The sequence below is a fragment of the Streptomyces sp. NBC_01707 genome (assembly GCF_041438805.1).
Taxonomy (GTDB): domain Bacteria; phylum Actinomycetota; class Actinomycetes; order Streptomycetales; family Streptomycetaceae; genus Streptomyces.
The window spans coordinates 6422016-6479686 of record NZ_CP109190.1 but is presented as its reverse complement, the minus strand read 5'-3'; the positions used below and the strand labels follow the sequence as shown (position 1 = coordinate 6479686).

Annotated in this window: 42 protein-coding genes and 1 pseudogene (2 of these 43 cut by a window edge); 13 read left to right on the top strand and 30 right to left on the bottom strand. The window is 70.4% G+C overall.

Annotated features, from left to right (window positions below; translation table 11 throughout):
- From OG963_RS29060 to iolC, 16 genes and pseudogenes are all read right to left on the bottom strand, one after another.
- On the bottom strand, positions 1 to 2603 hold the 5' portion of the coding sequence (locus tag OG963_RS29060; protein WP_319325059.1) for a SpoIIE family protein phosphatase. Its footprint begins 430 nt before the window's first position; only the first 2603 of its 3033 coding nucleotides appear in the window; its start codon is at positions 2601 to 2603; the stop codon falls past the left edge of the window.
- 505 nt (positions 2604 to 3108) lie between these two features.
- Positions 3109 to 3740: pseudogene (locus OG963_RS29055) on the bottom strand (response regulator).
- Positions 3740 to 5050, bottom strand: a complete 1311-nt coding sequence (locus OG963_RS29050) for a sensor histidine kinase (RefSeq protein WP_371799629.1) — start codon at positions 5048 to 5050, stop codon at positions 3740 to 3742. The pseudogene OG963_RS29055 and the gene OG963_RS29050 overlap by 1 nt, the downstream one beginning before the upstream one ends.
- A 163-nt stretch (positions 5051 to 5213) precedes the next feature.
- Positions 5214 to 5672, bottom strand: coding sequence for a DUF1772 domain-containing protein (locus tag OG963_RS29045; RefSeq protein WP_093774197.1), 459 nt, complete (start codon positions 5670 to 5672; stop codon positions 5214 to 5216).
- A 122-nt stretch (positions 5673 to 5794) separates the two neighbouring features.
- Positions 5795 to 7408: a von Willebrand factor type A domain-containing protein gene (locus tag OG963_RS29040; RefSeq protein ID WP_093774195.1), complete on the bottom strand. Its 1614-nt coding sequence runs from the start codon at positions 7406 to 7408 to the stop codon at positions 5795 to 5797.
- 139 nt (positions 7409 to 7547) lie between these two features.
- Positions 7548 to 8423: an ABC transporter permease gene (locus OG963_RS29035; protein WP_030935181.1), complete on the bottom strand. Its 876-nt coding sequence runs from the start codon at positions 8421 to 8423 to the stop codon at positions 7548 to 7550.
- Complete coding sequence (locus OG963_RS29030) at positions 8420 to 11176, bottom strand: alpha/beta fold hydrolase (RefSeq protein WP_371799628.1); 2757 nt, start codon at positions 11174 to 11176, stop codon at positions 8420 to 8422. Before OG963_RS29030 ends, OG963_RS29035 begins: the two co-directional genes overlap by 4 nt.
- Positions 11177 to 11299: 123 nt before the next feature.
- Positions 11300 to 12118 (bottom strand): maleylpyruvate isomerase family mycothiol-dependent enzyme, encoded by an 819-nt coding sequence (locus OG963_RS29025; protein ID WP_256223673.1) that lies wholly within the window; start codon positions 12116 to 12118, stop codon positions 11300 to 11302.
- Between the two features lie 353 nt (positions 12119 to 12471).
- Complete coding sequence (locus OG963_RS29020; RefSeq protein WP_030935175.1) at positions 12472 to 12924, bottom strand: SRPBCC domain-containing protein; 453 nt, start codon at positions 12922 to 12924, stop codon at positions 12472 to 12474.
- Positions 12925 to 13068: 144 nt separating this feature from the next.
- Positions 13069 to 15504 carry a SpoIIE family protein phosphatase gene (locus OG963_RS29015; RefSeq protein WP_319736220.1) on the bottom strand — a complete coding sequence of 812 codons (2436 nt, stop codon included), beginning with the start codon at positions 15502 to 15504 and terminating at the stop codon, positions 13069 to 13071.
- A 137-nt stretch (positions 15505 to 15641) separates the two neighbouring features.
- Positions 15642 to 16535, bottom strand: coding sequence for a phosphotransferase family protein (locus tag OG963_RS29010; RefSeq protein ID WP_093930332.1), 894 nt, complete (start codon positions 16533 to 16535; stop codon positions 15642 to 15644).
- A gap of 175 nt (positions 16536 to 16710) precedes the next feature.
- A complete protein-coding gene (gene mmsA / locus OG963_RS29005) occupies positions 16711 to 18210 on the bottom strand; it encodes a CoA-acylating methylmalonate-semialdehyde dehydrogenase (protein ID WP_030935152.1) in 1500 nt (499 codons plus the stop codon).
- Positions 18211 to 18230: 20 nt separating this feature from the next.
- A complete protein-coding gene (gene iolD, locus OG963_RS29000) occupies positions 18231 to 20144 on the bottom strand; it encodes a 3D-(3,5/4)-trihydroxycyclohexane-1,2-dione acylhydrolase (decyclizing) (protein ID WP_093774187.1) in 1914 nt (637 codons plus the stop codon).
- Positions 20141 to 21085 (bottom strand): 5-deoxy-glucuronate isomerase, encoded by a 945-nt coding sequence (iolB, locus tag OG963_RS28995; protein ID WP_093774827.1) that lies wholly within the window; start codon positions 21083 to 21085, stop codon positions 20141 to 20143. The genes iolD and iolB overlap by 4 nt, the downstream gene beginning before the upstream one ends.
- A 31-nt stretch (positions 21086 to 21116) precedes the next feature.
- The gene (locus tag OG963_RS28990) at positions 21117 to 22004 is read right to left on the bottom strand and encodes a deoxyribose-phosphate aldolase (RefSeq protein ID WP_319736212.1); all 888 of its coding nucleotides are present in this window, start codon (positions 22002 to 22004) and stop codon (positions 21117 to 21119) included.
- The gene (iolC, locus tag OG963_RS28985; RefSeq protein ID WP_093774183.1) at positions 22001 to 23044 is read right to left on the bottom strand and encodes a 5-dehydro-2-deoxygluconokinase; all 1044 of its coding nucleotides are present in this window, start codon (positions 23042 to 23044) and stop codon (positions 22001 to 22003) included. Before iolC ends, OG963_RS28990 begins: the two co-directional genes overlap by 4 nt.
- A gap of 134 nt (positions 23045 to 23178) precedes the next feature.
- On the opposite strand from iolC, the gene OG963_RS28980 reads away from it, so the two are divergent.
- The 3 genes from OG963_RS28980 to OG963_RS28970 all read left to right on the top strand — a co-directional run bounded on the left by OG963_RS28980 (position 23179) and on the right by OG963_RS28970 (position 25014).
- Positions 23179 to 24129 (top strand): sugar phosphate isomerase/epimerase, encoded by a 951-nt coding sequence (locus OG963_RS28980; protein ID WP_093774181.1) that lies wholly within the window; start codon positions 23179 to 23181, stop codon positions 24127 to 24129.
- Positions 24130 to 24214: 85 nt separating this feature from the next.
- Complete coding sequence (locus OG963_RS28975; RefSeq protein WP_371799627.1) at positions 24215 to 24598, top strand: peptidoglycan-binding protein; 384 nt, start codon at positions 24215 to 24217, stop codon at positions 24596 to 24598.
- 218 nt (positions 24599 to 24816) lie between these two features.
- The gene (locus OG963_RS28970; RefSeq protein WP_030935124.1) at positions 24817 to 25014 is read left to right on the top strand and encodes an AlpA family transcriptional regulator; all 198 of its coding nucleotides are present in this window, start codon (positions 24817 to 24819) and stop codon (positions 25012 to 25014) included.
- A gap of 110 nt (positions 25015 to 25124) precedes the next feature.
- On the opposite strand, the gene OG963_RS28965 is transcribed toward OG963_RS28970, so the two are convergent.
- Positions 25125 to 26171, bottom strand: a complete 1047-nt coding sequence (locus OG963_RS28965; protein WP_371799626.1) for a zinc-dependent alcohol dehydrogenase family protein — start codon at positions 26169 to 26171, stop codon at positions 25125 to 25127.
- Between the two features lie 314 nt (positions 26172 to 26485).
- On the opposite strand from OG963_RS28965, the gene OG963_RS28960 reads away from it, so the two are divergent.
- Together OG963_RS28960 and OG963_RS28955 are read left to right on the top strand one after the other, a co-directional pair.
- On the top strand, positions 26486 to 26794 hold the full coding sequence (locus OG963_RS28960) for a heavy-metal-associated domain-containing protein (RefSeq protein WP_093774175.1): 309 nt from the start codon (positions 26486 to 26488) through the stop codon (positions 26792 to 26794).
- Positions 26795 to 26942: 148 nt separating this feature from the next.
- The gene (locus OG963_RS28955; RefSeq protein WP_371799625.1) at positions 26943 to 29351 is read left to right on the top strand and encodes a heavy metal translocating P-type ATPase; all 2409 of its coding nucleotides are present in this window, start codon (positions 26943 to 26945) and stop codon (positions 29349 to 29351) included.
- 508 nt (positions 29352 to 29859) lie between these two features.
- On the opposite strand, the gene OG963_RS28950 is transcribed toward OG963_RS28955, so the two are convergent.
- Positions 29860 to 31149 carry a citrate synthase gene (locus tag OG963_RS28950; protein ID WP_030935925.1) on the bottom strand — a complete coding sequence of 430 codons (1290 nt, stop codon included), beginning with the start codon at positions 31147 to 31149 and terminating at the stop codon, positions 29860 to 29862.
- Positions 31150 to 31278: 129 nt separating this feature from the next.
- Positions 31279 to 33579, bottom strand: coding sequence for an ATP-dependent RecD-like DNA helicase (locus tag OG963_RS28945; protein WP_371799624.1), 2301 nt, complete (start codon positions 33577 to 33579; stop codon positions 31279 to 31281).
- Between the two features lie 299 nt (positions 33580 to 33878).
- Between OG963_RS28945 and OG963_RS28940 the strand changes: the two genes are divergently transcribed.
- The 3 genes from OG963_RS28940 to OG963_RS28930 all read left to right on the top strand — a co-directional run bounded on the left by OG963_RS28940 (position 33879) and on the right by OG963_RS28930 (position 36890).
- Positions 33879 to 34664: a hypothetical protein gene (locus OG963_RS28940; protein WP_371799623.1), complete on the top strand. Its 786-nt coding sequence runs from the start codon at positions 33879 to 33881 to the stop codon at positions 34662 to 34664.
- Positions 34661 to 35428 (top strand): hypothetical protein, encoded by a 768-nt coding sequence (locus tag OG963_RS28935; protein WP_371799622.1) that lies wholly within the window; start codon positions 34661 to 34663, stop codon positions 35426 to 35428. The genes OG963_RS28940 and OG963_RS28935 overlap by 4 nt, the downstream gene beginning before the upstream one ends.
- A 994-nt stretch (positions 35429 to 36422) precedes the next feature.
- Positions 36423 to 36890 carry a transglycosylase SLT domain-containing protein gene (locus OG963_RS28930; protein WP_371799621.1) on the top strand — a complete coding sequence of 156 codons (468 nt, stop codon included), beginning with the start codon at positions 36423 to 36425 and terminating at the stop codon, positions 36888 to 36890.
- Positions 36891 to 37159: 269 nt separating this feature from the next.
- On the opposite strand, the gene OG963_RS28925 is transcribed toward OG963_RS28930, so the two are convergent.
- From OG963_RS28925 to OG963_RS28915, 3 genes are read right to left on the bottom strand one after another with little or no spacing between them, the layout of a single operon-like run.
- Positions 37160 to 37990, bottom strand: a complete 831-nt coding sequence (locus tag OG963_RS28925; RefSeq protein ID WP_371799620.1) for a sugar phosphate isomerase/epimerase family protein — start codon at positions 37988 to 37990, stop codon at positions 37160 to 37162.
- The gene (locus OG963_RS28920) at positions 37987 to 39132 is read right to left on the bottom strand and encodes a dihydrodipicolinate synthase family protein (RefSeq protein ID WP_371799619.1); all 1146 of its coding nucleotides are present in this window, start codon (positions 39130 to 39132) and stop codon (positions 37987 to 37989) included. Before OG963_RS28920 ends, OG963_RS28925 begins: the two co-directional genes overlap by 4 nt.
- On the bottom strand, positions 39129 to 40280 hold the full coding sequence (locus OG963_RS28915; RefSeq protein WP_093930516.1) for a Gfo/Idh/MocA family protein: 1152 nt from the start codon (positions 40278 to 40280) through the stop codon (positions 39129 to 39131). The genes OG963_RS28920 and OG963_RS28915 overlap by 4 nt, the downstream gene beginning before the upstream one ends.
- Before the next feature lie 107 nt (positions 40281 to 40387).
- Between OG963_RS28915 and OG963_RS28910 the strand changes: the two genes are divergently transcribed.
- Positions 40388 to 41452, top strand: coding sequence for a LacI family DNA-binding transcriptional regulator (locus tag OG963_RS28910; protein ID WP_093930515.1), 1065 nt, complete (start codon positions 40388 to 40390; stop codon positions 41450 to 41452).
- A gap of 121 nt (positions 41453 to 41573) precedes the next feature.
- The gene (locus OG963_RS28905) at positions 41574 to 42362 is read left to right on the top strand and encodes a sugar phosphate isomerase/epimerase (protein ID WP_093777002.1); all 789 of its coding nucleotides are present in this window, start codon (positions 41574 to 41576) and stop codon (positions 42360 to 42362) included.
- Between the two features lie 10 nt (positions 42363 to 42372).
- On the opposite strand, the gene OG963_RS28900 is transcribed toward OG963_RS28905, so the two are convergent.
- Positions 42373 to 43281, bottom strand: a complete 909-nt coding sequence (locus tag OG963_RS28900) for an EamA family transporter (protein ID WP_093777000.1) — start codon at positions 43279 to 43281, stop codon at positions 42373 to 42375.
- Between the two features lie 100 nt (positions 43282 to 43381).
- On the opposite strand from OG963_RS28900, the gene OG963_RS28895 reads away from it, so the two are divergent.
- Both OG963_RS28895 and OG963_RS28890 read left to right on the top strand, forming a co-directional pair.
- A complete protein-coding gene (locus OG963_RS28895) occupies positions 43382 to 44290 on the top strand; it encodes a LysR family transcriptional regulator (protein ID WP_371799618.1) in 909 nt (302 codons plus the stop codon).
- 199 nt (positions 44291 to 44489) lie between these two features.
- Complete coding sequence (locus OG963_RS28890) at positions 44490 to 46310, top strand: glycoside hydrolase family 3 protein (RefSeq protein WP_319325095.1); 1821 nt, start codon at positions 44490 to 44492, stop codon at positions 46308 to 46310.
- A gap of 74 nt (positions 46311 to 46384) precedes the next feature.
- Here OG963_RS28890 and OG963_RS28885 read toward each other — a convergent pair whose 3' ends face one another.
- Positions 46385 to 47875: a S28 family serine protease gene (locus tag OG963_RS28885; protein WP_093776996.1), complete on the bottom strand. Its 1491-nt coding sequence runs from the start codon at positions 47873 to 47875 to the stop codon at positions 46385 to 46387.
- A gap of 95 nt (positions 47876 to 47970) precedes the next feature.
- Positions 47971 to 48408, bottom strand: coding sequence for a hypothetical protein (locus tag OG963_RS28880; protein ID WP_093776994.1), 438 nt, complete (start codon positions 48406 to 48408; stop codon positions 47971 to 47973).
- Between the two features lie 180 nt (positions 48409 to 48588).
- Between OG963_RS28880 and OG963_RS28875 the strand changes: the two genes are divergently transcribed.
- Positions 48589 to 49071, top strand: coding sequence for a hypothetical protein (locus OG963_RS28875; protein ID WP_256328189.1), 483 nt, complete (start codon positions 48589 to 48591; stop codon positions 49069 to 49071).
- Positions 49072 to 49139: 68 nt separating this feature from the next.
- Here the strand turns inward: OG963_RS28875 and OG963_RS28870 are convergent, their stop codons facing one another.
- The 5 genes from OG963_RS28870 to OG963_RS28850 form a co-directional block, all read right to left on the bottom strand.
- A complete protein-coding gene (locus OG963_RS28870) occupies positions 49140 to 52928 on the bottom strand; it encodes an ABC transporter ATP-binding protein (protein ID WP_371799617.1) in 3789 nt (1262 codons plus the stop codon).
- Between the two features lie 112 nt (positions 52929 to 53040).
- Complete coding sequence (locus OG963_RS28865; RefSeq protein ID WP_371799616.1) at positions 53041 to 54006, bottom strand: serine hydrolase; 966 nt, start codon at positions 54004 to 54006, stop codon at positions 53041 to 53043.
- Between the two features lie 228 nt (positions 54007 to 54234).
- Positions 54235 to 55920, bottom strand: coding sequence for a thiamine pyrophosphate-binding protein (locus tag OG963_RS28860; protein WP_093776988.1), 1686 nt, complete (start codon positions 55918 to 55920; stop codon positions 54235 to 54237).
- Complete coding sequence (gene speB / locus OG963_RS28855) at positions 55917 to 56894, bottom strand: agmatinase (RefSeq protein ID WP_030923477.1); 978 nt, start codon at positions 56892 to 56894, stop codon at positions 55917 to 55919. The genes OG963_RS28860 and speB overlap by 4 nt, the downstream gene beginning before the upstream one ends.
- A 178-nt stretch (positions 56895 to 57072) precedes the next feature.
- On the bottom strand, positions 57073 to 57671 hold the 3' end of the coding sequence (locus OG963_RS28850) for a sodium:solute symporter (protein ID WP_093776986.1). Its footprint extends 868 nt past the window's final position; only the last 599 of its 1467 coding nucleotides appear in the window; its start codon lies beyond the right edge, outside the window; the stop codon is at positions 57073 to 57075.

The following is a 57671-nucleotide window of genomic DNA, read 5'->3' as shown; positions in this document are numbered from 1 at the left end:
GGCAGCAGCTCGGCCAGGATGTCGTCGCAGAGCCGCTCCAGGGATGCCCCTTCGTCCTGGTCCTGCACGGCGGCAGCGGCGGTGGCCAGCGCCTTCGTCAGGTGGAACATGCCCCGGTCGATGTCCCGGGTTGCGGATTCGATCAGCCCGTCCGTGTAGAACACGAGCAGGCTGCCCTCCTCCAGGACCGCTTCGGTGGTCTCGAACGGTGGCAGAGCGGCGCCCAGCGGTGGGTCCGGTGGGCGGGTGAGGAACTCGGTGGTGCCGTCCGGGTGCACGATCGCCGGCGGGGGGTGCCCGGCGGAGCCGAACGTACACGTGCGGGTGACGGGGTCGTACACGGCGTACAGGCAGGTCGCGTAGAAGTCGTCACCGAGGTCGTTGACCACGTCGTTGAGGCGGTTGAGCAGCTCGTCGGGTGCGAAGTCGAGATCGGCGAGCGTGTGCACGGCGGTCCGCAGCCGTCCCATGGTGGCCGCCTGGGACAGGCCGTGCCCCATCACATCGCCGATCACCAGCGCCACCCGGGCGCCGGACAGCGGGATCACGTCGTACCAGTCGCCGCCGACCTCGACTCCCTCGTTGGCGGGCAGATAGCGGGCAGCGGCAGCGACGGCCGGCAGCGTGGGCAGAACCTCCGGCAGCAGACCGCGCTGCAGCTCCTGAGCCCTGGTGTGCTCGGCGTCGAACAGCCGGGCGCGTTCGATGGCCTGCGCCATCAGCCCGCTGAGCGTGATGAGCAGCGCCCGCTCCTCGCCGCTGAGGTGGCGCGGTTCGGTGAAGGAGATGACGCAGCACCCGGTGAAACGTCCGGAGACGATCAGCGGCAGGAAGGCCCAGGCGGACTTGTTGATCGCCGCGGGGGAGTCGACCCGGTCGGGATAGCGCTCGACGTACTCCTCCGCCGAGTCGATGAAGGCCGGCGCCCTGGTGCGGTGCACCTCGTCGACCGGGGTGATGTCGCTGACCGGTACCCCGTCGACCCCGTCGAGAAACGGTTGCGGGTATCCGACCGCCCCGGCGACCCGAACCATCTCCTCCTCGATGAGATGGAAGACGAGGCCGGAGGCGCCGAACGGTGCCATGACCCGCTCGGCGGTGGCGTTCACGACGTCCTGCATGGTCAGGGCCTCGGCGAGCGCGCTGGTCAGCTCGGTGATACGGGCGGTGCGGTCGGCCGTGACGCGTTGCGCTGTGGCCGTCTCCGCCTCCTGCGACCGGATCTCGGTGACATCGGTGGCGTACACCGTCAGGCCGTCGGGCACCGGGACCAGCCGCATGTGGTACCAGCGCCGGTTGGTCGGCCACCGCACGTCGAACCCGCCCGGTGCGCCGCTTTCGGCGGCCTGCCGGTAGGCCGCCTCCAGGCCGAGTTCCGTGGCGTCGACGCCGATCTCGGCGAGGGCGTCCCACAGGACCCGGCCGAGGATGTCGTGCGAGGCGCCGAGGAACCGCTCCGCCTCCACATTGACGAAGGTGATCCGCCACCTGCTGTCGACCGCGAAGAACGCTTCACTCATGTGCAGCAGCGCGCGGCTCACCGAGTCCCGGGCGATCCGGCTCTCGGTGGTGTCCCACACCGTGCCGACCATGCGGGCAGGCCGGCCGTCCTCCCCCGGCAGGACCCGGCCCCGTGCGCTGACCCAGCCCGCGGTCCCGTCCGGGCGGCAGATCCGGTACTCCACGGCGGACACCCGGCGGTTGCGGATCGCCTGCTCGATCTCGACGAGCAGCCAGGGCAGGTCGTCGGCGTGGACCAGCTGGGTCCACGTCTCGAAAGTCTGTTTCGAGGACTCCCCCTCCAGGCCGAGGATGGCGAGGGTCGACTCGTCCCATATCTGCTCCCCGGTGTCCAGGTCCCACTCCCAGGAACCCATCTTGAGAGCTTCCAGCGCCTGCCGCAGCAGGGCGGCGGACGGCTCCTTCGGCAGCCTCGAGCCGGGCGGCTTCTCGCGCAGCCGACCGGATTCGGTCCGCTCGGACCCTGTCCACTGGTCCCGCAGCCGCAGGGCGGCCCAGGCGGCCAGCACCTCGACGGCCCCGCGCTGCCACAGCGTGGGCTGCCCCTTGCCGACAGTGAGCACGGACAGTGCGCCGGCAGTCCCGCCGGGGGTGAGCAGCGGAACGGCCAGCAGCCCACTGCCTTCGGGCAGCGCGGAGGTGGGCGACCAGGGGGCGGCGCCGTGGGGGTGGTGGCCTTCGGTGTCCCCGGGGGCCGATTCGTGTGCGTTGTCCGGTGAGTCTCCCTGCGTGCCGGGCTCGGCCGCGGACACTTCCGAGGCACTGCCCCGGTCGTCACCGGCTGCGGGCGTCCATACCGATACGCCGTCGGTCACCGCCCGGGCCGGCGCGGTCCCTCCGTGCTCCTCGATCTCTTCCCAGTCCTGGGCGACGGTGCGGACCAGTCCGCTGCTCGCCATCAGCAGCAGCCCTCGGCCTCCGGGGCCCCGCACATGCACCATTCCGCCCAGGCCACCCGCCTCCGTCACCGCGTGTTCCAGCGCGAAATTCAGCAGATCGGCACCCCTGAGTTCCGCACCTGCTTCTATGATCATCCGAAGTCGCGCCGCGCCGGCCTCGTCCATGAGGAGCTGTTCAGCCATCGCTCACTTCCCTCCGCGAACCCGCGTAGGGCAGGACACCCGGATTGAGTGGTATTTCCTTTTCAGTGTACTGACGAGTCGCCCATGCGTACCGCTGAGAGATCGTCCCGCCGAGGACGCCTGTGGGCGCCGCCTGCTGCCGGGCCGTGGCGCCCCGCACCGGGCCGACCTCCGCGAGGGTTGCGCGGCGTGGCCGCTGCCGTGCGGCCGGTCTCGACGAGCGCCCGGTGGCAGGTCCGGGCCGTCGCTTCGCAGCAGCTCTTCCCCTCACCCGACCACGCCGCGCAGCCACGCTCGAGGCCGAGCGGACGGCGCTCTCGGTCTGGGTCCTGCCAGCACCGCACGTACCGGCCGTTGTGCGGTCGCGGTGGCCGAAGTCGTGGTGTGCGTAGCAGTTGGCGAACGGGAAACCGAAGGGCTTCGCAACTGCTCGGCCGACGAGCCGCTTCGGTCAGGTGGGCACGCTTCCCGGTCGCCGGGCGAACCGGTCCGGCCAGGGGTCGGGTTACGCGCGCAGGAAAGCCAGCACCGCCAGGACCCTGCGGTGCGTCTCGTCGGCCGGTGGCAGGTCCAGCTTGGCGAGGATGTTGCCGATGTGTTTGCCCACCGCGGCCTCGGAGACCACCAACTCCACGGCGATCGCCCCGTTCGACCTGCCCTGGGCGACCAGGGCCAGCACTTCCCGCTCCCGGGGGGTGAGCCGCTCCAGCGGATCACGGCGACGGCGTAGGAGTTGGCGTACGACCTCCGGATCGACGACCGTGCCGCCGTCGGCGACCTCCCGCAGGCGTCGACGAACTCCTCGACCTGACCGACCCGGTCCTTGAGCAGATAGCCGACGCCGGAGCCGTCGCCCGAGTCGAGGAGGTCGGCGGCGTACGTACGCTGCACATACTGGCTGAGCACCAGCACCGGCAGAGCGGGCTGCTCGGCGCGGAGCTCCACCGCCGCGCGCAGTCCCTCGTCCTGGAAGGCGGGCGGCATCCGGACATCGGTCACAACGATGTCCGGTGTGTGCGCGGCGACCGCCGCGAGAAGCCCTTCCGCGTCACCGACGGCGGCGACGACCTCATGGCCGCAGCGGGTGAGCAGTCCGATGAGGCCCTCGCGCAGCAGCACGCTGTCCTCGGCCAGCACTACACGGAGCGATCGGTCCGCTCGCAGGGAAGGCAGGGAACGCAAGGAATCTCCACGCGCAAGAAGGTCGGGCCGCCGGGCGGGCTGGACAGCGCAAGTCTGCCATCCAGTACGGACACCCGGTCGGCGAGGCCGGTCAGTCCCGTTCCTCCGCCGCCGGTGCCCGCCCCGCCGCGGCCGTCGTCGCGGATCTCCAGGAACAGCCGGCCGGCCGCGTGGCCGCCCGTCACTTCCGCGCGGCTCGCGCCGCTGTGCCTGGCGATGTTCGCCAAGGCCTCACAGACCACGAAGTACGCGGCCGCCTCGACGGCTTCGGGGTACCGGCCGGGCAGGGCCAGGTCCAGGTCGACGGGTGTCGACGAGCGGTCGGCCGCGTCGGCGACGGCCGCCTCCAGGCCGTAGTCGGCCAGCACCTTGGGGTGGATGCCGTGGATCAGCTCGCGCAGCTCGGCGAGCGCCCGGCCCGCCTCCTGATGAGCCTTGGCCAGCTGGTCGGCGAGGGGTCCGGGCGGAGCGTCGAGGCGGGCGAGCCCGAGGGTCATGGTGAGTGCGACGATGCGCTGCTGGGCCCCGTCATGGAGGTCGCGTTCGATGCGGCGGCGTTCGGCCTCGAAGGCATCGACCAACCGGACGCGGGATCGGGTGAGTTCGGTGACCCTGTCCCCCAACTCGCTTCGCCGGTCTCCGATCAGCAGTCTCGTCAGTTCTGCCTGCGCTCCGGCCAGCAGGCCGAGGACGCAGCAGCCGAGCGCGAGGAGTACGAGGCCGACGGCCGCGGTGGCGAAGGCTTCGGGCCAGCCGGTCACCGTCCACTGCTTCACCACGCGGGCCTCTTCGCCGTTCCCGTACAGCTGCATCACCGCGGGGGTGGATATCAACGACAGCGGGACGGCCGCACAGGCCGCCAGCGCGAGGGCGTCGAGCGGCCACAGGATCACGGCGAGCAGCAGCGCGTATCCGAGTTCCCGCCAGGTGGCCTGCTCCCGGTAGCGGTACGTCAGCCAGCTCCACAGGCCCGGCTCGGCCGGCCGGCGGTGCGGATCGGGCGTCGGCGACCGGTCGATCAGGCGGAGCCTGCCCCGCTCCATGGCTCCCACCGGGATGCCGCAGAGAGCCGTCAGGGCGAGCAGCGGCAGCCCGACCGCCACGAGGGAGAGCACGCCGCCGAGCACCACGCCCAGCGTGATCACGACGAGTACGAGGACGCCTGCGAGGGCTCCGCTCAGCAGGTATCCGACCGACCGCCAGGGCCAGGCCGACAGCAGATAGCGGGGGCTCGCCAGGGCCTGCCACACATTCCGGGGGCGCATGGCCTCACCGTAGAAGACCCCGGTCCGCCCGGACCATCCGTGCTGCCGGAGTCCTGGAGGTAGGGCCGGCCCTACCCTCCGCTCCTGAGGGAGCCCAGGACCTGGGGAGGCGCCGGACGCCGCGCCCCCGGCAGTGATCCGCCGGCAGCGCCCGCGGCCTCCGCTACACGGCCGCGGCGACCAGCAGCGCGAACGCACCCGTCGACAGCACGGTGCGGATCCGGTGCAGGGTGTTCCAGCGGGACTCGAAGGCCAGGCGCGCCGCGCTGTCGTCGCCGCCCTCGGAGGCCGCCAGTGCCGAGTTGAGCGGGATGTTGCCGCTCACGGTGACGAGATGGCTGAGCACCGCGCAGGCCAGGGCGCCGGCGACGAGACCGCCCTCGGCAGATGTCCGGCCGTCGACCGGTACGACGAGGGCGGCGACCGGGAAGGCGATCACCCCGAGGAAGAGAACGAGGAACGCCGGCCCCGGCACCTTCTCGTTGAAGCTGCGCATCGCGGCGGCGAACCGGTCGTCCGGCAGCGGCTTCAGGCCGGGCATGATCCCGGTCAGGAAGCACACCAGGAAGCCGGCGTAGAGGCCGGTGGTGAAGGCGGCGAGTGCGAGCAGCAGGGAAGCCATGCCCACATCATGGCGTGGCGGGGTGGGCGGTGCGGTGCCATTTCGGCAAGGCCACCGCCCACCCCCGCCCTCTCGTCCACCACCTGCCCGCCCCGGATCGCCGCCCTCCAGACCCTCCCCGGTCAGTCCATCTCGCCCTCCTGCTGCCCCCCGCCGTCCGATCCGCTGCCACCCTTGAGCCCGTCCGCCCGGGCGATCGCGGTCGCCAGCTTCCGGACCGAGCTGTCCTCCGTCTCGGTCGCCAGCCCCGAAGCCCGGTCCGCGAGTTCACCGAGTCCGGGCTGACCCGGCAGCTTGCCGCCGCGCAGGTCCTCCGCGAAGTACGCAGCCACCGCGGCCACCTGGAGCCGGCTGCCGCTGTCACCGCCCCACAGCCTGCCGTCGATCGCGCCGGTCTCGACCGACCCGGACCGCTCGTGCGGCGCCCGCGTCCTGGGGTCCAGCCAGCGCACCGTCGCGGTCGCCACATGTCCGGCGGCGCCTTCACGGAGTCGTACGGCGTAGAGCGCCGTCACCGTGTGACCGGGGCCGATCTCGCCGCCGTCCACGCTGTCGTCGCGGAAGTCGTCGTCGGCGACCTTGCGGTCCTCGTAGCCGATGAGCTTGAACTGCCGGACGTTCTTCGGGTCGAAGGCGACCTGGGCCTTGGCGTCGCGCGCCCGCAGTTCGATGTGGGCGGGGAGCTGGTCGACGAAGACCTTTCGCGCCTGGGTCTCGTCGGCGATGTACGTGGTGTGGCCGTCGCCCTTGTTGGTGAGGCGCTCCATCAGCGCGTCGCCGTAGTCGCTGCCGACGCCGACGCCGAAGAGGGTGATGCCGTAGTCGCGGCGGGCGGCGTCGATCCGTTCGAGGATCGCGTCGGCGTCGGTCTCACCGGTGTTGGCGAGGGCGTCGGAGAGCAGGACGACCCGGTTGTTGGCGCCTTCGCGGTGGCCGTCGACCGCCTCCTCGTAGCCGCGCCGGATGCCTGCTTCCACATTGGTGGAGTCCGTCGGTTCCATGGAGTCGACGGCGTCGTGGATCCTTCCGCGGTGGTCCCGGAGCCGGGTCATCGGCAGCAGGGTCTTCGCCTCGTCGCTGAAGGTGACCAGGGAGACGGAGTCGTCGTCGCGGAGTTCGTCGGTGAGGAGGGAGAGGGACTTCTTCACCAGGTCGAGGCGGCCGGGTTCGGCCATCGAGCCGGAGATGTCGACCACGAAGGTGAGCGCGGCGGCCGGGCGTTCGCCGTGCTCGTCCGCGACCCGGGTGGCCAGACCGACCCGTACGAGCGACCAGTCGCCGGCCCGCACGCCGTCTCCCCCGCCGGTGTCCGTCCGGGCTCCGTCGACCGTCACCGAGAAGCCGTTGCCGGCCGGCCGCCGGTAGCCCTGGCGGAAGCTGTTGACGAACTCCTCGGGCCGTACGGTCTCCGCTCCCGGCAGCTCGCCGTCGGCGAGCTTGCGGCGCGCGTACCCGTAACTGGCGGTGTCCACGTCCAGCGCGAACGTGGACAGATAGTCCGGCGCCACGGGCTTCTGCCGGCCGTCCTCCGCGTTCTGCGCGGCGTCTTCCGACGCACCGGGGGCCGGCGCGGGCACGACCTGGCCGCCCCCGCTCGTCCCCTGTGTGCGCTTCGCGCCGTCGACCGCCGAGTCGTTCATGCCGCCCCCGCCCCCGCAGCCGGTGAGCAGCACCCCGCCCACCAGAAGCAGACCCAGCGTCCTTGCGTATGTCCCTCTGTACGTCCGGCGTTCCATTCCCTGCCCCCAACGTCGTGTCAGCACTTGTGAATGTGACGTTCGGGACGGCGTCAAGGAGCAGACGAAGACGTTGCGGATGAATCTCGATGCGGCAACGGCGGGCGCGAAGACCGCGAATCGCCTCGGAACATCAAGGTCAGGACACGATGTCCTTACGACTGAACCCTCGGAAGGCGAACGCGAACAGGATCAGGGCGTACGTCACCGAGATCGCCGCGCCCTTTGCCATGCCGCCCCACTCCAGGTCGGGCTGGAGGGCGTCCGCCCAGGCGAACTGCCAGTGTGCGGGCAGGAATTCGCGCCAGGAACCGAGTGCGGTGACGGCGTCGAGCACATTGCCGACGATGGTCAGCCCGACCGCGCCGCCGACCGCGCCCAGCGGGGCGTCGGTCTTCGTCGACAGCCAGAACGCCAGCCCCGCGGTGACCAGTTGGGAGACAAAGATGAACGCGACGACGAGCGCGATCCGGGGCACTGTGTCGCCGGTCGCCAGCGCGCCGCCGGTGGGGAGCTGAAGCGGCCCCCAGCCGTACGCGGCGGCTCCCGCGGCCAGAGCGACGAGTGGCAGCAGCACCATCGCGGCCAGGCTGAAGCCGAGTGCCACGACGAGTTTGCTCCACAGCAGCCTGGCCCGGGGGACGGGCGCCGCCAGCAGATAGCGCAGCGACGACCAACTGGCCTCCGAGGCGACGGTGTCCCCGCAGAACAGCGCCACCGGCACGACGAGCAGGAACCCGGCGGAGACGAACAGGCAGGTCGCGGCAAAGTTCGCAGCGGACGCGGTCGCCGTATCCATCAGCGTGAGCCGGTCGCCGCCACCCCGGGAGTCCGGTGTGCCGCCGATCGCGAACGCGGTGATCAGGATGAACGGGAGGGCCGCCAGCACCCCGCCCATCAGCAGGGTGCGGCGCCTGCGCAGCTGCCGTACGGCCTCGACGCGCAGCGGCAGGGTGTGCCTCGCCCGGTATCCGCGGGCTTCGGCGGCGTCGGTGACATCGACTGCGGCACTCATGCGGAGCCTCCGGAGATCAGGGTGAGGAACGCGTCCTCCAGGCGGCGGTGCGGTCCGACACCGGTCAACGGCACGTCGAGCCGGACGAGTTCGGCGATCAGCAAGGAGGACGAGGTGTCGCCGTCGAGCCGTACGAGCAGCCCGCGCCCGTCGTCGGTACGGACCGCGGATCCGATGCCGGGCAGCGCGGCGACCTTGTCCACCAGTGGTTCGGCGACCTCTGCCGCGGTGCTGATCAGCAGCGTGTCGCCGGAGCCGGTGATCTCGGCGACCGGACCCGCCTGGACGAGCCGCCCGCGGTCCATGACCACCAGGTGGGTGCAGGACTGTTCGACCTCGGAGAGGAGATGGCTGGAGACGATGACTGTCCGGCCCCCGGCCGCGTACCGGATCATCACGTCCCGCATCTCGCGGATCTGGGGCGGGTCGAGGCCGTTGGTCGGCTCGTCGAGGATGAGGAGGTCCGGCATGCCCAGCATGGCCTGGGCGATGGCGAGCCGCTGCCGCATGCCTTGCGAGTACGTCCGTACCGCGCGGGCCAGCGCGTCGCCGAGTCCGGCGATCTCCAGGGCCTCCTCGATGTGCGAGTCCTCGGCGGGGCGTCCGGTGGCCTGCCAGTACAACTCCAGGTTGGCCCGCCCGGACAGATGCGGCAGGAAGCCCGCCCCTTCGACGAACGCCCCGACCCGGGACAGCACGGGCGCGCCCGGCCTGATGGCATGCCCGAAGACGCGGATCTCGCCGCCGTCGGGGCCGATGAGCCCCATCAGCATCCGCAGCGTGGTGGTCTTCCCCGCCCCGTTCGGTCCGAGGAGTCCGAGGACCTGGCCCCTCTCGACCCGGAAGGACAGGTCCTTGACCGCGTACCTGTCGGCGGACCTGGCGTACTTCTTGGACAGGCCGGTGATCTGGAGGGGGACGTCGGCGAGCACCGGGTCCGGGGCCGGGGTCGCGGTGCGGCGGCGTGCGGTGAGCAGCAGCGCGAGAGCGATGACGGCGGCCGCGGCAGGAAGTCCCCAGGTCCACCACGGCAGTCCGGCCGACGCGGTCTTCACCGCGGGTGCGGTGGGGACGGTCAGCGGGCCGTCGAGGGCGACGGTGTACGTGGTCGGCTCAGCCGGCGAGGCGTAGCCGAGGTCGGTGGCGGACAGGACCAGACGGAGCCGGTGTCCGGCGTCGAGGGCGTGGTCGACGGCCGGCAGGGTCAGCTCGACGGTCTTGTTCTGCTGCGCGGGCGTGATCCGGTAGGGGGCGACGAGCTGGGCGGGCAGCACCTGCTGCCGCCCGTCCGGCGCCACGTCGTACACCTTGCCGAACAGCACCGCATCACCCTGCCCGGCCGTCACCTTCACACGGACGGTGGGTGATCCGGTGATGCGCATCGATGTGCCGAGGGGTGCGGAGTCGAAGCGGGCGTACTGGCCGGGGAAGTCGAGCGAGAGCCCGACACCGAGGGTGGAGAGCTGGGCTAGTCCGCCGCCGACGCCCGGGACGGCGGAGATGGCGGGCGGGTTGGCGCCGGCCGGGTTCCGGAAGGTCTGCGTCCGCAGACCGGCGGAGGTGCCGTCCTGTGCGCCGCCGTTCGCGTCGTCCTGTGTGCCGCCCCGACCGCTGCTCCCGCCCAGGCCGGTGATCTCCTGTCGGCCTCCCGTGCCCGTGAGCGCGATCTGCCGGCCGCCGCTCGACAGCCCCGGGTAGTGGTCGCTGCTCGCACCGCGCTGGAGGGCGGCCCCATCGGTGGAGTCGATACCTCCGGTACGGGTGACGCGGAAGCCGGGCCCGGTGTCGACTCCCTTGTCCTCCTTCAAGTACCGGTCGAACCAAGACCCGATCCGGTTCTCGACCCGACCGCTCTCCAGGTCCCCGCCGTCGTGCCCGCCCGCGATCCAGTCGACGGAGACGGGTGCGCCGTTCCCGCTGATGGTGCGTGCCATGGCATCCGCCTGGCCGAGCGGGAAGAGGGAGTCGGTCTGTCCCTGCACGATGAGCGCGGGCACCTTGATGCGGTCGCCGACCGCGGCCGGGGAGCGGTCGGTCAGCAGGGCGCGGGCGGCGGCGTCCGGCTTCCCGGAGACGGCGACCCGTTCGTACATGTCGCACAGCTGCTTCTCGAACCTGTCGCAGCCGCCGCCGGAGGTGATGAAGATCCCCGCCCAGAGCTTCTTGAAGACCCCGTCGGGGAACAGCGCGTCGGCGAGGTTCCAGTACGTGATCACCGGTGCGATGGCGTCGACGCGCTTGTCGTGCCCGGCGGTGAGGAGCGAGACCGCGCCACCGTACGAGGCGCCGGTGACGCCGACGCGCGGGTCGCCCTTGCCGTCCAGCTGCACCTCGGGCCTGCGGGCCAGCCAGTCGATCAACCCGGACACGTCCTTGACCTCGCGGCCGGGTGCGTTGAGCGAGATCTCCCCGCCGGACTTCCCGAACCCGCGGGCCGACCAGGTCAGGACGGCGTAACCGGCACCGGCCAACTTCTCGGCCTGCGCCCGCACATCGTCCTTGGAGCCGCCGAAACCGTGCCCGATCAGCACGGCGGGCCGGCGTTCCGAACCCCCGGACGTGAAGTACGAGGTGTCGATCGACACCCCGTCCACCCGCATCATCCGGTCCTCGCGGTGCACCGCGGGCGCGCTGTCGTCGGCCGCCGCGGTCCAGGTGCCGGCGCCCGCCAGCACGACGAGCGCGGCCAGGGCCGCCGCCCACCGGCCGCGTCCGCGGGTCCACCGGCGCCATCGGGAGTCAGGGGTCTGCATGTCTCGACCCTAAGCGCCCGCCCCGCACTCCACGGCTGCCGAAAGGGGGAACTGCCGAGCCTCCTTGAGACGTACGCTCCTCCCCCGCCGTACTCCGTACGCGGTATGCCGGACGCCCGATTCTCAGGGCGCCGTGAACAAGGCCGGGAAGCGGGGCGCCAGCCAGGGCTTGCGGCCCCAGGTGAACACGCGGCCGCGGGCCATCGCGCCCCACGGATCGCAGCGGCCGAGTGCGATCAGCAGGAAGGTGACCGGTTCGATGAGGATGGTGCAGTCCGGGCGGCTCAAGGGCTCCGGGCCGACGGTCAGCGTTCCGTCGGTGAAGGTGGCGCCGAAGCGCTGTCCACCGCGCAGGCGGATCGTGAAGCGCGCGGTCAGCCCGGCAGCGGCCGGGGCGACCACCCGCGGCATGCTGGTGATCATGAAGGGCATGGACAGCTCGACCCGGGCACCGTCGAGCATGTGCGGACGCCCTACCGCGCGGGCGAGATCGTAGCCGTGGCCGAGCATGTGCGTGAGCAGATACGAGCCGAGGGTGGCCACATCCATCGAGCCCAGAGGGGTGATCACGGTCTCGTCCAACGGGCGCTGCTCCGCCGCCGCGAGGAAGGCGTCGGCCTGCGCCACGATCATCTCGGCGAGCGGGTCGGCCCCTCGCTCGCCGAACCCGGCGAGGGAGCGCTCGTTGGCCGCCGCCAGGCTCTGCGGCGTACCGTCCCCGTACGGGCGGTCATGGCCGGCCGCGATATCGGCCATCAGCTCATTGGCCTGCGCCAGGTGGGCCGCCGCCTCGCCGAGGGTCCAGGTGGATCCGGGGACCGGGATGTCCGTGTCCGTCCGGCCGCGCAGCATCGCCGCTATCTCCTCGGCGGTGTCGTGTATCGCCTCGGCAAGTCCCTCGGGAAGCGCGTCGCGCCGCTCCCGGGCAGGCGTTGGTTCCACGGCCGTCTCCCTCTGTCCCGCTGCCATGAGCCGGCCTCCACGGTCGAAGGTCCGGCGGATCCGTGCAGAATGCCAGGCCGCGGCGGTGAGAGCAGCCACCGGGGCGGGGATCCGGGGAGTTCGTGGTGGTTCAGCCGGTCGGAGGCGTGACGTCCGTGAGGTAGGGCGACTCGGCCGGGGCGGCGGCGCCGCCTCGTCGAGCCGGCCGGCCCGCACCTGGGCGTGGATCTCCTGGGCGAGCCGGGTGACGTCACAGGAGAAGATCGAACCGCACAGGCGGTCGGCCGGGGGCAGAACCGGGCTGTTCCGGCCTGCCCCCGTGATCCACGGGCGGTCGGTGGTTCCGAGCGGGGTCAGTTCCTCGACTCATCGGCCAGGAAGGCGCTCAGGCTGTCGAGGAGCATGGTGCTGCCCTGCTCGCTCATGTCGCGTTCCTCGGCGGTGTCGCAGGTCTGGTGGAGCACGATCTGCGTGTGGTGGTCGTTCTGCTCGTCGAGTTCCACGGTCATGGCCGCGGGCGCGGGCTTGCCGGGTACGTCCATGCCGACCACCAGGAGGCGGTTCTCGGCGACCTCGAGATAGGAGCCGGTCAGCGGGAACTGGCCGCCGTCGGGCGTGGCCATCGTGGCCTTCCACACTCCACCCGGCCGTACGTCCATCTCGACGGAGCCGGCGACGGCGTAGGCCCAGCGGGCGTACTGCTCGGGAGTGGTCCACGCCTGCCACACCGTCCCCGCGGAGGCGTCGAGCGTTCGGGTCAGCTTGTAGGAGTAGCCGTCGGCCGGGGTGGTCTGCTCGGTGCTCATGCTTCGTCTCCTCGTTTTTTGTGCCTGGTCGGCACCGTCGCATCTGTAGACGCCCGTGGACGCGGAGACTCATCGGTCCTGCCGGGGCTTCCCAGCCCGATCTGCCGCGACAGCACCTGATGGAACGAACGCCCTCGTCGCGGGTCATGCGTGCGGGAGAGGCTGCTCCGTCCACACGGTCTTGCCGTCGTGGCTGTAGCGGGTGCCCCACCGCTCCGTGAGCTGCGCGACCAGGAAGAGCCCCCGGCCGCCCTCGTCCGTGCTGAGAGCCCGTCGCAGGTGAGGGGAGGTGTGGCTGGTGTCGGACACCTCACAGATCAGGCAATGCGTACGGATGAGGCGCAGGGTGACCGGGCCGGCCGCGTACCGGTAGGTGTTGGTGACGAGCTCGCTGGCGACCAGCTCGGTGGTGCAGGCCAGTTCCGTCAGCCCCCATTCGGTCAGTTTCGCCGTGGTCAGCTGCCTGGCACGGGCAGCGGCGGTCGCTTCCAAGGGCAGCTGCCATGTGGCGACATTCTGTGGCGGCAGCACCCGGGTACGGGCGATGAGCAGCGCGATGTCGTCGGTGGGTGGGTGCTCCTTGGGGAGCAGCGCTTCGACCACGGCATGGCAGGTGCTGTCCAGGGGGGCGGTGGGGTTGGTGAGACATTCGTGCAGGTGCTCCAGCGCGACGTCGATGTCGCCGTCGCGCGCCTCCAGAAGACCGTTGGTGTAGAGCGTGAGCAGGCTCCCCTCGGGGACGTCGAGGTCCCACGTCTCGAACGGCAGTCCGCCCAGTCCGAGCGGTGGGCCTGCGGGTAGGTCGAGCACGGTCACCTCGCCGTCCGGCGTGGTCATCACCGGTGCCGGGTGGCCGGCGCGTGCCAGGGAGCAGTGCCGGGAGACCGGATCGTAGACCGCGTAGACGCAGGTGGCCCCGATCATCTGCTCGATCGCCGACCCGTTGCCGTCGGTGTTCGCCTCCAGCTCGGTGGCCAGCAGACTGACCAGATCGTCCAGCCGCGCCACCACCTCGTCCGGTTCCAGGTCGAGGCTGGCGAGGGTGCGCACGGCGGCGCGCAGGCGGCCCATCGAGGCCGCAGCGTGGATCCCGTGACCGACCACGTCTCCCACGACGAGGGCGACCCGGGCCCCTGACAACGGGATCACGTCGAACCAGTCACCGCCGATGCCCGGTTCACCGCTCGCCGGGAGGTACCGGCAGGCCACCTCGACGGCCGGCAGGTCGGATGCCGCGCTCGGCAGCAGACTGCGCTGCAGAGTCAGGGCGGCACTCTGCTGCTGGGTGAAGCGGCGCGCATTGTCGATGCAGACGGCCGCACGCGAGGAAAGCTCCTGGGCCACGGCGGCATCGTCGTCCTCGAAAGGCTCCGAATCACGCGATCGCCACAGGCTCACCACGCCCAGTACCAGACCGCGCGCGACCAAGGGCGCCGCGATCAGCGAATGAACTCCGAGACCCAGGGCGATCTCGATCCGCCGCCGGTCCATGGCGTACCACTCGGGGCGAAGAGGCAGCAGTCCTTCGAGAATCGGGCGACGCTCGTACAGGCACCGCGCCTGCGGAGATTCCGGAAGCAGCGTGACCACATCGCCTTCCTTGAACGGGATGCGATGCTCTGGAGGGGAAAGGGCGACTCGGACCAGCGGACCTGACCCTCCGGGAACCGGTTCGTCACCCAGTGTCACCGGTTTGAGGAGGTCCACCGAGCAGTAGTCGGCCAGGCCGTGGACGGCCACCTCGGCCAGTTCCCGAGCGGTCTGTGTCACGTCCAGTGACGTTCCGATCCGGGCGCTTGCCTCGTTCAGCAGGGCGAGCCTGCGTTGGGCCCGGTGGCGGTCGGTCACGTCCTCGATCGTCTCGGCCACGCCGAGTACCCGGCCCGAGGGGTCTTCCATGCGGAACGCCGAGACGGACACGATCCGTTCCCGACCTGGATCGTGGCGTGCCCGGGCCGACTGCTCCGTGAAGATCAACGGCTCGCCGGTCTCCAGGACGTGCCGCACCCGCTCATCGGTCGGACCTGCGTCCTCGTCGACCATGAATTCGCGGGGGCGATGGCCCACCGGTGCCTCGGCCGGGACACCACTCGCCTTCTCGATCGCGCGGTTGACCCGAATCACCCTCCTGTCCGGGCCGTAGGTGACCAGCCCGATCGGTGACCGGCGGTACAGACCGTCCAGCAGCGCACGGTCCCGCTGCCAGGCATCCACCTCCGCGGCCGGGGCTCCGACCAGGACCCACTCCCGGCTGTCCCCGTCCCGGGTGACCGCGCGGGCCCGGAAACCCATTTCCACACGCCGTCCGTCGCGGTGGCGCACGGGCAGGACCCCGAACCAGCCCCCCGTCCTTATGGCGTCCACGACGACGGACCGCGCGGCAGGCAGGTCAAGGGCGTCGACCAGGAGGTCCTGCCACGCCCGTCCGATCACTTCCTTGGCCGGATAGCCCAGCAACTCCTGTGCACGTGCGCTCCAGCCGACCACGGTGCCTTGATCGTCGAGCACAGCCGAGGCGCCACGCCCGAGGGCGAACGGATCCTCAGCACTCTCGCTGAAACGCATCGACGGAGTCCCCATAGCCACCACCTTGCCTACGTGATTCCGATGTTCCTCCCCGCGGTCTCCGTTCGCGACCTCCCGTTCCATGGCCCAATTCCTTGCACCATTGGAGCCTGCGGGTTGATGTCTCTGGCGGCTCGGTCGTGATGAGGCGGCTATGACGGGAACAGCCATTCCATCGCGGCAAGGCTCTTGTCGACGTATTTGCCCTGTTCCGTCTCGATGCCGTATGCCAGATCCTCGAAGACACTGCACCTGGCATAGAACACGACACGCTCGCTGAGCGCCGCGACGTCGTTGGCGTCGGTTCGATAGGTGCTGATGGCGGCGCGGGCAGCCGCGGGGCCGAGATCGCGGTAGAGCAGCCCGAAGTCGCAGGCCGGATCGACGACGGCGGCATCGCTCCAGTCGATGATGCCGGTCACCGTCCATGCGACCGGGTCGACGAGAACGTGTTCGATCCCCAGATCGTTGTGGGAGAACGTCGGCGTCCAGCCATCGTGTGGTGGTGCGGCGTCCAGGAACGCCTCGACGGATCGGCGGTGCGCCGCCGGTACCTGCCCGGCCACCGTCACATAGTTCTCCGTGGCCTCATGTCGCCACTGGGCAACCGGCTGGTGGTCCGTTTCCACAGCCATCCGATCGATCGCAACAGCATGCAGCGCAGTGAGCAGCTCACCGAGCGTGGCGCCGATCGACGTGCCGTGGGCCGATCGCTGGTGCCGCGGCATGTCCACCAGTGGCACGCCGGGAAGCTTGAAGTAGGCCAGACAACCCTGGTCCGCGACCATGAACGCCGGCTGGGGCACGGGCAGCGGCGAAACGTCGGCGACGGCAGCAAGCACGCCGGCCTCGTGGTTCAGCTGGGCGGCCCGCCGTGCCAGGTCGGGCTCCTTGCCGAAGCGCACGACCAGCTCACCGTTGACCTCGTACGCCAGGTTGTCCAAGCCCTCGCCGAGCTGTACCACGGAGTCGACCTGGTAGTCGGGCATGTGCGCCATCACGACGCTGCGGACGTCTGCGACGTGGTCGCGGCTGCGACTGGTCATGCGCGGACGATATCAATCAGCCACACGACGTCAGCGGTGGTCGTCGAGTGGAACGGTACCGGCCGGCGCCGTGGACCGTTCCGGAACGCCGCGCCCCGCAGGGCGGCCCACCGTCGAGGAACCACCGGGCCCCGGCCGCTGGTACGGCCGGGGCCCGGTGCCTGTGGGATACGGATCAGTGGTTGCGGGGGAAGCCGAGGTCCACACCGGCGGGGGCGTCGGCCGGGTCCGGCCAGCGGGTGGTGACGACCTTGCCGCGGGTGTAGAAGTGCACGCCGTCGTTCCCGTAGATGTGGTGGTCGCCGAAGAGCGAGTCCTTCCAGCCACCGAAGGAGTGGTAGCCCACCGGCACCGGGATCGGCACGTTGACGCCGACCATGCCGGCCTCGATCTCCAGCTGGAAGCGGCGGGCTGCGCCGCCGTCGCGGGTGAAGATCGCGGTGCCGTTGCCGAACGGCGAGGCGTTCATGAGGGCGACGCCCTCCTCGTACGTCTCGACGCGCAGGACGCACAGCACCGGGCCGAAGATCTCGTCCTTGTACGCGTCCGAGTCGGTGGACACGTGGTCGAGGAGGGAGAGGCCGATCCAGTGGCCGTCCTCGAACCCTCCGACGGTGTAGCCGGTGCCGTCGAGGACGACGTCGGCGCCCTGGGCCGCCGCGCCCGTGACGTACGAGGCGACCTTGTCGCGGTGGGCCGCTGTGATCAGCGGGCCCATCTCGGACGTCGGGTCGTTGCCGGGGCCGATCTTGATCTTCTCGGCGCGCTCCTTGATCCTGGCGACGAGCTCGTCACCGACGGCGCCCACCGCGACGACCGCGGAGATGGCCATGCAGCGCTCACCGGCGGAGCCGTACGCGGCGGAGACCGCGGCGTCGGCGGCGGCGTCGAGGTCCGCGTCCGGCAGGACCAGCATGTGGTTCTTCGCACCGCCGAGCGCCTGGACACGCTTGCCGTTGGCGGAGGCGGTGGTGTGGATGTAGCGGGCGATCGGGGTGGAGCCGACGAAGGAGACCGCGGCGACGTCCGGGTGGTTCAGCAGTCCGTCGACGGCGACCTTGTCGCCGTGCAGCACGTTCAGCACACCGTCCGGCAGTCCGGCCTCGGCGGCCAGCTCGGCCAGCAGGTTGGCGGCCGACGGGTCCTTCTCGCTCGGCTTCAGCACGAACGTGTTGCCGCAGGCGATGGCCAGCGGGAACATCCACATCGGCACCATCGCCGGGAAGTTGAACGGCGTGATGCCCGCGACGACACCGAGCGACTGGCGGATGGAGGAGACGTCGACCCGGCTGGAGACCTGGGTGGACAGCTCACCCTTGAGCTGGGTGGTGATGCCGCAGGCCAGCTCGACGATCTCCAGGCCGCGGGCGACCTCACCGAGCGCGTCGGAGTGCACCTTGCCGTGCTCGGCGGTGATCAGCGCGGCGATGTCGTCGCGGCGGGCGTCGAGCAGTGCGCGGTAGCGGAACAGGACGGCGGTGCGGGCGGCCAGCGAGGACGTGCCCCACGTCGCGTACGCGTCCTTCGCGGCGGCGACCGCGGCGTCGACCTCTTCGAGGGAGGCGAGTGCGACCTGGGTGGTGACGGCGCCGGTGGCCGGGTCGGTGACCGGGCCGTAGTTGCCCGACGTGCCCTCGACGGTCTTGCCACCGATCCAGTGGTTGACGGTCTTCATTACGAAACTCCTTCAGGCCTTCAGAGGTGGCGGCGTCGGGCTGCGACTTGCCGGTCGTAGTCTTCCCGGGCCTTGACCGCCGACGGGCGGGTGGCCGTTTCGGCTACAGGAACATCCCACCACGCCTGCGCCGGAGGGGGGCCCGACACTGTGTCTGCCGTTTCGGTCTCGACGTAGACACAAGTGGGGCGGTCCGAGGCACGCGCGACGGCGAGGGCTTCACGCAGGTCACGTACGGTCTTCGCACGCAGCACCCGCATGCCGAGAGAACCGGCGTTGGCGGCGAGATCGACGGGCAGCGGTGGGCCGGTGAAGCTGCCGTCGGCGGCGCGCTGCCGGTAGGCGGTACCGAAGCGTTCGGCGCCGACCGACTCGGAGAGTCCGCCGATCGAGGCATAGCCGTGGTTCTGCAGCACGACGACCTTGACCGGCAGGTTCTCCTGCACGGCGGTGACGATCTCGGTGGGGTTCATGAGGTAGGTGCCGTCGCCGACGAGCGCCCAGACGGGCCGGCCCGGGGCGGCCAGCTGTACGCCGATCGCGGCCGGGATCTCGTATCCCATGCAGGAGTAGCCGTACTCGACGTGGTACTGGCTGCGGGAGCGGGTCCGCCACAGCTGGTGGAGGTCGCCGGGGAGCGAGCCCGCCGCGTTGATCAGGATGTCGTCGTCGTCGACCAGGGCGTCGAGCAGACCGAGGACCTGGGCCTGGGTGGGCCGCGCAGCCGGGTCGTCCGTGGCGAACGCCGTGTCGACGCGCTGCTCCCAGCGCTCCTTGGCGTCGGTGTACTCGGTCTCGTAGGCGGGGTCGACGCGGTAGTTGCGCTCGTTCAGGGCCTCGGTCAGCGCTTCGAGGGCGGTGCGGGCATCGGCGACGAGTGGGAGCGCGGCGAGCTTGTGGGCGTCGAAGCCGGTGATGTTGAGGTTGAGGAAGCGGACCGCCGGGTTCGAGAAGAGGGTGGCGGAAGCGGTGGTGAAGTCGGAGTAGCGGGTGCCGATACCGATGATCAGGTCGGCGGTGCGGGCCAGTTCGTCGGCTGTCCCGGTGCCGGTGTGGCCGATGCCGCCGACGTCGGCGGGGTGGTCGTGGCGCAGCGAACCCTTGCCGGATTGGGTGGAGGCGACGGGGATCCGGGTGGCGGCGGCCAGTGCGGCGAGGGTCTCCTCGGCCGCGCTGTGATGGACCCCGCCGCCTGCGACGATCAGCGGCCGTCGGGCGGTGCGCACGGTCCGTACCGCCCGTTCCAGTTCCTGGGCGTCGGGTGCGGGGCGGCGTACGTGCCAGACGCGCTCGGCGAAGAACTCCTCCGGCCAGTCGTACGCCTCCGTCTGCACGTCCTGCGGCAGCGCGAGTGTGACCGCGCCGGTCTCCGCCGGGTCCGCGAGGGTCCGCATGGCCTGGAGGGCGGCCGGAACGAGCGCTTCGGGGCGGGTGATGCGGTCGAAGTAGCGGGAGACGGGGCGCAGGCAGTCGTTGACGGAGAGGTCGCCCGCGGACGGGACTTCGAGCTGCTGGAGCACGGGGTCGGCGGGGCGGGTCGCGAAGATGTCGCCGGGGAGGAGGAGGACGGGAAGGTGGTTGATGGTGGCGAGGGCGGCCCCCGTGACGAGGTTGGTGGCGCCGGGACCGATGGAGGTGGTGACGGCGTGCGCGGAGAGGCGGCCGGACTGGCGGGCGTAGCCGACGGCGGCGTGCACCATGGACTGCTCGTTGCGGCCCTGGAGGTAGGGCATGGCCGGCCGGGCGGCTACGGACCCGGGCGCGGCGGCCGCCCCCGTCTCCAGGAGTGCCTGACCGATTCCGGCGACGTTGCCGTGGCCGAAGATGCCCCAGGTGGCGCTGATCAGACGCTGCCGCCGGCCGTCGCGCTCGGTGTACTGGCGGGCGAGGAAGGACACCAGGGCCTGGGCGGTGGTGAGCCTGCGGGTGCTCATCGAGGTGCCTCCTGGGCGGAGAGTCCGGACGTTCCGGAGGGTCCGTGGAGCGGCAGCCGGGGGTCGACCGGCTGGGCGGGCCAGGTGTCGCGGATCCAGCCGTGGTCCGGGTGGTCGCTGATCAGCCACTCCCGCAGCTCTCCCGGGCCCGCCATCACATTGAGGTAGTACAGGGTGTGGCCGGGAGCGGCGATGGAGGGTCCGTGCCAGCCGTCGGGGATCAGCACGGCGTCGCCGCTGCGGACTTCGGCGAGGAGGTCCGTACCCCCGGGCCGGGACGGGGACACGCGGTGGTACCCGAGGCCGGGCCGGCCCTGGTTCTCCTCGATCTCGAAGTAGTAGATCTCTTCGAGGACGGACTCGGCGCCGGGGCGGTACTCGTCGTGCTTGTGCGGCGGGTAGGAGGACCAGTTGCCGCCGGGGGTGAGGACCTCGACGGCGATCAGCCGGTCGCAGTCGAATGTGTCGGCGGCGGCGAAGTTGTTGACCTGGCGCGAGCAGTTCCCCGCGCCGCGCAGCTCGACGGGTACCTCCGGCGCGGGGCCGTAGCGAGCGGGGAGTCGTCGCTCGCACTTCGCTCCTGCCAGGGCGAAGCGGCCTCCGGCGCCGGAGGAGATCTGGGTATGGGCGTCACGCGGTACGTACGCGAAGTCGGAGACCCCACTGAACACGCTTTCCCGGCCCAGCAGTTCAAAGATCTCACCTGAGGTGTGCACCGTACAGCCACCGGTCAACGGCAGGATGATCCATTCACTCTCCCCGGTGGCCAGCGTGTGAACACCACCCGGCGGCAGCTCCACCACGCGCAGGCTCGACCGGTCCCAACCGGCCCGCTTCGGGTCGATGTCCAGGGCATACGGTCCGTCGGCCGCGCTGCCGGCGGGCAGATGCCGCTCGTGCGACGGTCGGTCGCGCACGCCTTCGTCCTTGTCCGTAGTCATGCCCTCTCCCATACCCGTCCCTGCTCCCTCGCTACAGCAGCGCCACGGCCGTGTCGACAGCTCCGGCCACATCGCCGTCGACCGGATAGAGCAACGACCGCCCGACCACCAGCCCTTGGACGGTGGGGAGTCGGAGCGCGCTGCGCCATCTCTCGTACGCACCCTCCTGGTCGCCGCCCACCTCGCCGCCCAGCAGCACGGCGGGCAGCGTCGATGTCTCCATCACACGCGCCATGTCGTCGGGGTTCTCGGTGACGGGGACCTTGAGCCAGGTGTACGCGGAGGTGCCCGCCAACCCCGAGGCGATGGCGATCGACGTCGTCACCGCCGCCGCGCCGAGGTCGTTGCGGACCTTGCCGGCGACACGGCGGCAGAGGAACGGCTCCACGAAGACCGGCAGCCGGTGCGCGGCCATGGCGTCGATCGCGCGAGCGGTGGCATGCATCGTGTCGAGGGAACCGGGGTCGTCGTAGTCGATACGGAGCAGCAGCTTGCCCGCGTCGAAGCCGAGCCGGGCGAGGTCGTCGGGACGGTGGCCGGTGAAGCGGTCGTCGAGTTCGAAGGAGGCGCCCGCGAGTCCGCCGCGGTTCATCGAGCCGACGACGACCTTGTTCTCCAACGCGCCGAGAAGCAGCAGGTCGTCGAGGATGTCGGCGGTGGCGAGGACGCCGTCGACGCCGGGACGGGAGAGGGCGAGGCAGAGCCGCTCCAGGAGCTCGAACCGGTTGGCCATGGCCAGTTCGTGCTTGCCGACGGCGAAGGAGCCGCGCGCCGGGTGGTCCGCAGCGATGATCATCAGGCGGCCGCTGTCGCCGACGAGGGGCCGCCTTCTGCGCCGGGCGGCGACCTCGGTGACGGCCTCGGGGTGGCGCACGCGCAGCCGGACGAGGTCGGAGACGGAGGAGGCCGCAGGCGTCATGAGCCCGCCCCGGGTCCACCGGCGGTGACGGCGCCCCGGACGAGCGCCTCTTCCACCTCGTACGGGAACGGCATGGCCGGCGAACAGGCGAGCCGGGACGCGACGATGGCACCGGCGGCGTTGGCGTACCGCATGACACGCTCGGTCTCCCAGCCTGCGAGCAACCCGTGGCAGAGCGCACCGCCGAACGCGTCTCCGGCGCCGAGGCCGTTGACGACCTCGACGGGCAGGGGCGGGACGTCGGCGACGGTGCCGTCGCGGTGGACGGCGAGGACACCCTTGGGGCCCTGTTTGACGACGGCGAGTTCGACCCCGGCGGCAAGCAGGGCGCGAGCGGCCGTGTACGGCTCCCGCTCCCCGGTGGCGATCTCGCACTCGTCGAGATTGCCGACGGCAACGGTGGCGTGCGCAAGGGCCTCGCGGTAGCGGGCTGAGGCGGTGGGGTGGGCGGGGCGGTCCGCGCCGGGGTCGTCGGTCCAGAACATCGGGCGCCAGTCCAGGTCGAAGACCGTGAGGGGTCCGGGGCCGGGTCCCTGCTCACCGCGGGACCGCTCCCGGGCCTCGCTCCGGGCGCGCAGCGCCGCCAACGTGGCCGTGCGGCTCGGTTCCGCGCACAGGCCGGTGCCCGTCATCCAGAAGACCCGGGCCGCGCGGATCGCGTCGAGGTCGAGTTCCGCTTCGTGGATCTCCAGGTCGGGCGCCTTGGGCCGGCGGTAGAAGTAGAGCGGGAAGTCGTCCGGCGGGAAGATCTCACAGAAGGTCACCGGGGTCGGATAGGCGTCGACCGACGTCACCCATCGGTCGTCCACCCCGAACTCCCGCAGCTGCTGGTGGAGATAGTCCCCGAACGCGTCCCGGCCGGTGCGCGTCACCACCGCCGTCCGCCTGCCGAGCCGGGCCGCCGCCACGGCCACATTGGTCGGTGAGCCACCGAGAAACTTTCCGAATGTGTCGACCTGAGCCAGTGGCAGACCGGTCTGGAGCGGGTAGAGGTCCACCCCGATCCGCCCCATGGTGATCACGTCGTACATCTCAGGCATACGCGTCCCTTCGACCGGCGACCGGAGCGGCTGCCCCCAGGTCTAGCCCTCTCTCCGGAAGCCTGTCAACATTTTGTCCGGACATAAGGACGAAGCCTTGACACCCGTCTCCCGAGGCCGGGAGTGTGGGCGATATGACCTCTTCAGCATCTGCTCCGGCCCGCATCCGCATCGGCTCGGCACCCGACTCCTGGGGGGTCTGGTTCCCCGACGATCCCCAGCAGGTGCCATGGCAGCGCTTCCTCGACGAGGTCTCCGAGGCCGGTTACGAATGGATCGAACTGGGCCCCTACGGCTACCTCCCGACCGACCCGGCCCGCCTCGCGGACGAGACCCGCCGCCGCGGCCTCACCGTCTCCGCGGGCACCGTCTTTACCGGATTGCACCATGGACCGGCCGTCTGGGACCGGACCTGGGCGCATGTCGCCGACATCGCGGCGCTCACCCGGGCGATGGGCGCCGAGCATCTGGTGGTCATCCCGTCGTTCTGGCGCGACGACAAGACCGGTGAGGTCCTGGAGGACCGCACGCTCACCGCGGAGCAGTGGCGCGACCTCACCACCCAGACGGAGCGGCTGGGCCGCGAGGTACGGGACCGGTACGGGCTGCGTATCGTCGTCCACCCTCATGCGGACACCCATGTCGACAGCGAGGAGAACGTCAGCCGGTTCCTCGACGCCACGGACCCCGACCTGGTCTCCCTCTGTCTCGACACCGGTCACTACGCCTACTGCGGCGGTGACAGCGTCAAGCTGATCGAGACCTTCGGCGAGCGGATCGGCTATCTGCACCTCAAGCAGGTCGACCCGGAGATCCTGGCCCAAGTCGTGACGGACGAGGTGCCGTTCGGACCCGCCGTGGCGCGCGGGGTGATGTGCGAACCACCGAACGGCGTACCCGCCCTGGGGCCTGTGCTCGACGCCGCCCGCCGGCTGGACGTCGATCTGTTCGCGATCGTCGAACAGGACATGTATCCGTGCCCGCCCGAGAAGCCGCTGCCGATCGCCCGTCGCACCCGAGACTTCCTCCGCTCGTGCGGCACCCCGGTGCGGTCACCCGACACGCCGAGCCGCCCGGGGAAGTGACGTGGGGGCGGATTGCGGTGTTGTTCTCGGCGAGAAGAGGGTGCGGCCCCACCGCACCCCTCGACCGATCGAGGAGCAACTCACCGTGATCCGAAATGCGTTCCGCGCCCACAGGACTGCCGGGGCCTCCGCCCTGCCCGCATTCGCCCTGGCCGCCGCCCTCGTCGCAGCCCCGGCCGCCTCGGCCGCCCAGCAGGAGCCTGCACCGCCGCTCGCACCGCCCGGCGCCGGCGCGGTCTGCGCGTTCTACTTCGGCAACGAGCCGACCCTCTACGGCGATCAGGGCGACCGGGCCTCGGAGGTGCAGTGCCTGCTGGCCAACCGCCGCTATCTGCCGTGGAGTGAGGTCGACGGCACCTTCGGACCGACGACCCTCGCCGCCGTCCAACACTTCCAGGCGGACCACCCGCCGCTCGTTCCGAGCGGCCTGGTCGGACCGCGGACCTGGTCGGCACTCTGGAGTGCTTAGTCGAATTCGACCCCAATGCACGCCTTCTGTCACAGAGATCACCCCCTCGTCACACATGTCTCCGTTACGCGGGTCTTCCGTCACAGGCGCTCGACAGCCCCTCTCCGCCGCTCACTCCGCGTCGTTCACCGAACACAGGCTGAGTGATCGTCGGCGTGCGCACCGCGGCTCCCCCGACGGCCCCCCGACTGCCGCTGCGGTGCAGAGAGGTGTCACTTATGACGGACAGAAGGCTCTGGTCCTACAAGGACATTGCAGCGCACATCCGGGTGCAGCCGGACACCGTCCGCTCGTACCGCAAACACGGGCTGCTGCCGGCGCCGGACCACGTGGAGGGCGGTAAGCCCTACTGGTACGCGGACACCGTCCGCGCCTGGGTCGCGTCACGCCCGGGCAATCGGGGCCGCAGGGACTGACACCTCCTCCTTGCAGCCCCGTTTCCGTTCCGGCCCCGTCCGGCGATCGGCCTCCGTGATCCGCCGACGTCGTACGGGGCCTCCGTCCTCGCCGGCCCGGGCGGGCGCGGCTACTTCGCCGGTTCGATGATCGTCACCCCTGCCCCGGGGCCCGTTCCCATCGCGGCGAGCGCCGCCGGGGCGGCCTCCAGCGCGATGGTGGAGGTCACCAGCAGGTCCGGGCGCAGGATGCCGGCCCGCACCATGTCCATCATCGGCGGGTAGTCGTGTGCGGCCATTCCATGGCTGCCGAGGATCTCCAGCTCCAGGCCCGTCACCCGCGACATGGGGACGACAGGGTCACCGGCCGCCGTGGGCAGCAGACCCACCTGTACATGGCGGCCCTGCCACCGCAGGCTCCGGACCGAGGCGGCGCAGGTGACCGGGGAGCCCAGCGCGTCGAGCGACAGATGGACACCGCCGCCCGTCAGTTCGCGCACCGCTTCGCCCGCGCCACCCGGATGGGCGGACGCGTCCACGCACGCCACCGCCCCGAAGGCCCGCGCCAGTTCGAGCGCGCGAGCCGAGACATCGACGGCGACCACCCGTGCCCCACAGGCCACCGCGATCATCACGGCCGACAACCCGACCCCGCCACAGCCGTGCACCGCGACCCACTCCCCCGGCCCCACCCTCCCCTGACCGACGACGGCCCGGAACGCCGTCGCGAACCGGCAGCCGAGACCTGCCGCCGTCGCGAACGACAGCTCCTCGGGCACGGCGACCAGATTGACGTCGGCCTGTTCCAGCGCCACGTACTGGGCGAAGGACCCCCAGTGGGTGAAACCGGGCTGGGTCTGCCGCTCGCAGACCTGCTGGGCCCCGGCCGCACAGGCGGAGCAGCGGCCACAGGCACAGACGAACGGAACGGTGACGCGGTCGCCCGGCCGCCAGTTGACGACTGTGCTCCCGACCGCCTCGACCACACCGGCGAGTTCATGACCGGGCACATGCGGCAGGGTGATGTCGGGGTCGTGCCCCATCCAGCCGTGCCAGTCGCTGCGGCACAGCCCGGTCGCCTCTACGCGGACCACGACGCCCTGGTCGGAGGGGACTGGATCCGGCACGTCCCGCACCCCGGCGATCTTCCCGAACTCCTCGAACACCACAGCCCGCATCGGCCCCGCCTCTCGTCGCACCCACCGGCCGTCGCCCGGCCTTCCATCGGACCGCCCACCGGGCCGGCCATCGGGTCGCCGAATCTACGCCCCGGCGGTGATCTTGTGGGCCGCCCGTCGCATCGGAGCCGGTCGGCGATGCGACGGGCGGATCCTTCCGGATTCCGCCGGATGGCCCACACCAATCGCCGAAAGCGCGCCCCGCCTCGCATTCATACCCCCTAGGGGTATAAAGTATGAGTGTTGGGGTGCACCAGCATTCCCGGGAGCCCCTGGCGTCACACCGAGACGTACGCGTCGAAGAGGAGAACACCATGACCGCCGAGATCCAGCTCACCCAGGCCACCGGCTCCTGCTGCTCGCCGAGCGGCTCCTGCCACGACGGTACGGCCGCCGAGGCCACGACGGGCCGGGTCACCACCGTCTACCAGGTGACCGGCATGACCTGCGGGCACTGCGAAGGCGCCGTCTCCGAGGAGATCTCCGGCATCGAGGGCGTCACCTCGGTGAAGGCCGTGGCCGCCACCGGCCAGGTGACCGTGGTCTCCGAGACGCCCCTGACCGAGGGCGCCGTGCGCGCCGCGGTCGACGAGGCGGGTTACGTACTCGTCGGCCAGGCCTGAATACGGTCCCGGCCCACCTCGACACTCCTGCACAAACCCGCGCAACTGCGCACCTTTCGCACCACCCGCACCACCCCTTTGCCGCCGGGCCGGACCGACCAGCAGATACTGGCAGGCACGGCCCGGTCGGCATTTCAGGAGTTCGGACATGTACAGCGCAACAGAGGCCGAGGCCCCGGCAGCCGCGAGTTCGGAGGCCGAGCTCGTGATCGGTGGGATGACCTGCGCCTCGTGCGCGGCCCGCATCGAGAAGAAGCTCAACCGGATGGACGGCGTCACCGCCACCGTCAATTACGCGACCGAGAAGGCCCGCGTCGAGTTCGGTGCCGGCACCCGGCTCGACGACGTGATCGCCACCGTCGAGAAGACCGGCTACACGGCCCAGCCGTTGCGGCGGCCCGCACCGACGCCCCCACTCCCCTCGCCCGTACCGCCGCCCGCGACCGAGCGGACGCCTCGGGCCGACGACGCGCGCCCCACCGAAAAGGCGGTCACCGAAGCCGCGGACACCGACGACCCGGCGGTGGACGCCACACCCCTCGCCCGCCCCGCGGACACTGCGGACGTCGCGGACACCGACGCCGCCGACACCCTCGCCGCCCTGCGTCAGCGCCTCGTCGTCTCGGCCGTCCTCGCCGCCCCCGTCGTCCTCCTGGCCATGGTCCCCGCCCTCCAGTTCGACAACTGGCAGTGGCTCTCCCTCACCCTCGCCGCCCCCGTGGTCGTCTGGGGCGGCCTGCCCTTCCACCGCGCCGGCTGGACCAATCTCCGGCACGGCGCCGCCACCATGGACACCCTTGTCTCGATGGGAACCCTTGCCGCCTTCGGCTGGTCGCTCTGGGCGCTGTTCTTCGGCGACGCCGGTATGACGGGGATGCGGCACGGCTTCGACTTCACCGTCTCGCGCGCCGAGGGCTCCTCGACGATCTATCTGGAGGTCGCCGCCGGGGTCATCACCTTCATCCTGCTGGGCCGCTATCTGGAGGCGAAGTCCAAGCGGAAGGCCGGTTCCGCCCTCCGCGCGCTGATGCATCTCGGGGCCAGGGACGTCGCCGTCCTCCAGGGCGGTACGGAGGTGCGCATCCCCGTCCACCGGCTGACCGTCGGGGACCGTTTCGTCGTCCGTCCCGGCGAGAAGATCGCGACCGACGGCGCCGTCGTCGAGGGCGTCTCGGCGGTGGACGCGTCGATGCTCACCGGCGAGTCGGTCCCGGTCGATGTCGGAGTCGGTGACGCCGTCACCGGTGCCACGCTCAACGCGGGCGGCCGGCTCGTCGTCGAGGCGACCCGGATCGGTGCCGACACCCAGCTGGCACGGATGGCCAGGCTCGTCGAGGACGCACAGAACGGCAAGGCGGCGGCCCAGCGGCTCGCCGACCGGATCTCTGCGGTGTTCGTGCCGGTCGTCCTGCTGATCGCACTGGTCACCCTGGTCGTCTGGCTGCTCCTCACTTCCGACGTGACGGCCTCCTTCACCGCAGCCGTCGCCGTACTGATCATCGCCTGCCCCTGCGCCCTCGGCCTCGCCACGCCCACCGCCCTCATGGTCGGCACCGGCCGCGGCGCACAGCTCGGCATCCTGATCAAGGGACCCGAGGTCCTGGAGACCACCCGCCGTATCGACACGATCGTCCTGGACAAGACCGGCACCGTCACGACCGGCCGGATGACCCTCCAGGACGTCCACGCCACGGCCGACACCGACACCACACAGGTCCTGCGCCTGGCCGGCGCCCTGGAACACGCCTCCGAACACCCCATCGCCCGAGCAGTCGCCACCGGCGCCCGCGACCGAACCGGAACAGCACTCCCCGTCCCCGAGGACTTCGCCAACCTCCCCGGCCTCGGGGTGCGCGGCACCGTCGACGGCCATCAGGTCCTCGTCGGGCGCCCCAAGCTCCTCACCGACGCCGGAATCGGCGTCCCCGAGGCACTCTCCGACGCCCTCGCGGACGCGGCGGATCGGGGGCGTACGGCCGTCGTCGTCGCCTGGGACGGTGAGGCGCGCGGTGTCCTCGGGGTCGCCGACGCGATCAAGGACTCCAGCGCGGCAGCAGTGGCCGACCTGCGCGCTCTCGGCCTGCGGCCGGTGCTGCTGACCGGCGACAACCGGACCGTGGCGGACAGCGTGGCCCGTGCCGTCTCCATCGACGAGGTCTACGCCGAGGTGCTGCCCGAGGACAAGGTGAACGTCATCGAGCGGCTGCAGGCCGAGGGCCGCTCGGTCGCGATGGTCGGCGACGGCGTCAACGACGCCGCCGCCCTCGCCACGGCGGATCTCGGGCTGGCGATGGGTACCGGTACGGACGCGGCGATCGAGGCGAGCGACCTCACCCTCGTTCGTGGAGATCTGAAGGTGGCCGCCGATGCCATCCGACTCTCGCGGCGGACACTGGCCACCATCAAGGGCAACCTCTTCTGGGCCTTCGGCTACAACGTGGTCGCCCTACCCCTTGCCTCATTTGGCCTGCTCAACCCTATGATTGCTGGAGCGGCGATGGCGTTCTCATCGGTCTTCGTCGTGACGAACAGCCTGCGACTGCGCTCCTTCACATGATTTCCACAAAGAGATTTAGATCACATTGGTTTTGGGGTAACCATTCAGCAGGTTCGAGAGTCTTAGAGTGCGATGCCAAGGATGTCTTGGGGGACGTCCAGCGAAGCGTCTTGGGGGACGCTTCAGGCAAGCGTTGGCCGGGGCACGTGCACCGGGGAGCTTTGAGCGGCCCTCCCGTGCGTACGTACCCCGGCGGACCGCCATGAGGAACAGAGCGGTACAGCGCAGTGGTACGAGGAACACCCAGGAGCTTCGGCTCCCGCAGACGCCCGGCCGGATCCCGTGGGGGGAATCCGCTCCGGGATATGGGAAGCGCCTCGCTGTCGACCCGTGGGGGGATCGATGGCGGGGCGCTTCTCGCATTCTGTACGGATGCCCGCCGGACCGGGGCAGGCGCGCTGCCCGGGCAAGCAAATCGCCCCGGACACCGCGCTCTGTGCGAAGCGCGGTACGCGGGGCGAAGGCAACCGGCCGCCGAGGCCGGGGTGGTACCGGGGCGCTACGAAGCTCAGCGACCCTCGACCGGGACGAAGTCGCGCAGGACCTCACCGGTGTAGATCTGGCGCGGGCGGCCGATGCGGGAACCCGGCTCCTTGATCATCTCGTGCCACTGGGCGATCCAGCCGGGGAGCCGGCCGAGCGCGAAGAGCACGGTGAACATCTCGGTCGGGAAGCCCATGGCCCGGTAGATCAGACCGGTGTAGAAGTCCACGTTGGGGTAGAGGTTGCGCGAGACGAAGTACTCGTCGGAGAGCGCGTGCTCCTCCAGCTTGAGCGCGATGTCGAGCAGCTCGTCGGACTTGCCGAGCGCCGACAGCACGTCGTGGGCCGCGGCCTTGATGATCTTGGCGCGCGGGTCGAAGGACTTGTAGACGCGGTGGCCGAAGCCCATCAGCCGGACGCCGTCCTCCTTGTTCTTCACCTTGCGGATGAAGGAGTCGACATCGCCGCCGTTGGCCTGAATGCCCTCGAGCATCTCCAGCACCGACTGGTTGGCGCCACCGTGCAGCGGGCCCCACAGCGCCGAGATGCCGGCGGAGATCGAGGCGAACATGTTCGCCTGCGAGGAGCCGACCAGGCGCACGGTGGAGGTCGAACAGTTCTGCTCGTGGTCCGCGTGCAGGATGAGCAGCTTGTCGAGCGCGGAGACGACGACCGGGTCCAGCTCGTACTCCTGGGCGGGGACCGAGAAGGTCATGCGCAGGAAGTTCTCGACGTACCCGAGGTCGTTGCGCGGGTAGACGAAGGGGTGCCCGATCGACTTCTTGTACGCGTACGCGGCGATCGTCGGCAGCTTGGCCAGCAGACGGATCGTCGAGAGGTGACGCTGCTCCTCGTCGAACGGGTTGTGGCTGTCCTGGTAGAACGTGGACAGCGCGCTGACGACCGAGGACAGCATGGCCATCGGGTGCGCGTCGCGCGGGAAGCCGTCGAAGAACCGCTTGACGTCCTCGTGCAGCAGCGTGTGCTGGGTGATCTCGTTCTTGAAGGTCGACAGCTCGTCGACCTTGGGAAGCTCGCCGTTGATGAGGGTGTACGCGACCTCGAGGAACGACGAGTGCTCGGCGAGCTGCTCGATGGGATAGCCGCGGTACCGCAGGATGCCCTGCTCACCGTCGAGATAGGTGATGGCGGATTTATAGGCGGCGGTGTTGCCGTATCCGCTGTCCAGCGTCACCAGGCCGGTATTCGCCCGGAGCTTCCCGATGTCGAAGCCCTTGTCGCCGACGGTGCTGTCGATCACCGGGTAGGTGTACTCGTCATCGCCGTACCGCAGTACTACAGAGTTGTCGCTCACGTCATCCCTCACCGACGTAGTGCCTCTTCTTCGAGGTTCCCTGACTGTCTCCACCCTCCCCCATTTGGCTCAGGAGAGTGCACTCGGGGTCGTCCATTGGACCTACTCACGGCACTCAGTGCCGCGAACTTACTCATCCTGCCCCCTTGACTCCGGTTCCGGAAGGCCTCCGTGATGTTTCCCACCGATTTGATCGATCATTTTTTCGGGGGATCCTCCGCCGGAGCCACCACGCAGCCGGTAATCCAGCGCCGTACAGCGCCTGCCTGCGGAAACTGTCCGGACCGCCTGGCCGATCGCCTGCCGTGAGCCGACCAACACGACGAGCTTCTTGGCCCTCGTCACGGCCGTGTACAGCAGGTTTCGCTGGAGCATCATCCAGGCGCTCTTCGTGACGGGGACGACGACGGCCGGGTACTCGCTGCCCTGGGAACGGTGAATCGTCATCGCGTACGCGTGGGCCAGCTCGTCCAGCTCGTCGAAGTCGTACGGGATCTCCTCGTCCTCGTCCGTCAGGACCGTCAGTTTCTGCTCGTCCAGGTCGAGCGAGGTGACGACGCCGACCGTGCCGTTGAAGACGCCGTTCTCGCCTTTGTCATAGTTGTTTCGGATTTGGGTCACCTTGTCGCCGACACGGAAGACCCGGCCGCCGAACCGCTTCTCGGGCAGGTCGGGGCGGCCCGGGGTGATGACCTGCTGCAGCAGGCCGTTGAGGTGGCCGGCCCCGGCCGGGCCGCGGTGCATGGGGGCGAGGACCTGCACGTCACGCCTGGGGTCGAGGCCGAATCTGGCCGGGATACGGCGGGCCGCGACGTCCACCGCGAGTACGCCCGCCTCCTCCGTCTCGTCCTCCACGAAGAGGAAGAAGTCGTCGAGGCCCTGGGTGAGGGGCGGCACTCCGGAGTTGATCCGGTGCGCATTGGTGACGACGCCGGACTTCTGGGCCTGGCGGAAGATCGTCGTCAGCCGGACCGCCGGGACGGGGCCGCCCTCGGCGAGCAGATCGCGCAGCACCTCCCCCGCGCTCACCGACGGCAGCTGGTCGACGTCCCCGACGAGCAGCAGATGGGCACCGGGTGCCACGGCCTTCAGGAGCTTGTTGGCCAGCAGCAGATCGAGCATCGACGCCTCGTCGACGACGACGAGGTCGGCGTCCAGCGGACGGTCCCGGTCATAGGCCGCGTCCCCGCCCGGTTTGAGCTCCAGCAGCCGGTGCACGGTGGACGCCTCGGCCCCGGTCAGCTCGGACAGCCGCTTCGCCGCCCGCCCGGTGGGCGCGGCCAGAACGACCTTTGCGCGCTTGGCGCGGGCCAGTTCGACGATGGAACGGACGGTGAACGACTTCCCGCAGCCGGGTCCACCGGTCAGCACTGCCACCTTCCGGCTGAGCGCGAGCCGGACGGCGGCCTCCTGCTCGGGGGCGAGCGTCGCCCCCGTACGGCCCGCCAGCCACGTCAGCGCCTTGCCCCAGTCCACGTCCTGGAAGGCGGGCATCCGGTCCTCGGGCGTCCGCAGCAGTCGCTGCACCTGGGCGGCCAGGGCGACCTCGGCACGGTGGAACGGCACGAGGTAGATGGCGGTGATCGGCTCGCCGCCCTCGGGCGACGGCACCTTCTCCCGTACAACTCCCTCGGGATCCTCGGCCAGTTCGGCGAGGCACTCGATGACCAGTCCCGTATCGACCTGGAGCAGCTTGACCGCGTCGGCGATCAGCCGCTCCTCCGGGAGGAAGCAGTGCCCCTGGTCGGTGGATTGCGACAGCGCGTACTGCAGACCGGCCTTGACCCGCTCCGGGCTGTCGTGCGGGATACCGACCGCCTGCGCGATCTTGTCGGCGGTGAGGAAGCCGATGCCCCAGACGTCGGCGGCCAGCCGGTAGGGCTGGTTCTTGACGACGGAGATCGACGCGTCCTCGTACTTCTTGTAGATACGGACGGCGATGGACGTCGAGACACCGACACCCTGGAGGAAGACCATGACCTCCTTGATCGCCTTCTGCTCCTCCCAGGCGGCGGCGATCATCTTCGTCCGCTTCGGCCCGAGCCCGGGAACCTCGACGAGCCGCTTCGGCTGCTGCTCGATGATGTCGAGCGTGTCGACGCCGAAGTGGGTGGTGATCCGGTCGGCCATCACCGGGCCGATGCCCTTGATCAGTCCGGAGCCGAGATAGCGGCGGATCCCCTGGATCGTGGCGGGCAGCACGGTCGTGTAGTTCTCCACCGTGAACTGCTTGCCGTACTGGGAGTGCGAGCCCCAGCGCCCCTCCATCCGCAGCGACTCGCCGACCTGCGCTCCGAGCAGCGAGCCGACCACCGTGAGGAGATCACCGCCACCCCGACCCGTGTCGACGCGGGCGACCGTGTACCCGTTCTCCTCGTTGGCGTACGTGATGCGTTCGAGCACACCTTCGAGGACGGCCATGTTGGACATACCCCGACGGTATCGGGCGGCACCGACAGTCCGAGGGCGGAGTCACGGACCACAGCCTCGGCAACGACCTCGGCGACATCGGCCGCACCGGAGACAACCTCCCGGACAGCAACATCGGCGACAACCTCCCCGGCGCTCACGCCGACGACCTCGGACACGGCCTCTCAGCCAGCCACAAACCGCCCACCGGCGGTCATGGGGACAGCGCAAGCAGCAGTGGCCATGACCGTCCGGGTGGCACCGGTCACGATGGACCGGCCGGCGGTGGCCACACTCCAGGTGGTCAAGGGGATCACCACGTGCCGGGCGACCCCGGAGCCGACGTCCCGGCCCCATCCCGCGGAGATCACCTCGGCGGTCCGGACCTCGACTCGACGGCCGCCGACCTCGGGTCGGTGGGTGACGACGTCGGTGATCTGGCTGACGACGCGGCAGAGGCCGGGGGCGACGCGGGCACGCCTTACATCCATGGCCCCGACGGTGGTTGGGGAGGTGCAGGCTGGGCCGAGAGGCCCTCGGATTACGCGGCCGGGGTGTACGAGTCGCTTCGGGCTACGCCCAACCACATCGACGTTCCGCAGATGTCGAAACACACCGGTGTCGACGAGTCCGTGCTCCGGCAGGTGAAGAGCCACATGATCCGGTCTCAGCACGACGTGATCGTTCAACCCGGCGAGTGGAAGCGTGGACGGTTCACACCTCGCGACGACATCGCAGACCTGTGGGACGGTGCGCGTAAGGGCACCCTGGATGCGGGCCAGATCAAGGAATTCAAGCACTTGATGACACACGAGTACGTGGAAAGCCAGCTGATGAAGGCCGGTCTACCGTACCTCTGCGATGAGACGGGGCTGTGGCGCAAGGACCCCGACGGGACGTTCGGCAGGAACTCGCCGAAGAGTCTGAGTGCAGCCGGCGCACATGACTTGGCGCCGAACCCCGCGAGGGGTGGCTTCGGGACAGCGTGGCAGAAGCTCGGCCTGAGGCACCCCAAGACGGTCCTGGCCGAGGATTTGTCCAATATCGATAGCTTCGTGAACGATGTCGTTCAGGAACTGCGAGCGAAGGGACTGAACCTCAAGTGACTGACCATCCTTCACGCACGGCGTTGGAGCGACTACGCGCCATCGACTGGAGCGACGACTCCAAGGCATTCGAACACACAAATTCGCGTGCCCTGTTGATGCGGGAGTACCTGCGCCGCGCGGCCCTGTGGGCACGGGCCTACGGTGCCGAGCAGTCCTGGCCGTTCTTCGACATCGCCGAGCATGTCGAGCCTGCGGTTCAGACGCCGCCTGAAGTCGCAGCCGCTCTGGCAGAGGTCCTGAGCGGGCTCGGCCCCGCCTCCCTCAGGACCACGTGCCGAGGTGTGGTCCGGTGGGAGGTGTTGAGGGATGCCCAAATCGAGTGGCCGGGTGATCTGCCGGATCCCTACGAACCGCTTCTGCTCATGTACGAGCGCGGCGGGGGCTATTTCCTCGAGGAGTACATCGACCTCAGCGGCGTGATGATCCGGCTGGGAAATGTGGAGAGCAATCTCTCCGCCACCCCCTTCCTCACCCTCGCGCCCACGACTCTCGATGCTCTGGATGCCGAGGGCGAGATCACGTACTTCGCGAAGATCGACGAGGGCCACCCCAGGAACAGCCCGCACGGCATCGTCCGGCGCCGAGTTGAGAACGACCGGACGCATGACGAAGCCTTCACCAGCAATCTCCGCTGGGAGCCGACCGATTACCTCAGGCTGTACGACCTCGGACAGAACGACACCGACCACGTCGAGATCCTCGAGACCGAGGCCGCCGCGTTCATCGAATCCGTGACGAAGAAACTCACCGGACCCCGCTGACCTGGGCGCTCCGTCGCGCGCCCGGATTCGACAGGGTGCAGCACGAACGCGCGGCAGGACGACAAGGAAGGGTTCCGGACGGGGTTCCTGTGTCCGAAAGCGGAACGGGTCGGCCAAACGGCCGGACCACATGAAGACCGCGCAGCGCAACGCGCTTCCTGGACGCTGCGCCGAATCGGCCGTGGCTGCCCGTCCGGCCATGGGCGCTCGTCGCTGCACGAGACGAAGCCCGTACGACGCCTGCCGGATGGTGTGGACAGCCGGCCGAGGTAACACGAATCGACATCGGCGACCCCGACGTCGATATGGATCGGGGGCGACGCGTGCTGTACCGGGGGGAACTCCCGACGGGCGAGACCGAAGAACGCCTGGAGGGGACAGCCCTGCGCGGGGCTTCCTATAGGGGTTTCCAAAGAGTGGCACCCGGACGGCACGCTCGCCGCTGAGCGCGCGTTCGTCGAGGACGAATTGACCTTGCTGGCGGATCGCAAGTGGGCCGAAGAGGGCCGGCAGACGAAGAACTGGCGCAAGGACGAGGGATAAGCCTCTCGCCTGGCATGAGCGGAGTCACCGGACCGGCTCGTCTCTCCTCTGGGCGGCGGCCGGTGACTTCCCGCCGGCGCCCTGCGTCTCGGAGCCCACTCCCTCGAGCTCCGCCGGGCCGCTATTCGAATGGGTCGATCGCGCTTTCATTGCACCGCGCTTTTCATTCATTACACGGGCGAACAGAGCGCTCCCCCTTGTGCGGTACAAGGCGATATACCTATGTCCGTTTTGGGACTATTTGACACTTCTGTCGTGTGATGTGAGCGATATGACGCGCGTCACTATGATACGACCTAGTAGGACAAAGGGCCCACTCCATGACCTGTTTACGGCAACTTCGTCCCTGTTGTCCGTTCCATGTACGTATCCCGATAGTAAATAAGGTCATTGACCGGAAGTTTGAACTCGCTTAACAATTCTTGGCATCCCCACGGGAGAGGTAATTCCGATGCAGATCCCCGCGATGTCCAAGAAGTTCGCTCACATGACCCAGATCAAGAAGATCACGCTGGGCATGGTCACCGCCGGTACCGCGATCGCCGCCTGCACCGTCGCCGGTGCCCCGGCCGCCTCGGCAGCCACCCCCGCCCAGTCCACCGGCAACGTCAGCACCTGGATCAACCAGTCGCTGGAGATCATGCACGCCAAGGGCATCCCAGGCTCCTACAACGGCATCTACCGCAACCTGATGCGTGAGTCGAGCGGCAACCCGAACGCGATCAACAACTGGGACTCCAACGCCGCCAAGGGCATACCGTCCAAGGGCCTGCTCCAGGTCATCGACCCGACCTTCAAGACGTACCACGTGGACGGCACCTCGTGGAACATCTACGATCCGGTCGCCAACATCACCGCCGCCTGCAACTACGCGGCCCACCGCTACGGCTCGATCGACAACGTCAACTCGGCCTACTGATCAGCCGGCGCCGAAGCCGGCCCACGACGGCTGCCGAACCGGCCCGGTCCGGGCCGGCCGGTTGCCGGAGGCCGGCGAAACAGGCCCGGTAAAGCGAAATGGGGCCCGGTCCAAGACCGGGCCCCTCTCGCTTTCCCCCACCCTCATCAGGGCTTCCCGATCCCCCCGGATCCCTCCCCGGAAGCGCCCGACGCAACATACGACCCGGCAGGCCACCGAAGGGTTGCACGCCTTTACGATCTCTTTGCCCGGTCGCCTCGCACCCGCTCTCAGCAGGCGTGCTCGACGTACCGGGCCGCGACCTCCGCGAGAACTTCGGCGCCGTCGCGCGCCCACAGGCCCTCGTTGAAGATCTCCACCTCGATCGGACCGGTGAAGCCGGTGGCCTCGACCATCTCGCGGAACGCGCGGAAGTCGACGCTACCGTCGCCCAGTTGGCCCCGTCCGACCAGTACGCCCGCCGGGAGCGGGGTGATCCAGTCCGCCAGCTGGAACGAGTGGATACGGCCGCCCGCACCGGCCCGGGCGATCTGGGCGGCCGCCTGGTCGTCCCACCAGATGTGGTACGTGTCGACGACCACGCCGACCTGCTCCGCCGGGAAGCGCTCGGCGATGTCCAGGGCCTGGGACAGGGTGGAGACGACGCAACGGTCCGAGGCGAACATCGGGTGCAGCGGTTCGATCGCCAGGCGGACGCCTCGTTCCTGCGCGTACGGGCCCAGCTCGGCGAGCGCTTCCGCGATGCGTCCGCGGGCGCCGTGCAGGTCGCGGCTGCCCGCCGGGAGGCCGCCGGAGACCAGGACCAGGGTGTCGGTGGACAGCGCCGCCGCCTCGTCGATCGCGGCGCGGTTGTCGTCCAGGGCGCGGGCCCGTTCGGCCGGGTCGAGTGCGGTGAAGAAGCCGCCCCGGCAGAGGCTGGTGACGGAGATCCCGGCGTCGGCGAGGAGTTGGGCGGTGCGCTCGACTCCGTAGCCCTGGACGGGGGCCCGCCACAGACCGACCTTGTCGATGCCCGCCTTGACGCAGCCCTCGGTGAGCTCGGGCAGCGACCACTGCTTGATGGTCTCCTGGTTGATGCTCAGACGCGACAGATCCGTCATCGGACACCTCCGTTGACCGTGAGCAGGGCGCGCATCCGGGATTCGGCCAGCTCCGGGTCGGGGAACAGGCCCAGCCGGTCGGCGAGTTCGTACGCCTTCGCCAGGTGCGGAAGCGAGCGGGCGGACTGGAGGCCGCCGACCATCGTGAAGTGGTCCTGGTGGCCTGCCAGCCAGGCGAGGAAGACCACGCCCGTCTTGTAGAAGCGGGTGGGCGTCCGGAAGAGGTGCCGGGACAACTCGATGGTCGGGTCGAGGAGTTCCCGGAAGCCCTGGACGTCCCCGGTGTCCAGGACGCGGACCGCGTGGGCGGCCAGCGGACCGAGCGGGTCGAAGATGCCGAGCAGCGCGTGGCTGAAGCCGCGGTCGTCGCCCGCGATCAGTTCGGGGTAGTTGAAGTCGTCGCCGGTGTAGCAGCGCACCCCACCGGGCAGGCGGCGGCGTACGTCGATCTCACGCCCGGCGTCGAGGAGCGAGATCTTGATGCCGTCGACCTTGTCCGGGTGTTCCGCGATGACCTTCAGGAACGTGTCGGTTGCCGCGTCGAGGTCCGTCGAACCCCAGTAGCCCTCCAGAGCCGGGTCGAACATCGGGCCGAGCCAGTGCAGGACGACCGGCTCCGAGGCCTGGCGCAGCAGGTGTGCGTACGTCTCCAGGTAGTCCTCGGGGCCGTTCGCGGCGGCGGCGAGGGCGCGGGACGCCATCAGGATGGCCTGGGCGCCGCTCTCCTCGACCAGGGTGAGCTGTTCCTCGTACGCGGCCTTCACCTCGCCGAGCGTGGCCGGGCCGGCGGCAAGTTGGTCGGTACCGACGCCGCAGGCGATCCGGCCGCCGACCGCCTTCGCCTCGGCGGCGGAGCGGCGGATCAGTTCGGCGGCGCCCGCCCAGTCCAGGCCCATGCCGCGCTGTGCGGTGTCCATGGCTTCGGCGACGCCGAGGCCGTGCGACCAGAGGTGGCGACGGAAGGCGAGGGTGGCGTCCCAGTCGACAGCGGCGGGGCCGTCGGGGCTGACATCGGCGTACGGGTCGGCGACGACATGCGCGGCGGAGAAGACCGTACGGGAGACGAGCGGTGACCCGCCCGGGGCGAGGTCGAGCGGGGTGGTGCGGGGCTCGTAGGGGCCCTGCGGGAGGTGGATCGTCACAGCGTCAGCTCCGGTACGTCGAAGCGCCGGCCCTCGGCGGAGGACTTGAGCCCGAGCTCGGCGAGCTGCACGCCGCGGGCACCGGCCATCAGGTCCCAGGTGTACGGCTCGTCGAGCACGATGTGGCGCAGGAAGAGCTCCCACTGAGCCTTGAAGCCGTTGTCGAAGACGGTGTTGTCGGGGACTTCCTGCCACTGGTCGCGGAACGGCTCGGTGACCGGGAGGTCGGGGTTCCAGACCGGCTTGGGCGTGGCCGAGCGGTGCTGGACGCGGCAGTTACGGAGGCCGGCGACGGCGGAGCCGTGGGTTCCGTCGACCTGGAACTCGACGAGCTCGTCGCGGTTGACGCGCACGGCCCAGGAGGAGTTGATCTGGGCGACGGCGCCGCTCGCCAGCTGGAAGATGCCGTAGGCGGCGTCGTCGGCGGTGGCGGCGTACGGCTTCCCCTGCTCGTCCCAGCGCTGCGGGATGTGCGTCTGGACATGCGCCTGTACGGTCGTGACCTGGCCGAACAGCTCGTGGAGTACGTACTCCCAGTGCGGGAACATGTCGACGACGATGCCTCCGCCGTCCTCGGCCCGGTAGTTCCAGGACGGGCGCTGGGCCTCCTGCCAGTCGCCTTCGAAGACCCAGTAGCCGAACTCGCCGCGCACGGAGAGGATCTCGCCGAAGAAGCCGCCGTCGATGAGGCGCTTCAGCTTCAGCAGACCCGGCAGGAAGATCTTGTCCTGGACGACGCCGTGCTTTATCCCGGCGTCGCGGGCGAGGCGGGCCAGCTCCAGGGCGCCGTCCACGTCGGTCGCGGTGGGCTTCTCGGTGTAGATGTGCTTGCCCGCGGCGATCGCCTTCTTGATCGCTTCGACCCGGGCCGAGGTGACCTGGGCGTCGAAGTAGATGTCGATCGACTCGTCCGCGAGGACCGCGTCGAGGTCGGTCGACCACTCGGTCAGGCCGTGCTGAGCGGCGAGTTCCTCCAGCGCGTGCGCGCGGCGGCCGACGAGGACGGGTTCGGGCCACAGCACCTCGCCGTCGCCGAGGTCGAGGCCGCCCTGCTCGCGGATCGCGAGGATCGAGCGCACCAGGTGCTGCCGGTATCCCATGCGACCCGTGACGCCGTTCATGGCGATGCGCACTGTCCTGCGTGTCACGAAGTTCCTCCATACAGCCGTAGCAAGCGCTTTCTATGCGATATGACGCTAGCCTGCCGACAGCGGCCTGGACAAGAGGGCCCGCTCCAAAACCCTCGGAGGAAGCGATGACAGTCACCCTGGCGGATGTGGCGGCTCGCGCCCGGGTGTCGCCCGCCACCGTCTCCCGCGTGCTCAACGGCAACTACCCGGTCGCGGCATCCACCCGGGAACGGGTGCTGCGCGCGGTGGACGACCTCGACTACGTACTGAACGGACCGGCCAGTTCACTCGCCGCCGCCACGTCCGACCTGGTCGGCATCCTGGTCAACGACATCGCCGACCCGTTCTTCGGAATCATGGCCGGGGCTGCGCAGACCGAGATCGGCGGGCCGGGCGACGGCTCCGGACGCGCCGGGGGCGAGAAGCTCGCCGTCATCTGCAACACCGGCGGCTCCCCCGAACGCGAACTCACCTACCTCACCCTGCTCCAGCGTCAGCGCGCCGCAGCCGTCATCCTCACCGGCGGCGCCGTGGAGGACCCGGCGCACCAGGCCTCGATGAACGCGAAGCTGGCGAAACTCGCGGACGCGGGGACCCGGGTGGTGCTGTGCGGGCGGCCCCCGCTGCCGGAGGGCGAGACGATCGTGGCGGCGCTCGCCTTCGACAACCGGGGCGGTGGCCGGCGCCTCACCGAGCATCTGCTCTCGCTCGGCCACCGGCGGATCGGTTATGTCGCGGGCCCACCGGAGCGGACGACGACCCGTCACCGGCTGGAAGGCCACCGCGAGGCGATGCAGGATGCCGGGCTGGGCGGCGACGAGGAGCGCCTCACCGTGCACGGCCCGTACGCCCGCCGCTCCGGTTACGACGCGACGCTCGAACTCCTGCGCCGGGAACCGGAGGTGACGGCGATCGTCGCCGCCAACGACACGGTGGCCCTGGGCGCGAGCGCGGCGATCCGGGACCGCGGCTTCCGCATCCCCGAGGACATCTCCGTGGCAGGCTTCGACGACCTGCCGTTCTCGGTGGACGCGGTCCCTGCCCTGACGACCGTACGACTGCCGCTGTTCGAGGCGGGGGCCCGGGCGGGCCGGCTGGCGATGGGCAAGGAGACCCCGCCGCCGGGTGGCATCGCGACGATCGCGGCGGAACTGATGGTCCGGGGGTCGACGGCGCCGCCGCGGAAGTGACCCGGCCGGGTTCCGCCGCCGGGTCGGGGGTACGCGTACTGCGTGCCGTGGGCCGATGATGTGCGGGCCGCTCTCCGGTCCGTACGGTGCAGGGGCACGTACCGACGGAAGGAAAACGCACGTGAAGCTCGCTTTCTCGACCCTCGGAGTGCCGGGGATGCCGGTCGCCGACGTCATCCGGCTCGCCGTCGAGCACGGCTATCAGGGGGTGGAGCTGCGCGCCCATCCCGAGGAGCCGGTGCACCCGGGGCTCTCGTCGGCCGAACGCGCCGGTGTGGCCGACGAGTTCAAGCGGGGCGGCGTCGAGATCCTGACCGTAGCCGGGTACGTCCGGGTCGCCGCCGAGGGGGACGACCAGCCGGTGCTGGACGAGCTCGTCGGCCTGGTGGAGCTGGCGCGGGATCTCGGCGCGTCGAATGTCCGGGTCTTCCCCGGCGGTGGCGGGCTGGACCCGGACACGGCCGATGCGAACGCCGCCCGCAGGCTGGGCGCGGCCGCTCCGTACGCCGCCGATCTGGGCGTGCGGATCCTCCTGGAGACCCATGACTCGCACCGGGCCGGGGCCGCCGTGGCCCGTGTCGTGGGGACGGTCGGGCACCGGCAGGTCGGTGCGCTGTGGGACGTCATGCACACCTGGCTGGCCGGCGAGGAGCCGGTCGCGAGCCATGCGGTCCTCGCCCCGCACCTGGGATACGTACAGGTGAAGGACATCGCGTCGGCGGACGACCTCACTCCGCTGCCCCTCGGCGCCGGGGTGCTGCCGCTCCGGGCCTGCCTGGACACCCTGGACCCGGACAGCTGGGTCTGCTGGGAGTACGAGAAGCGCTGGCACCCGGGCGCGGCCGACCTGCCCGGGCTGCTGAGCGCGGGACGCGACCATCTGCTGCGGCTGGGCGCGCCGAAGGAGTAGGTGCCCGGGTTCAGGCACCCGCCGGCTGCGGTTCCGCGGTCTCCGTCGTCGCGGGACGCGGCCGGCGCGTCCCCGCCAGGGATGTCAGCGCCACCCCGCCCACCAGCAGCGCCGCCGCACACCACCGCAAGGGGCTCACCGACTCGTCGAGCAGCAGCGCCGCCGATGACATCCCGAAGACCGGGACGAGCAGGGTGAACGGCGCCACGGACGACGCCGGGTGGTGACGCAGCAGGAAGCCCCACGCCCCGAAGCCGAAGACCGTCGTGATCCAGGCGACGTACACGATGATCCCGACACCGCTCCAGTCCAGCGCGGCAAGCGCGTCCGCGTCGCGGTCCCAGCCTTCGAAGAGGAGGGAGAGACCGAGCAGCGGCAGTACGGGCACGGTCGAGACCCACACCATGAAGTTGAGCGAGTCCGGCGGGGCGGCCTTGCGGGTCAGGACGTTGGACACGCCCCAGCAGGCCGCCGCCGCGATCACCAGGACGAAGGCGAGCACGGGGCCGCTCGCGCCCTCGTCGACCGCCGCCACCCCGATGCCCGCGAGCGCCACCGCCATCCCCAGCACCCTGACCCTGCCCGGTCGTTCGCCGAGTGCCAGCGCCGCGAACAGGGCCGTGAAGACCGCCTGGACCTGAAGCACCAGGGAGGAGAGCCCGGCCGGCATCCCCCGGTCCATGCCGATGAAGAGCAGTCCGAACTTCGCCACTCCGAGGACGAGTCCGACGCCCACGATCCACTTGCCGGCGACCTTGGGGCGTCCGACGAAGAACACCGCGGGCAGCGCGGCGACCAGGAAGCGCAGGGCGGAGAAGAGCAGCGGCGGGAAGTGGCCGAGACCGACCTCGATGACGACGAAGTTGACACCCCAGACGGCAGCCACCAGGGCGGCCAGGGCTATGTGAAGGGGACGCATGGACCGAGGATCACCTGCCCCGACCATGTAGCACCAGCGCGGATTTCTTCATGGTGGAATTGAGCATCACTAACGAATCGGCAAGGTCCGGGGGGTTCCGGTGCTCGATCTGTCCCGACTGCGCGCCCTGCACGCCATCTCCGTCCACGGCTCCGTCGCGGGCGCCGCGGCAGCTCTCGGTTACACCCCGTCGGCGGTCTCCCAGCAGATCACCAAGCTGGAGCGGGAGACCCGCACCACACTGCTGGAACGGCGTGGCCGCGGTGTCGCGCTCACCGAGGAGGCACTCCATCTCGCCGCCACCGCACAGCAGTTGCTGGCGATCGTGGAGCGTGCCGAGACCACGCTGGAGGAGCGTCGGGGGCTGCCCACCGGGCGGCTGTCGATCGGTGCTTTCGCCTCAGCGGCGCGCGGTCTGCTGCCCGGTGTGCTGGCCGAGCTGGGGCAGGACCACCCGGCTCTGGACGTCCGGCTGACCGAGGTCGATCCGCATCTGTCCGTCGATCTGGTGGCCAAGGGCGTGATCGACCTGGCGGTCGCGCACGACTGGGACATCGCCCCGCTGCCTGCCCCGGAGGGCGTGGCACAGGCGGTGATCGGCGACGACCGGTGCGATCTGCTGGTACCCGAGGGTCACCGGCTCGCCGGGCGGGACGCGGTGCGGCGCGAGGAGCTGGCGAAGGAGCGGTGGATCTGCCAGCCGCCGGGGACGGTCTGCCACGACTGGCTCGTACGGACGCTCCGGGCGGCGGGTTACGAACCGGACATCCGGTATCAGGCGGAGGAGAACCACACCCAGCTGGCGCTGCTCGCCGCCGGTCTCGGCGTCGCGATGATCCCGCGGCTGGGGCGTGGGCCGCTGCCGGACGGGGTGGTGGCGGTGCGGCTCGATCCCGTGCCGGTGCGGAGGCTGTACGCGGTGTGGCGTACGGAGGCGGCCCGGCGGCCGGCGATCACGGCGGCGGTGACGGCCCTTCAGGGGCGGGGCGCGAGGGTGGGGCTGGTGTAGGGGCGGGCCCTGTGCGGGGTGCGGGGCAAGGGGCGCAAGAGGAACGGGGTGTGCGGGGTGCGCCGGCGTCCGTCCTCGTTCGCCGGATGGGCCCAGTTCGGGCTGTCCCCTTGACCGGTAGTTACTTTCTGGATATCCGTGACCATTGGAAGTTTCTTTCACCACCCCCTCGTCACCGAGAACGGCCGAAGGAGCTCACGTGCACCACCGCACCTCCAGACGCACCCTCCTCACCGCCACCGCCGCGACTGTCGCAGCGGCCGCGACCGGCGCGGTCTCCACCCCCGGAGCCGCCGCAGCCTCCGCCTCCTCCACCACCAAGCGCCTCAAGCAGCTCATCTCCCGGATGAGCCTGGAGGAGAAGGTCGGCCAGCTCTTCGTGATGCGGGTCTACGGGCACTCCGCCACCGAACCCGACCAGGCCGACATCGACGCCAACCTGACCGAGATCGGGGTCCGTACCGCCGCCGAGTTGATCGCCAAGTACCACGTCGGCGGCATCATCTACTTCGCCTGGGCGCACAACACCCGTGACCCGCACCAGATCGCCGACCTCTCCAACGGCATCCAGCGCGCCGGTCTCGCCGGCCGCACCCCTCTGCCCCTTCTCATCTCCACCGACCAGGAGCACGGCATCGTCTGCCGCGTCGGCGAGCCCGCCACACTGATGCCGGGCGCGATGGCGCTGGGTGCGGGGGGTTCGTCCTCCGACGCCCGCCGGGCCGGGAAGATCGCGGGCACCGAGCTGGCCGCGATCGGCATCAACCAGAACTACGCCCCGGACGCCGATGTCAACATCAACCCGGCCAACCCGGTCATCGGCGTACGCTCCTTCGGCGCCGACCCGCAGGCCGTGGCCGCGATGGTCGCCGCCCAGGTGAAGGGGTATCAGGTCGCCGGGATCGCCTCGACGGCCAAACACTTCCCCGGCCACGGTGACACGAACACCGACAGCCACACCGGTCTGCCGTACATCCACCACACCCGCGAGCAGTGGGCCGAGCTGGACTCCCCGCCGTTCCGGGCCGCGATCGCCGCCGGCATCGACGCGATCATGACCGCCCACATCGTCGTCCCCGCTCTCGACCCGGCCGAGGACCCGGCCACGCTGTCCCGGCCGATCCTCACCGGCATCCTGCGCGAGGAGCTCGGTTACGACGGTGTCGTGGTCACGGACTCGCTCGGCATGGAGGGCGTGCGGACGAAGTACGGCGACGAGCGCGTGCCCGTCCTGGCCCTGCAGGCGGGCGTGGACCAGCTGCTGAACCCGCCGGACCTCGATGTCTCCTGGAACGCGCTCCTCGCGGCGGTGAAGAGCGGCGAGATCAGCGAGGCCAGGATCGAGGAATCGATCCTGCGCATCCTGCGGCTGAAGATGAAGCTGGGGCTGTTCGACGACCCGTTCGTCACCCACCGCGGCGTGGACCGTGCCGTCGGTACCCGGGCGCACCTCGCCGCCGCCGACCGGATCGCCGAGCACACCACCACCCTGCTCACCAACGACGGTGCGCTGCTGCCGCTGTCCCGCCGCTCCCACAGGAACCTTCTCGTGGTCGGCGCCGATCCGGCCTCCCCGTCCGGTACCACGGGTCCGCCGACCACCACCCTCGCCACCGCCTTCGGTGAACTGGGTTACGCGGCGACCGCGCTGTCCACCGGCACCGCACCCACCCAGGCGAAGATCGCCGAGGCGGTGGCGGCGGCACAGGGCAAGGACGCGGTGATCGTGGGGACGTACAACGTCTCGGCGACCAGCTCGCAGCGCACCCTGGTCGGCGCCCTCGTGGCGACCGGCGTCCCGGTGATCACGCTCGCGATCCGCAACCCGTACGACATCGCCCAGCTGCCCGCGCACGCGGCGAGCCTGGCCGCCTACTCCTGGACGGACGTCGAACTGCGGGCGGCCGCCCGGGTGATCGCGGGCCGCGCGGACCCACAGGGCAGGCTGCCGGTCCCGGTGCAGCGGGCGAACGACCCGACGCAGGTGCTGTACCCGGTCGGCTACGGGCTGACGTACTGACCGGAGGGACTGCGCGCGTGCCGGGTCCGGACCTCACGGTTCGGGCCCGGCACGCATCACGCCGTGCCGGCCTGTTACGGCCGCAGCGCGGGGCCCTGCCTGCGCTCGCTCGTCACGTCCTTCTTGTCGAGGCGCGCGTCGTACGGAGCGAGCGGCTTCGCCTTCGCCGGGTCCGACTGCACTGCGGCCGGGGTGACGCCGGCCCAGCGCAGAATGGCCGCGGTGGCGTTCGCCTTCTCGTCGGCGGCGAGACCGGCCACATTGGAGCCGTGGTTGCCGCCCGCCACCGTGTAGACGTAGCTGTCACGGGCACCCGCGCCGAGGCGGAAGCGCTCCGCGCCCCACGGGTCGTTCTCGCCGTACACGTACAGCATGTGGTTGGCGTGGTGCTTGACCCAGCTGTCGACGTCACGCATCACCGACGGCTGGAACTTCATCGGGATGGAGCGCGGGACGAAGTTGCGCGGAGGCTGGTACCCGTACCGGCTGAGGTTGCCGAGCCAGGGCTGCTTGATGTCCGGCGAGCCGAGCTGGGTGCCCGCCTGGTAGTAGTACGGCGTGTATGTGTTCAGGCCCTGGTCCGCATAGGCGGAGAAGCCGGAGATGCCGTCGACCGAGTCCCAGATCGCCTGGTCGGGTGCGGACTTGGCGTCGGCCGGGATGGAATCGCAGTCGGCGAGCAGGCTGTACTGCCAGAACGCCCAGACGTAGTCCATGACGACGGCTTCGTACGCCTTGTCGAGCGAGCCGACGGTGTTGAAGGTGTAGCCGTTCTCGTCGGCGTACTCCTTGTACTTCTTCTCCAGCGGTTCGCGGCGAATCAGCGCCTCGCGCTGCACACCGTTCAGCCGGTCGCGGCACTCCTCGGTGCCGACGTTCCGGAAGAACCGGTCGTACGCCGAGTCCTCCTTGTTGACCACGTCGTTCGGCGCGACGTACGCGACTACGCCGTCCATGTCCTTGGGGTAGAAGCGCTCGAAGTACGTGGCGGTCATGCCGCCCTTCGAGCCGCCGGTGGTCAGCCAGTTCTTGGAGTAGATCCGCTTCAGCGCGGTGAAGACGCGGTGCTGGTCGCTGGCGGCCTGCCAGATGTCGAGCTTCGACCAGTCGGCGGGTTCCGGGCGGGACGGGGTGAAGAAGCGGTACTCCAGCGAGACCTGGTTGCCGTCGATGATCCGGGTCGGCTCGGAGCGACTGGGGTTCGTGGAGACGTTGTAGCCGCTGGTGTAGAAGACCGTCGGGCGCGACGTGTCCTTGTGCAGCAGGGTGATCCGCTGCTGGAACGTGCCCTTCGACGGGTGCCGGTGGTCGATCGGCTGGGTGTAGTTGAGGACGAAGTAGCGATAGCCCGCGTACGGCTTCTCCTCGATCAGACTCATCCCCGGGATGGCCAGGATGCGGTCCTTGATGTCCGTGCTCGTACCGCTGTCACTGCCCGCGGCGGCCTGGGCGGAATCCAACGCGGCCGGTTCAGCGGCGGTGGCCGCACCGACCGAGGCACCCGTCGCGGTCACGGTGCCTATGAGCACCGCCAGCGACAGAAGACCTCTGAGCGCCTTGCGCATACACCCTCCCCTTGATTCACAACATTCGTCGTGAACCTAGCGGGGGCAACACCCGACCCGCCAGACCCTGTTGTCCCGGCGTCAGGCAGGCGGCGTCAGCAGAGGATCCAGCCCGTGGTGCGTGTGGTCCCGGAGACCGAGCCCGTGGCCCGTACGCACCGGTGCAGCGCGGGCACCGTCACCGGGCCTGCCCGCGTGGTGTATCTGCCGCTGTCGCCGACGGGCCGGGCACCGCGTGCCTGCAGCTGGACGGACATCTGGCGGCGCTTGCCCGGCCTCTTGGCGACGGTGACCGCGCAGGCGTAGGCGCGGCTCCTGTAGACGCGCAGCTCGCCGGTCGCGAACTTCACCGTCTTCGCGGGCCGTCCGCCGCACACCGACACGGCGCCGGCGCTGCTCGCTCCGGTACCGCCGAGCACCAGCCCGACGGCGCTCACCAGCGCCAGGACGAGCAGCTGCACCAGCGCCTGCCGACTCCCGCCGCCGCTCCCCCTCGCCGTCCTTCCGGTTCCTCTGGTCCCCAGCAGGCCCATCACCCCAGCCACCCCATCCGCTCCATCGAACACTCTCGCCAAACGTGCCACATAGGCGTACGTGCGTACGACGCGAGAGGCCATCCGGAGGTTGCACCCGGCGAGCGACGCATCCGGAGCAACCGAATTCTCACAAAACGTGTCCAACTGGGCGGAGCCATACGAAAGGAAGGAGCTGTCGTGATCCAACTCCGCAACAGGCCCGGCCGCCACACCGCAGGCCGCACCCTTCTCATCACCGCTCTGCTCGCCGTCGCCGTGGTCCCGGCCGCCGCGGCAGCACCGCCGGCACCCACGGCCCCGGTGACGGTACGCGGCACCGCCCCGGCCCCGGCCTACCAGCAGGTCGCCCACTTCTACGGCGCCTACATCGACGCCGCCGGCACCGAGGGCGGCGGCACACTCACGACCGCGCTCCGGGCGTTCTACCTCACGCCCGCGCTCCGCTCGCAGTTGCGCACCTGGGAGGCGCGCAACCATGCGGACGGTGTGCTGCGCGCCCAGAACACCCCGCTCGCCTTCAAGGTCACCCCGGGCGACAGCGGCGCCGGTCACACCTGGTCGAAGGTGCGGCTCACCTGGAGCGGCGGCAAGCACCCCACGTACACCCGTCTGACGGTCCGGTCGGACCTGCGGACCGGCAGGATCTCCGGCATCCGCTGAGAGCCGCCCGGTTGAGACCGATCGGCACATGGGGCCCGCGACGCCGCCCCCCCATGTGCCGGTCGGTCTCAGACCCCCGCGGGCTCGTCCTCCCCTATGAAGGTCCGCCAGAGCACGGCGTAATGCCCTTCCTGGGCGAGGAGTTCGTCATGCGTGCCGTCCTCGACGACCCGGCCGTGGTCCATCACCACGACCCGGTCGGCGCGGGCGGCCGTGGTCAGCCGGTGGGCGACGACGAGCGTGGTGCGGCGGCCGGTGAGCCGGTCGGTCGCCTGGTTGACCAGGGCCTCGCTGGCGAGGTCCAGGGAGGCGGTCGCCTCGTCCAGCAGCAGGACGTCCGGGTCGACCAGTTCGGCGCGGGCGAGTGCGATCAGCTGGCGCTGGCCGGCCGAGAGGTTACGGCCCCGTTCGGCGACCTCGTGCAGATAGCCGCCGTCCAGCGTGGCGATCATGTCGTGGGCGCCGACCGCCCGGGCCGCGGCCTCCACCTGCGCGTCGGTGGCGTCCGGCCGCCCGTAGGCGATGGCGTCACGGACCGAACCCGCGAAGAGGTAGGCCTCCTGCGGTACGACGCCCAGCCGGTGCCGGTACGCCGTGAGGTCGAGGTGGCGCAGATCGGTGCCGTCCGCCGTGACCCGGCCGCCCGTCGGGTCGTAGAACCTGGCGACGAGCTTGACCAGGGTGGACTTCCCGGCACCGGTCTCGCCGACGAACGCGACGGTCTGGCCGGCCGGGATCCGCAGGTCGATGCCGGTGAGGGCCTCTTCCTCCTCGTCCTCGGCGCCGTACGCGAAGGACACGTCCTCGAACGCGATCTCGCCCCGCAGCGACAGGACGTCCAACGGCTCCACGGAGTCGGCGGTGGAGGTCGGCTCCCGGAGGAGTTCCTGGATACGGCCGAGCGAGACGGTGGCCTGCTGGTAGCCGTCGAACACCTGGGACAGCTGCTGCACGGGCGCGAAGAACAGGTCGATGTAGAGCAGATACGCGACGAGCGCGCCGGTGGTGAGTGTGCCGTTGTCGACCCGGCCCGCACCCACGATCAGTACGGCGGCCGCGGCCACCGAAGACAGCAGCTGCACGAACGGGAAGTAGACCGAGATCAGCCACTGGCCGCGCACCCGGGCCTCGCGGTAGTGGTCGCTGCGGTCGGCGAACCGCGCGGCACCGTCCCGCTCACGGCGGAACGCCTGCACGATCCGGAGCCCGGAGACGGACTCCTGGAGGTCAGCGTTGACGACGCTGATCCGCTCACGGGCCAGTTCGTACGCCTTGACGCTCTTGCGGCGGAAGAAGAACGTACCGATGACCAGCACCGGAAGCGTCGCGAAGACGACGAGTGCGAGCTCGACGTCGAGGACGAGCAGCGCGACCATGATGCCGAAGAACGTGACGACGGAGACGAAGGCCGTGACCAGACCGGTCTGCAGGAACGTGGACAGCGCGTCGATGTCCGTCGTCATCCGGGTCATGATGCGGCCGGTCAGCTCGCGCTCGTAGTAGTCGAGGCCGAGCCGCTGGAGCTGCGCGAAGATCTTCAGCCGCAGCGAGTAGAGCACCCGCTCGCCGGTGCGGCCCGTCATCCGGGTCTCGCCGATCTGCGCCGCCCACTGCGCCAGCACGACGAACAGGGCGATCGCGGAGGCTGCCCAGACCGCACCGAGTGCCATCTGCGTGACGCCCTGGTCGATGCCGTGCCGGATCAGCACCGGCAGGAGCAGGCCCATGCCTGCGTCGACGGCGACGAGCGCGAGGCTCACCAGCAGCGGCAGGCCGAAGCCGTGCAGCAGCCGGCGCAGCCCGTAGGACTCCTCGGAGCGCACGGCGCGCGCCTCGTCGATGTCCGGGACGTCGGTGGCCGGGGGCAGCGCCTCGACCTGGGCGAGCAGCTCGGGGGTGGCGGGCATGCCGGCGGCGCCGGTGTCGCGGGGCTCCTCCTTGCGGACCCACAGGCCGGGGCTGATGCCGCGCTCGGCGTCGAAGTCCGCTTCCAGCTCCTCCTGGAGCGCCCGGTCGTCCTCGACGGCCGTGTCGGCCAGGACCGGCTGGTGGCCCGGGGAGGTGCCGCCCAGCTCGTCCGGGTCGGTCAGCAGACGCCGGTAGAGCGGGGAGCGGCGCTCCAGCTCCTCGTGCGTACCGATGTCGGCGAGCCGGCCCTCCTCCAGAACGGCGATCCGGTCGGCGAGGCCCAGGGTGGAGCGGCGGTGGGCGATCAGCAGGGTCGTGCGGCCCGCCATCACCTGCGCCAGCGCCTCGTGGATCTCGTGCTCGACGCGGGCGTCGACGGCGGAGGTGGCGTCGTCGAGGAGAAGCAGCCGGGGGTCGGTGAGGATGGCGCGGGCGAGCGCGACGCGCTGGCGCTGGCCGCCGGAGAGGGTCAGGCCGTGCTCGCCGACCTTGGTGTCGTAGCCCAGGGGAAGGTCGGCGATGAAACGGTCCGCCTGGGCGGCGCGGGCGGCCCGCTCGATCTGCTCCTGAGTGGCGTCCGGGTGTCCGTACGCGATGTTGGCGCGGACCGTGTCGGAGAAGAGGAAGCTGTCCTCGGGCACGAGGCCGATGGCGGCCCGCAGCGAGTCCTGGGTGAGTTCGCGGACGTCGTGGCCGCCGACCAGGACGGCGCCGTGCGACACGTCGTAGAAGCGGGGCAGCAGCAGGGAGACGGTGGACTTCCCGCTGCCGGAGGCGCCGACGACGGCGACGGTCTCACCGGGCTCGATGGTCAGCGAGAACCCGTCGAGGACCAGCCGCTCGGGGGCTCCGCTTCCCAGGCCTGTGTCTTGAGCGGAGGCGGAGCGAGGCGGACCGTACCCGAACCGCACGTCGTCGAACTCGACGCGCGCGGGGGCGTCCGCCGGGAGCTCCACCGTGCCGTCCTTCATGGTGGGCTCGGTGTCGATCAGTTCGAGCACGCGCTCCACACCGGCGCGGGCCTGCTGCCCGACGGTGAGCACCATGGCGAGCATCCGGACCGGCCCGACGAGCTGGGCGAGATAGGTGGAGAAGGCCACGAAGGTGCCGAGGGTGATCTCGCCGCGGGTGGCGAGCCAGCCGCCGAGCGCCAGCATCGCGACCTGGCCGAGCGCGGGGACGGCCTGGAGGGCGGGGGTGTACCTGGCGTTCAGCCGGATGGTGCGCAGCCGCCCGGCGAACAGCTTCCGCCCCACCTCGCGCAGTTTGCCGGTCTCCTGCTCCTCCTGTCCGAACCCCTTGACGACCCGGACCCCGGAGACGGCCCCGTCGACGACTCCGGCGACCGCGGCGGCCTGGCCCTGGGCGTACCAGGTGGCAGGGAAGAGCCGGGAGCGGGAGCGGCGGGCGATGAACCAGAGGGCGGGGGCGACGGCGAGCGCGACCAGTGTCAGCACCGGGGAGAGCCACGCCATGATCACCAGGGAGATGAGGAAGAGCAGCACGTTCCCGATGGTCATCGGAAGCATGAAAAGAAGGCCCTGGATCAGCTGAAGGTCGCTGGTGGCGCGCCCGACGACCTGCCCGGTGGACAGCTCGTCCTGCCGCTTCCCGTCGAGCCGGGTGAGCGTCCCGTACATCTCGGTGCGCAGATCGTGCTGGACGTCGAGGGCGAGCCGCCCTCCGTAGTAGCGGCGGACGTACGTCGATATGTACACCAGCAGGGCCGCCGCGATCAGGAGGCCGGTCCAGACTCCGAGGGAGCGGGTGTGGTTGCCCACGACATCGTCGATGATCACCTTGGTGATCAGCGGGACGAGCGCCAGCACGGCCATTCCGGCGAGCGACGAGCCGAGTGCCAGCAGCACATTGCGCCGGTAGCGCCATGCGTAGCCGCCCAGCCGCCGGGCCCAGCCCCGCCGCTCCGCGTCCGTGCCTGCGTCCGTCACCGGTGCCTCCCGTTCGACCTGATCTACCGGAAGGCACCAACGCGGCAGGCTGCGGATTTCATCCCGCCGTCACGAATATGGTCCGTTCGGCCCAGGGCCCGGACCCGAGGGACTACGACTGCGGTGCGGCCGTCACCATCGGCACGGCGGAAGCACCGGGCACCGCCGGTACCGCTTCCTGCGGCTTCGCCGGCGGGGCGATCGTCGTCTGCGCGGTGGCGGCCGGGTTCAGGTCCTTGTGTACGGCCCGGGCGACCGCCTGGATGGTGTTGACGCCGTCGTTCATCGTCTTGTTGTCCTGGGTGAGCACGGTGATCCCGTAGTCGTGCCCCTTCCCGGTGAACGCGCCGATGCTGTGCACCCGCCAGCCGTGCGTGGCGCGCGGCAGCCAGCCGTTCTTGACCTGGACGGTCACCCCGGACGGCGCACCGGCGGGCGTCCCCCACCGCTGCGAGGAGATGACCTTGCGCATCAGGCCGAGCTCGTACGCGCGCGAGTTGTCACTGAGCACGGAATTCTTCGCGGTCAGCAGGGACAGCAGTCGCAGCTCGTCCTGCGCGGTGATCTGGGTCAGCCCCCAGTAGCCGCCGGAGCCGGGCACGGTGTGCGTCATCCCCGCGGCCTTCAGGAACGCCTTCACCTTGGTCACGCCGAGTTGCTTCCACAGGCTGGTGGTCGCGTCGTTGTCGGACTTGGTGATCATGGCGGTGGCGAGGTTGACCTCGCGCTGCGTGAGGTAGCGGTTGTGCTTCTTGTTGTCCCAGAGCAGCGTCGCGAGGACGGTCGCCTTCACGACGCTCGCGGAGTCGTACTTGCTCGTGGACCGCATCGTGCACGACGTCTTGGTGGTCCGGTCGTAGAGCGCGATCGCCGTGGTCGACGAGCGCCCCTTGAGTGCGGCGGTGATGTCCTTCGACAGCTTGGCGGCGAGCCCCACCTTGCCGGAGGTACAGCTCACCGTCGGTGTCGCGGCCGCGGCGGGCGTGGCGGCGAGGGCCACGGGTGCGAGCACGCCCGCGGCGAGCGTGACGGCGAGCGCGGTGTGTGCGCGGCGGTGGATACGAGGCCGGTCCGTCATGAGACGTCTCCCCCTGAGTGGTCTGCGTGGTGCGCCCCCTGCACACCTGGCACACAGAAGACTCCTGAGCGCCCGAAAAGTTGTACGTTCCCGGCCCGTGATGCCGGGTCGTGACGCGGGGACACCGGCTTCGGGGCGAGCGACCGACTCGTCCGCGAGGCCGGTGAAGACCTCGCGGACGAGGGGAGGTTCCGAGTCCGTGCCCCGGAACCTCGGTGGAGCCGCAGCCTACAGATGCGTCGGCTCGAACATCCTCAGCAGCGCCGGGAGCACGACCACCGAAGGACCGGGCTCCGCGAAGGACTTCGCCAGGTCGGCGGCGAGCGCCTCCGGGGTCGTGCGGACCGCCGGTACGCCGAAGGATTCGGCGAGGGCGACGAAGTCCGGGCGGGACAGTTCCGTCGCCGTGGCCTCGCCGAACGCGTCCGTCATGTACTCGCGCAGGATGCCGTAGCCGCCGTCGTCGACGATCAGCCAGGTGACCGGCAGGTCGTACTGGCGGGCGGTGGCCAGTTCCGCGATCGAGTACATCGCGCCGCCGTCGCCGGAGACCGCCAGGACCGGCTTCGTACGGTCGGCCGCCGCCGCGCCGAGCGCCGCCGGGAAGCCGTAGCCGAGGCCGCCCGCGCCCTGCGCCGAGTGCATGGTGTTGGGGTGGCGGGCGTCGAACGCGGACCAGGCCCAGTAGGAGAGGATCGTCATGTCCCAGAAGCTGGGGGACGTGTCGGGCAGCGCCTCGCGCACCGAGGCGACGAGCTGCTGCTCCAGGGTCAGGTCCTGACCGTCGATCCGTTCGCGGACAGCTTCGAGCACCGTACGGACACGGTCCGGGGCCGACGGGTCCTCGCGGCGGTCGACCGCTTCGAGGAGGTCGGAGAGGGCCTCGCGGGCGTCGGCGTGGATGCCGAGCGCGGGGTGGTTGGACTCCAGCTTCCCGGCGTCCGCCTCGATCTGGACGACCCGGCCGCGCGGGCTGAACGTGTGGTAGTTCGAGGAGAGTTCACCCAGTCCGGAGCCGACGACGAGCAGAACGTCCGCCGCTTCGAGGAAGTCCGTCGTGTGACGGTCCTCCAGCCAGGACTGGAGCGAGAGCGGGTGCTCCCAGGGGAAGGCGCCCTTGCCGCCGAACGTGGTGACGACCGGGGCGTCGATCTTCTCCGCGAGGGCGAGCAGCTTGCCGGACGCGTCGGAGCGCACGACCCCGCCGCCCGCGATGATCGCCGGCCGTTCGGCGTTCGCCAGCAGGTGGGCCGCCACGGCTGTCAGTTCGGGGCGGGCGTGGAGCGGCCGCGGTGTGGCGTCCATCGCGGTGACCGCCGGAAGGGTGGTCTCGGCGAGGAGCACGTCCTGCGGGATCTCGATCCAGACCGGGCCGTGCGGGGCCGTCAGCGCGGACTCCCAGGCGGCGGCGATCGCGGACGGGATCTGCGACGCCGTACGGACCGTGTGGACGGACTTCACGACGTCGCGGAACGACGCCTTCTGGTCCCGGAGTTCATGCAGGTAGCCGTGACGCCCGCCGCCCAGGCCCGCGGTCGGGATCTGGCTGGAGATGGCGAGCACGGGTGCCGAGGCGGCCGCCGCCTCCTGGAGCGCGGCGAGGGAGGTGAGGGCTCCCGGGCCGGTGGAGAGCAGCAGCGGCGCCACTTCGCCGGTGATCCGGCCGTAGGCGTCGGCGGCGAAGCCCGCGTTGTTCTCGACGCGCAGGCCGACGTACGAGAGGGACGAGCGGCGCAGCGCGTCGAACATGCCGAGCGCGTGCTGCCCGGGCAGGCCGAAGACGGTGGTCGCGCCGAGGCCCTGGAGCGTCTCGACGACGAGGTCGCCGCCGTTGCGTCCGGCGGGCGGGTTCAGGGCGGCCGCGATCTGCTCGGAGGTGAGCTGCGGGCGCTCGTCGTGGTGGTCGTGGCTCACTTGCCCTGGGTTCCCTTCGCCGCCGCGATCTGGCGGGACATGATCGTCGTCAGCTCGTACGCGGTGTGGGAGGCCGCGACGGAGGTGATCTCCGCGTGGTCGTACGCGGGGGCGACCTCGACCAGGTCGGCGGAGACCAGGTTGCAGGAGGACAGCCCGCGGACGATCTCGAGGAGCTCGCGGGAGGTGAGGCCGCCGGCCTCGGGGGTGCCGGTGCCGGGCGCGTGCGCCGGGTCCAGGACGTCGATGTCGATGGAGATGTACAGCGGGCGGTCGCCGATGCGCTGACGCAGCTGGTCGGCGATCTCGTCGACACCGCGGCGCATGACGTCGGCGGAGGTGACGATGCCGAAGCCCATCTTGGCGTCGTCGTCGAGGTCCTGCTTGCCGTACAGCGGGCCGCGCGTGCCGACGTGGGAGAGCGCGGACGTGTCGAGGATGCCCTCCTCGACGGCCCGGCGGAACGGCGTGCCGTGGGTGTACTCGGCGCCGAAGTAGGTGTCCCACGTGTCGAGGTGGGCGTCGAAGTGGAGCAGCGCGACGGGGCCGTGCTTCTTCGCGACGGAGCGCAGGAGGGGCAACGCGATGGTGTGGTCGCCGCCGAGCGTCATCATGCGCGCGCCGGTACCGAGCAGATCGTCGGCCGCGGCCTCGATCGTCTCGACGGCCTCGTTGATGTTGAACGGGTTGGCCGCGATGTCACCGGCGTCCGCGACCTGCGCGAGGGCGAACGGCGAGGCGTCCTGTGCCGGGTTGTACGGGCGCAGCAGACGCGATGCCTCACGGATGGCGTTGCCGCCGAAACGGGCGCCGGGGCGGTACGAGACACCCGTGTCGAAGGGCACGCCGACGACGGCGACATCGGCGGTGCCGACCTCGTCGAGGCGGGGCAGCCGCGCGAACGTCGCTGGCCCGGCGTACCGCGGGACGCGGGAGGAGTCGATGGGGCCGCGCGGCGTTTCGTTGCTGCTCATGGGGAGTGCCTTTCTTCTGATGACGCGGGGTGGTGCGGGTACAACGGGTTGTGTCCCCAACCGCCGGACGGGCTCGGATTGCCTGCCCGGCGATTGAGGACGACAGGGCCAGGATCGAGCCCGTCGAGGGGGCACCTCCCATGCCGTTGAGGCGATGGGGGATGTCGAGGACAAGTGGTCAGACGGTCACGGATTCCGGGGCCGCCTCGTCCGAGTCGGCACCCTTCCCCGCCAGCCGCTCGCGCCAGGCGATCAGCACCGCGGCGTCGGTCGGCTTCGTCGCCAGGGAGACGATCACGTACACCGCGAGCGAGGCCAGCAGCCCGTAGTAGACCGGCTCGTTGGCGAGGATGCCGTACGTCGCCATCAGGCCGATCACCGCGACGCCGCCCACCGCCACCGCGGACAGCGCACCGGCCGCCGTGCCCCGGCGCCACAGCAGACCGCCGAGGATCGGCACCAGCAGACCACCGACGAGCAGGTTGTACGCGACGGTCAGCGCCTCCACCACATTATTGAGCGCGATGGCGATGACGATGACGGCCACACCCATGATGAGGATGAAGACCCGGTTGCCCTTCACCTCGTCGTGCTCGTCGCCCCGGCCGCGCGAGACCACGCCCCGCAGCTTCGACCAGATGTCGTTGTTGGCGACGGTGGCGCAGGCGATCAGCGCGCCGGACGACGTCGACATCACCGCGGCGAGTGCGGCGGCCAGCACCAGCCCTCGCACGCCCACCGGCAGTTCGTCCTTGACGATGGTCGCGAAGGCGGAGT

Excerpts from the sequence above, each read along its gene's own strand:
- OG963_RS29040 (WP_093774195.1), bottom strand. The coding sequence starts at position 7,408 with ATGGAACGCCGGACGTACAGAGGGACATACGCAAGGACGCTGGGTCTG.
- mmsA (WP_030935152.1), bottom strand. The coding sequence starts at position 18,210 with ATGAAGACCGTCAACCACTGGATCGGTGGCAAGACCGTCGAGGGCACG.
- OG963_RS28925 (WP_371799620.1), bottom strand. The coding sequence starts at position 37,990 with ATGACGGATCTGTCGCGTCTGAGCATCAACCAGGAGACCATCAAGCAG.
- OG963_RS29010 (WP_093930332.1), bottom strand. The coding sequence starts at position 16,535 with ATGACCAGTCGCAGCCGCGACCACGTCGCAGACGTCCGCAGCGTCGTG.
- OG963_RS28945 (WP_371799624.1), bottom strand. The coding sequence starts at position 33,579 with ATGTCCAACATGGCCGTCCTCGAAGGTGTGCTCGAACGCATCACGTAC.
- OG963_RS29050 (WP_371799629.1), bottom strand. The coding sequence starts at position 5,050 with ATGCGCCCCCGGAATGTGTGGCAGGCCCTGGCGAGCCCCCGCTATCTG.
- OG963_RS28930 (WP_371799621.1), top strand. The coding sequence starts at position 36,423 with ATGCAGATCCCCGCGATGTCCAAGAAGTTCGCTCACATGACCCAGATC.
- OG963_RS28900 (WP_093777000.1), bottom strand. The coding sequence starts at position 43,281 with ATGCGTCCCCTTCACATAGCCCTGGCCGCCCTGGTGGCTGCCGTCTGG.
- OG963_RS28910 (WP_093930515.1), top strand. The coding sequence starts at position 40,388 with ATGACAGTCACCCTGGCGGATGTGGCGGCTCGCGCCCGGGTGTCGCCC.
- iolC (WP_093774183.1), bottom strand. The coding sequence starts at position 23,044 with ATGCCTGAGATGTACGACGTGATCACCATGGGGCGGATCGGGGTGGAC.
- OG963_RS29045 (WP_093774197.1), bottom strand. The coding sequence starts at position 5,672 with ATGGCTTCCCTGCTGCTCGCACTCGCCGCCTTCACCACCGGCCTCTAC.
- iolD (WP_093774187.1), bottom strand. The coding sequence starts at position 20,144 with ATGAGCACCCGCAGGCTCACCACCGCCCAGGCCCTGGTGTCCTTCCTC.
- OG963_RS29020 (WP_030935175.1), bottom strand. The coding sequence starts at position 12,924 with ATGAGCACCGAGCAGACCACCCCGGCCGACGGCTACTCCTACAAGCTG.
- OG963_RS28970 (WP_030935124.1), top strand. The coding sequence starts at position 24,817 with ATGACGGACAGAAGGCTCTGGTCCTACAAGGACATTGCAGCGCACATC.
- OG963_RS28990 (WP_319736212.1), bottom strand. The coding sequence starts at position 22,004 with ATGACGCCTGCGGCCTCCTCCGTCTCCGACCTCGTCCGGCTGCGCGTG.
- OG963_RS28885 (WP_093776996.1), bottom strand. The coding sequence starts at position 47,875 with ATGCGCAAGGCGCTCAGAGGTCTTCTGTCGCTGGCGGTGCTCATAGGC.
- OG963_RS28865 (WP_371799616.1), bottom strand. The coding sequence starts at position 54,006 with ATGACGGACCGGCCTCGTATCCACCGCCGCGCACACACCGCGCTCGCC.
- OG963_RS29030 (WP_371799628.1), bottom strand. The coding sequence starts at position 11,176 with ATGCAGACCCCTGACTCCCGATGGCGCCGGTGGACCCGCGGACGCGGC.
- OG963_RS28955 (WP_371799625.1), top strand. The coding sequence starts at position 26,943 with ATGTACAGCGCAACAGAGGCCGAGGCCCCGGCAGCCGCGAGTTCGGAG.
- iolB (WP_093774827.1), bottom strand. The coding sequence starts at position 21,085 with ATGACTACGGACAAGGACGAAGGCGTGCGCGACCGACCGTCGCACGAG.
- OG963_RS28960 (WP_093774175.1), top strand. The coding sequence starts at position 26,486 with ATGACCGCCGAGATCCAGCTCACCCAGGCCACCGGCTCCTGCTGCTCG.
- speB (WP_030923477.1), bottom strand. The coding sequence starts at position 56,894 with ATGAGCAGCAACGAAACGCCGCGCGGCCCCATCGACTCCTCCCGCGTC.
- OG963_RS28980 (WP_093774181.1), top strand. The coding sequence starts at position 23,179 with ATGACCTCTTCAGCATCTGCTCCGGCCCGCATCCGCATCGGCTCGGCA.
- OG963_RS28880 (WP_093776994.1), bottom strand. The coding sequence starts at position 48,408 with ATGGGCCTGCTGGGGACCAGAGGAACCGGAAGGACGGCGAGGGGGAGC.
- OG963_RS29015 (WP_319736220.1), bottom strand. The coding sequence starts at position 15,504 with ATGGGGACTCCGTCGATGCGTTTCAGCGAGAGTGCTGAGGATCCGTTC.
- OG963_RS28965 (WP_371799626.1), bottom strand. The coding sequence starts at position 26,171 with ATGCGGGCTGTGGTGTTCGAGGAGTTCGGGAAGATCGCCGGGGTGCGG.
- OG963_RS29035 (WP_030935181.1), bottom strand. The coding sequence starts at position 8,423 with ATGAGTGCCGCAGTCGATGTCACCGACGCCGCCGAAGCCCGCGGATAC.